59 protein-coding genes and 1 tRNA gene are annotated in these 52,602 nt (G+C 60.2%); 36 read left to right on the top strand and 24 right to left on the bottom strand.

The window, feature by feature from the left end; genetic code table 11:
• On the top strand, positions 1 to 253 hold a 253-nt coding region (locus tag K290_RS0127545; protein WP_028754842.1), incomplete at its 5' end, for a transposase domain-containing protein.
• Between the two features lie 78 nt (positions 254 to 331).
• Here K290_RS0127545 and K290_RS0127540 read toward each other — a convergent pair.
• Entirely contained in the window at positions 332 to 727 is a 396-nt protein-coding gene (locus K290_RS0127540; protein ID WP_028754841.1) for a hypothetical protein, read from the bottom strand.
• Between the two features lie 183 nt (positions 728 to 910).
• On the opposite strand from K290_RS0127540, the gene K290_RS0127535 reads away from it, so the two are divergent.
• From K290_RS0127535 to K290_RS0127525, 3 genes are all read left to right on the top strand, one after another.
• Positions 911 to 1,819, top strand: a complete 909-nt coding sequence (locus K290_RS0127535; protein ID WP_028754840.1) for a hypothetical protein — start codon at positions 911 to 913, stop codon at positions 1,817 to 1,819.
• 210 nt (positions 1,820 to 2,029) lie between these two features.
• On the top strand, positions 2,030 to 2,623 hold the full coding sequence (locus K290_RS0127530; protein ID WP_028754839.1) for a YqaA family protein: 594 nt from the start codon (positions 2,030 to 2,032) through the stop codon (positions 2,621 to 2,623).
• 15 nt (positions 2,624 to 2,638) lie between these two features.
• Complete coding sequence (locus K290_RS0127525) at positions 2,639 to 3,148, top strand: disulfide bond formation protein B (protein ID WP_028754838.1); 510 nt, start codon at positions 2,639 to 2,641, stop codon at positions 3,146 to 3,148.
• A 267-nt stretch (positions 3,149 to 3,415) separates the two neighbouring features.
• Here K290_RS0127525 and K290_RS0127520 read toward each other — a convergent pair whose 3' ends face one another.
• Positions 3,416 to 3,973 carry an HNH endonuclease gene (locus K290_RS0127520; protein ID WP_028754837.1) on the bottom strand — a complete coding sequence of 186 codons (558 nt, stop codon included), beginning with the start codon at positions 3,971 to 3,973 and terminating at the stop codon, positions 3,416 to 3,418.
• Between the two features lie 111 nt (positions 3,974 to 4,084).
• Positions 4,085 to 4,729 (bottom strand): DNA-3-methyladenine glycosylase family protein, encoded by a 645-nt coding sequence (locus K290_RS0127515; RefSeq protein ID WP_028754836.1) that lies wholly within the window; start codon positions 4,727 to 4,729, stop codon positions 4,085 to 4,087.
• A 43-nt stretch (positions 4,730 to 4,772) separates the two neighbouring features.
• Between K290_RS0127515 and gluQRS the strand changes: the two genes are divergently transcribed.
• Entirely contained in the window at positions 4,773 to 5,654 is an 882-nt protein-coding gene (gene gluQRS / locus K290_RS0127510) for a tRNA glutamyl-Q(34) synthetase GluQRS (RefSeq protein ID WP_028754835.1), read from the top strand.
• Here the strand turns inward: gluQRS and K290_RS0127505 are convergent.
• On the bottom strand, positions 5,619 to 6,551 hold the full coding sequence (locus K290_RS0127505) for a YihY/virulence factor BrkB family protein (protein ID WP_028754834.1): 933 nt from the start codon (positions 6,549 to 6,551) through the stop codon (positions 5,619 to 5,621). The two genes, gluQRS and K290_RS0127505, sit on opposite strands and share 36 nt — an antisense overlap.
• 98 nt (positions 6,552 to 6,649) lie before the next feature.
• Here K290_RS0127505 and K290_RS0127500 point away from each other — a divergent pair, with 98 nt between their 5' ends.
• From K290_RS0127500 to K290_RS0127475, 6 genes are all read left to right on the top strand, one after another.
• A complete protein-coding gene (locus K290_RS0127500; protein WP_028754833.1) occupies positions 6,650 to 7,483 on the top strand; it encodes an SDR family oxidoreductase in 834 nt (277 codons plus the stop codon).
• A 19-nt stretch (positions 7,484 to 7,502) separates the two neighbouring features.
• Complete coding sequence (locus tag K290_RS0127495; protein WP_028754832.1) at positions 7,503 to 7,706, top strand: twin transmembrane helix small protein; 204 nt, start codon at positions 7,503 to 7,505, stop codon at positions 7,704 to 7,706.
• 13 nt (positions 7,707 to 7,719) lie between these two features.
• Positions 7,720 to 8,298, top strand: coding sequence for a cob(I)yrinic acid a,c-diamide adenosyltransferase (locus tag K290_RS0127490; protein WP_028754831.1), 579 nt, complete (start codon positions 7,720 to 7,722; stop codon positions 8,296 to 8,298).
• Positions 8,299 to 8,495: 197 nt separating this feature from the next.
• A complete protein-coding gene (locus K290_RS0127485; RefSeq protein WP_028754830.1) occupies positions 8,496 to 9,245 on the top strand; it encodes an electron transfer flavoprotein subunit beta/FixA family protein in 750 nt (249 codons plus the stop codon).
• 23 nt (positions 9,246 to 9,268) lie between these two features.
• Positions 9,269 to 10,207 carry an electron transfer flavoprotein subunit alpha/FixB family protein gene (locus K290_RS0127480; RefSeq protein ID WP_028754829.1) on the top strand — a complete coding sequence of 313 codons (939 nt, stop codon included), beginning with the start codon at positions 9,269 to 9,271 and terminating at the stop codon, positions 10,205 to 10,207.
• Between the two features lie 139 nt (positions 10,208 to 10,346).
• Positions 10,347 to 11,225, top strand: coding sequence for a 3-hydroxybutyryl-CoA dehydrogenase (locus K290_RS0127475; protein ID WP_028754828.1), 879 nt, complete (start codon positions 10,347 to 10,349; stop codon positions 11,223 to 11,225).
• Positions 11,226 to 11,372: 147 nt separating this feature from the next.
• Here the strand turns inward: K290_RS0127475 and tlpA are convergent, their stop codons facing one another.
• Complete coding sequence (gene tlpA, locus K290_RS0127470) at positions 11,373 to 12,038, bottom strand: thiol:disulfide interchange protein TlpA (RefSeq protein WP_028754827.1); 666 nt, start codon at positions 12,036 to 12,038, stop codon at positions 11,373 to 11,375.
• Between the two features lie 23 nt (positions 12,039 to 12,061).
• On the opposite strand from tlpA, the gene argH reads away from it, so the two are divergent.
• From argH to K290_RS0127450, 4 genes are all read left to right on the top strand, one after another.
• Positions 12,062 to 13,462 (top strand): argininosuccinate lyase, encoded by a 1,401-nt coding sequence (gene argH / locus K290_RS0127465; RefSeq protein WP_028754826.1) that lies wholly within the window; start codon positions 12,062 to 12,064, stop codon positions 13,460 to 13,462.
• Positions 13,463 to 13,561: 99 nt separating this feature from the next.
• The gene (gene lptM, locus K290_RS0127460) at positions 13,562 to 13,756 is read left to right on the top strand and encodes an LPS translocon maturation chaperone LptM (RefSeq protein WP_028754825.1); all 195 of its coding nucleotides are present in this window, start codon (positions 13,562 to 13,564) and stop codon (positions 13,754 to 13,756) included.
• Between the two features lie 13 nt (positions 13,757 to 13,769).
• On the top strand, positions 13,770 to 15,041 hold the full coding sequence (gene lysA, locus K290_RS0127455; RefSeq protein WP_028754824.1) for a diaminopimelate decarboxylase: 1,272 nt from the start codon (positions 13,770 to 13,772) through the stop codon (positions 15,039 to 15,041).
• 249 nt (positions 15,042 to 15,290) lie between these two features.
• Entirely contained in the window at positions 15,291 to 18,098 is a 2,808-nt protein-coding gene (locus K290_RS0127450) for a TIGR02302 family protein (RefSeq protein WP_028754823.1), read from the top strand.
• A gap of 48 nt (positions 18,099 to 18,146) precedes the next feature.
• Here K290_RS0127450 and K290_RS0127445 read toward each other — a convergent pair whose 3' ends face one another.
• The 3 genes from K290_RS0127445 to K290_RS0127435 form a co-directional block, all read right to left on the bottom strand.
• A complete protein-coding gene (locus tag K290_RS0127445; protein WP_028754822.1) occupies positions 18,147 to 18,506 on the bottom strand; it encodes a response regulator in 360 nt (119 codons plus the stop codon).
• Between the two features lie 186 nt (positions 18,507 to 18,692).
• Complete coding sequence (hpt, locus tag K290_RS0127440; protein WP_028754821.1) at positions 18,693 to 19,235, bottom strand: hypoxanthine phosphoribosyltransferase; 543 nt, start codon at positions 19,233 to 19,235, stop codon at positions 18,693 to 18,695.
• Positions 19,236 to 19,320: 85 nt separating this feature from the next.
• A complete protein-coding gene (locus K290_RS0127435) occupies positions 19,321 to 19,986 on the bottom strand; it encodes a hypothetical protein (protein WP_028754820.1) in 666 nt (221 codons plus the stop codon).
• Between the two features lie 210 nt (positions 19,987 to 20,196).
• On the opposite strand from K290_RS0127435, the gene ftsE reads away from it, so the two are divergent.
• The 4 genes from ftsE (at position 20,197) to K290_RS0127415 (ending at position 23,585) form a co-directional block, all read left to right on the top strand.
• Positions 20,197 to 20,856 (top strand): cell division ATP-binding protein FtsE, encoded by a 660-nt coding sequence (ftsE, locus tag K290_RS0127430; protein ID WP_028754819.1) that lies wholly within the window; start codon positions 20,197 to 20,199, stop codon positions 20,854 to 20,856.
• A complete protein-coding gene (locus tag K290_RS0127425) occupies positions 20,849 to 21,895 on the top strand; it encodes a cell division protein FtsX (RefSeq protein ID WP_051264235.1) in 1,047 nt (348 codons plus the stop codon). Before ftsE ends, K290_RS0127425 begins: the two co-directional genes overlap by 8 nt.
• A gap of 75 nt (positions 21,896 to 21,970) precedes the next feature.
• Positions 21,971 to 22,687, top strand: coding sequence for a YdcF family protein (locus K290_RS0127420; RefSeq protein WP_037136407.1), 717 nt, complete (start codon positions 21,971 to 21,973; stop codon positions 22,685 to 22,687).
• A 97-nt stretch (positions 22,688 to 22,784) separates the two neighbouring features.
• The gene (locus tag K290_RS0127415) at positions 22,785 to 23,585 is read left to right on the top strand and encodes a lysophospholipid acyltransferase family protein (protein ID WP_028754816.1); all 801 of its coding nucleotides are present in this window, start codon (positions 22,785 to 22,787) and stop codon (positions 23,583 to 23,585) included.
• Between the two features lie 32 nt (positions 23,586 to 23,617).
• Here K290_RS0127415 and K290_RS0127410 read toward each other — a convergent pair whose 3' ends face one another.
• Entirely contained in the window at positions 23,618 to 24,151 is a 534-nt protein-coding gene (locus tag K290_RS0127410) for a gamma-glutamylcyclotransferase (protein ID WP_028754815.1), read from the bottom strand.
• A gap of 51 nt (positions 24,152 to 24,202) precedes the next feature.
• On the opposite strand from K290_RS0127410, the gene K290_RS0127405 reads away from it, so the two are divergent.
• Positions 24,203 to 25,216, top strand: a complete 1,014-nt coding sequence (locus tag K290_RS0127405; protein WP_028754814.1) for a DUF2125 domain-containing protein — start codon at positions 24,203 to 24,205, stop codon at positions 25,214 to 25,216.
• A 204-nt stretch (positions 25,217 to 25,420) separates the two neighbouring features.
• Here the strand turns inward: K290_RS0127405 and K290_RS0127400 are convergent, their stop codons facing one another.
• The 3 genes from K290_RS0127400 to K290_RS0127390 form a co-directional block, all read right to left on the bottom strand.
• Positions 25,421 to 26,350, bottom strand: a complete 930-nt coding sequence (locus tag K290_RS0127400; RefSeq protein WP_028754813.1) for a prephenate/arogenate dehydrogenase family protein — start codon at positions 26,348 to 26,350, stop codon at positions 25,421 to 25,423.
• Positions 26,347 to 27,456 (bottom strand): histidinol-phosphate transaminase, encoded by a 1,110-nt coding sequence (gene hisC, locus K290_RS0127395; RefSeq protein ID WP_028754812.1) that lies wholly within the window; start codon positions 27,454 to 27,456, stop codon positions 26,347 to 26,349. The genes K290_RS0127400 and hisC overlap by 4 nt, the downstream gene beginning before the upstream one ends.
• Positions 27,457 to 27,664: 208 nt before the next feature.
• On the bottom strand, positions 27,665 to 28,444 hold the full coding sequence (locus K290_RS0127390; protein ID WP_028754811.1) for a class I SAM-dependent methyltransferase: 780 nt from the start codon (positions 28,442 to 28,444) through the stop codon (positions 27,665 to 27,667).
• Between the two features lie 52 nt (positions 28,445 to 28,496).
• Between K290_RS0127390 and gloB the strand changes: the two genes are divergently transcribed.
• The 4 genes from gloB (at position 28,497) to K290_RS0127370 (ending at position 31,512) form a co-directional block, all read left to right on the top strand.
• Positions 28,497 to 29,267: a hydroxyacylglutathione hydrolase gene (gene gloB / locus K290_RS0127385; protein WP_028754810.1), complete on the top strand. Its 771-nt coding sequence runs from the start codon at positions 28,497 to 28,499 to the stop codon at positions 29,265 to 29,267.
• On the top strand, positions 29,267 to 29,692 hold the full coding sequence (locus K290_RS0127380; RefSeq protein ID WP_028754809.1) for a cupin domain-containing protein: 426 nt from the start codon (positions 29,267 to 29,269) through the stop codon (positions 29,690 to 29,692). The genes gloB and K290_RS0127380 overlap by 1 nt, the downstream gene beginning before the upstream one ends.
• 174 nt (positions 29,693 to 29,866) lie before the next feature.
• Complete coding sequence (locus K290_RS0127375; protein WP_210311456.1) at positions 29,867 to 30,982, top strand: esterase; 1,116 nt, start codon at positions 29,867 to 29,869, stop codon at positions 30,980 to 30,982.
• Between the two features lie 92 nt (positions 30,983 to 31,074).
• Positions 31,075 to 31,512, top strand: coding sequence for a VOC family protein (locus K290_RS0127370; RefSeq protein ID WP_028754807.1), 438 nt, complete (start codon positions 31,075 to 31,077; stop codon positions 31,510 to 31,512).
• An 11-nt stretch (positions 31,513 to 31,523) separates the two neighbouring features.
• Here the strand turns inward: K290_RS0127370 and yddG are convergent, their stop codons facing one another.
• Positions 31,524 to 32,423 (bottom strand): aromatic amino acid exporter YddG, encoded by a 900-nt coding sequence (gene yddG / locus K290_RS0127365; protein ID WP_028754806.1) that lies wholly within the window; start codon positions 32,421 to 32,423, stop codon positions 31,524 to 31,526.
• 43 nt (positions 32,424 to 32,466) lie between these two features.
• Positions 32,467 to 33,243: a DUF3108 domain-containing protein gene (locus tag K290_RS0127360; RefSeq protein ID WP_028754805.1), complete on the bottom strand. Its 777-nt coding sequence runs from the start codon at positions 33,241 to 33,243 to the stop codon at positions 32,467 to 32,469.
• A gap of 237 nt (positions 33,244 to 33,480) precedes the next feature.
• Here K290_RS0127360 and rpmB point away from each other — a divergent pair, with 237 nt between their 5' ends.
• Together rpmB and K290_RS0127350 are read left to right on the top strand one after the other, a co-directional pair.
• The gene (gene rpmB, locus K290_RS0127355; protein WP_004107717.1) at positions 33,481 to 33,780 is read left to right on the top strand and encodes a 50S ribosomal protein L28; all 300 of its coding nucleotides are present in this window, start codon (positions 33,481 to 33,483) and stop codon (positions 33,778 to 33,780) included.
• Positions 33,781 to 33,892: 112 nt separating this feature from the next.
• Positions 33,893 to 34,528 (top strand): queuosine precursor transporter, encoded by a 636-nt coding sequence (locus tag K290_RS0127350; protein WP_028754804.1) that lies wholly within the window; start codon positions 33,893 to 33,895, stop codon positions 34,526 to 34,528.
• Positions 34,529 to 34,574: 46 nt separating this feature from the next.
• Here the strand turns inward: K290_RS0127350 and K290_RS0127345 are convergent, their stop codons facing one another.
• The 4 genes from K290_RS0127345 to K290_RS0127330 all read right to left on the bottom strand — a co-directional run bounded on the left by K290_RS0127345 (position 34,575) and on the right by K290_RS0127330 (position 39,506).
• On the bottom strand, positions 34,575 to 35,591 hold the full coding sequence (locus K290_RS0127345) for an esterase-like activity of phytase family protein (protein WP_028754803.1): 1,017 nt from the start codon (positions 35,589 to 35,591) through the stop codon (positions 34,575 to 34,577).
• Positions 35,592 to 35,673: 82 nt separating this feature from the next.
• On the bottom strand, positions 35,674 to 37,566 hold the full coding sequence (cobT, locus tag K290_RS0127340; protein ID WP_028754802.1) for a cobaltochelatase subunit CobT: 1,893 nt from the start codon (positions 37,564 to 37,566) through the stop codon (positions 35,674 to 35,676).
• A 19-nt stretch (positions 37,567 to 37,585) separates the two neighbouring features.
• Positions 37,586 to 38,575: a cobaltochelatase subunit CobS gene (gene cobS, locus K290_RS0127335; protein ID WP_028754801.1), complete on the bottom strand. Its 990-nt coding sequence runs from the start codon at positions 38,573 to 38,575 to the stop codon at positions 37,586 to 37,588.
• Between the two features lie 310 nt (positions 38,576 to 38,885).
• On the bottom strand, positions 38,886 to 39,506 hold the full coding sequence (locus K290_RS0127330; RefSeq protein ID WP_028754800.1) for a J domain-containing protein: 621 nt from the start codon (positions 39,504 to 39,506) through the stop codon (positions 38,886 to 38,888).
• 105 nt (positions 39,507 to 39,611) lie between these two features.
• Here K290_RS0127330 and K290_RS0127325 point away from each other — a divergent pair, with 105 nt between their 5' ends.
• Positions 39,612 to 39,899 (top strand): BolA family protein, encoded by a 288-nt coding sequence (locus K290_RS0127325; RefSeq protein ID WP_028754799.1) that lies wholly within the window; start codon positions 39,612 to 39,614, stop codon positions 39,897 to 39,899.
• Positions 39,900 to 39,903: 4 nt separating this feature from the next.
• On the opposite strand, the gene K290_RS0127320 is transcribed toward K290_RS0127325, so the two are convergent.
• From K290_RS0127320 to K290_RS0127310, 3 genes are read right to left on the bottom strand one after another with little or no spacing between them, the layout of a single operon-like run.
• Positions 39,904 to 41,214: an HlyC/CorC family transporter gene (locus tag K290_RS0127320; RefSeq protein WP_028754798.1), complete on the bottom strand. Its 1,311-nt coding sequence runs from the start codon at positions 41,212 to 41,214 to the stop codon at positions 39,904 to 39,906.
• Positions 41,211 to 42,344 (bottom strand): 3-dehydroquinate synthase, encoded by a 1,134-nt coding sequence (aroB, locus tag K290_RS0127315; RefSeq protein ID WP_028754797.1) that lies wholly within the window; start codon positions 42,342 to 42,344, stop codon positions 41,211 to 41,213. Before aroB ends, K290_RS0127320 begins: the two co-directional genes overlap by 4 nt.
• Entirely contained in the window at positions 42,341 to 42,931 is a 591-nt protein-coding gene (locus K290_RS0127310; protein WP_028754796.1) for a shikimate kinase, read from the bottom strand. Before K290_RS0127310 ends, aroB begins: the two co-directional genes overlap by 4 nt.
• A gap of 160 nt (positions 42,932 to 43,091) precedes the next feature.
• Here K290_RS0127310 and K290_RS38075 point away from each other — a divergent pair, with 160 nt between their 5' ends.
• From K290_RS38075 to K290_RS0127285, 5 genes are all read left to right on the top strand, one after another.
• Positions 43,092 to 43,259, top strand: a complete 168-nt coding sequence (locus K290_RS38075) for a hypothetical protein (RefSeq protein ID WP_028754795.1) — start codon at positions 43,092 to 43,094, stop codon at positions 43,257 to 43,259.
• A 14-nt stretch (positions 43,260 to 43,273) separates the two neighbouring features.
• A complete protein-coding gene (gene xerD / locus K290_RS0127300) occupies positions 43,274 to 44,230 on the top strand; it encodes a site-specific tyrosine recombinase XerD (protein ID WP_028754794.1) in 957 nt (318 codons plus the stop codon).
• 63 nt (positions 44,231 to 44,293) lie between these two features.
• Positions 44,294 to 45,247 carry an acetyl-CoA carboxylase carboxyltransferase subunit alpha gene (locus tag K290_RS0127295; protein ID WP_028754793.1) on the top strand — a complete coding sequence of 318 codons (954 nt, stop codon included), beginning with the start codon at positions 44,294 to 44,296 and terminating at the stop codon, positions 45,245 to 45,247.
• A 231-nt stretch (positions 45,248 to 45,478) separates the two neighbouring features.
• Positions 45,479 to 46,774, top strand: a complete 1,296-nt coding sequence (locus K290_RS0127290; protein WP_028754792.1) for a L,D-transpeptidase family protein — start codon at positions 45,479 to 45,481, stop codon at positions 46,772 to 46,774.
• Entirely contained in the window at positions 46,767 to 47,000 is a 234-nt protein-coding gene (locus tag K290_RS0127285; protein ID WP_081670446.1) for a sulfurtransferase TusA family protein, read from the top strand. The genes K290_RS0127290 and K290_RS0127285 overlap by 8 nt, the downstream gene beginning before the upstream one ends.
• A gap of 206 nt (positions 47,001 to 47,206) precedes the next feature.
• Here K290_RS0127285 and K290_RS0127280 read toward each other — a convergent pair whose 3' ends face one another.
• A complete protein-coding gene (locus K290_RS0127280) occupies positions 47,207 to 48,394 on the bottom strand; it encodes a CobW family GTP-binding protein (RefSeq protein ID WP_028754790.1) in 1,188 nt (395 codons plus the stop codon).
• Positions 48,395 to 48,407: 13 nt separating this feature from the next.
• Positions 48,408 to 49,574 (bottom strand): D-alanyl-D-alanine carboxypeptidase family protein, encoded by a 1,167-nt coding sequence (locus K290_RS0127275; RefSeq protein ID WP_028754789.1) that lies wholly within the window; start codon positions 49,572 to 49,574, stop codon positions 48,408 to 48,410.
• Positions 49,575 to 49,791: 217 nt separating this feature from the next.
• Between K290_RS0127275 and K290_RS0127270 the strand changes: the two genes are divergently transcribed.
• Together K290_RS0127270 and K290_RS0127265 are read left to right on the top strand one after the other, a co-directional pair.
• Entirely contained in the window at positions 49,792 to 50,952 is a 1,161-nt protein-coding gene (locus K290_RS0127270) for a M20 aminoacylase family protein (protein ID WP_028754788.1), read from the top strand.
• A gap of 120 nt (positions 50,953 to 51,072) precedes the next feature.
• A tRNA-Arg gene (locus K290_RS0127265) sits at positions 51,073 to 51,149 on the top strand.
• 104 nt (positions 51,150 to 51,253) lie between these two features.
• On the opposite strand, the gene K290_RS37485 is transcribed toward K290_RS0127265, so the two are convergent.
• Positions 51,254 to 51,640: a hypothetical protein gene (locus K290_RS37485; RefSeq protein WP_154668680.1), complete on the bottom strand. Its 387-nt coding sequence runs from the start codon at positions 51,638 to 51,640 to the stop codon at positions 51,254 to 51,256.
• Between the two features lie 184 nt (positions 51,641 to 51,824).
• On the opposite strand from K290_RS37485, the gene K290_RS0127250 reads away from it, so the two are divergent.
• Positions 51,825 to 52,043 carry a BrnT family toxin gene (locus tag K290_RS0127250; RefSeq protein WP_028754787.1) on the top strand — a complete coding sequence of 73 codons (219 nt, stop codon included), beginning with the start codon at positions 51,825 to 51,827 and terminating at the stop codon, positions 52,041 to 52,043.
• A complete protein-coding gene (locus K290_RS0127245) occupies positions 52,037 to 52,351 on the top strand; it encodes a BrnA antitoxin family protein (RefSeq protein ID WP_028754786.1) in 315 nt (104 codons plus the stop codon). Before K290_RS0127250 ends, K290_RS0127245 begins: the two co-directional genes overlap by 7 nt.
• The last annotated feature ends 251 nt before the right edge of the window (positions 52,352 to 52,602 follow it).

The following is a 52,602-nucleotide window of genomic DNA, read 5'->3' as shown; positions in this document are numbered from 1 at the left end:
GATCGATAACAACATTCTGGAACGCGAGATCAGAGTTTTTGCCACCGGAAGAAAATCGTGGCTGTTCAGCGATACCGCTGACGGAGCCAGGGCCAGCGCCGTGATCTACAGTCTCATGCTGACTTGCCGCGCCTGCGGCGTCGACCCGCTCGCTTGGCTGCGCCACGTGCTCACAGAGTTGCCGCAGCGGGGCGAAGCGGCCGAAATCGTCGACCTGCTGCCGTTCAACTTCGCCAGAACCGAAGCCGCCTGACACAATACGGTTCCAAACGTTGAGCCGATGCCAATCAACGCGTTGGCGTCAACGTGCGGCGAAAATCGCGCTTACATTTCAGAGTATTATAAACCCCGTCCAGTCGTCATTGACGTGGAAGCAAAGATAGCCGTTTTGGGGATGCCTGACCCAGCGCTCTTGCAGATCGAAGGTCGCATAGCCGTCTATGGCGTTCTTTACGGCAAATACTTTCAAGACCGCATCCATATTCAATATCAAGTAAACGATCTCGTTTGCTCTCACTAAGAAGCCGCTTTTTCTTTCTTGCGCAGTGTAGAGGAATGGACCGCGAAGATAAGAATTTCGTGTCGGATTAATAGAGCTGTTGAGACGCGGGTTAGCCGTCGTTTTGTTGACAATAGGTTCCAGCTTCCCAAGCTGTTGCTCGTTATATGTTCTCTTCAGGATCAGACTCTTGTTCTGGACGATACGGAACTGAGTTGATGAAGGCAAAAAGCTTTTCCAATGATGTCTTTTGTTCGCGCAGGCCGCTTAGTTTGAGAAAGCGGCGGGACGCTCCTAGGTCGGAACAGCTCAATCCCAACGCAAAGATATGAAAGCGCTTGCTTGTAATGCAACCGCAGCGCTTAATGATTGTGTAGGGCGTGTGCTGTCCAACATACTTGAGAACATCCAATGAGCATTAAGATTCTCGGTGCTGTGATCGTCGTAGTAGCGGTAGGTTTCGCTATTGTTTTTCATTTCAGCGGGAAAAAGGGCCGCTTCGCCGCAGGATTTCTGACGTCCTCGATGTTTTTTGTCGGATTTGGGATGATGATGTTGGACAGGATAACTGAGGTGACGGTGCGAGGTGTCGGAACGATTAAGGCGGCAAGCGCTCAGGCGTCAGCCGACGCTAGCGTAATTCAAGCTCTAAAAACTCAAGTGGAAAATCAAACTGCGACCGTTGATGCCGTGACAGCGCAGGCGAAAAATGCAGCAAGCCTTTCGGAGAGAGCCGCGTCCCAGGTCAGTATCACCGATCAGAAGCTAGCTGACCTCAATGCCACACTCACAGCCGCAAAGGTCACCTTGGAAAATCTTCAAAAGGATGCGGACTTCGCAAAGACGATTGAAGAAGCGCAGAATGATAATCGGGTAGCCTTTGATAAACTTTCTTCAATCGCCAATGACCAGAACAGCCCTTATGCGCAAAGGGCTGCCGGCGCTTGGAATGCTATCATGGATGCTCACAGCGAAGGAATGTACGAAAGTAATTTCCACATCCCTTGGCAAGCTGGTGTCGACCCTGCCACTTTATCCCTCGCCGCCTTGAGATCAATTTTTGCGTCAGCTCCGGTTCCCCTTAAACCTGCACTGCTCGAATATATCAATGACCGGAATGATGTACCAAAACTGGAGAAACTGGATTTCTTCATAGAAGTAATGAAAACGGATGCCAGCTTAAAGGCGGCCGAGTACGCTGGTCGGTATTTTACGAAAGATGCGAATCTACAAATTAAGCCGTTGGCCCTAGACTACTTGACAAAGTGGTGGTCAGAACACCGCGAGGGCTACGAAAATCCAGCGCCGGAACGGAAGTAATTATTCGGCAACACCGCGCTGACGGCGTCCATTTGCTGATTTTCCTCTAAATGATTCGAGGGAACACCACTAAAAACTGCTTAAACCGGTAGCACCCCAGCCCCCACCATCACGAAAATTTTCAATTTTGTGCCCTTTCCGTCATCCCCCGACCATTTACAGCCATAATCCTGCCCCCTAAAGGTTTGCAACGCAGCAAAAGGGGGCGGAATGCTTCGTAGACTTTACGACTGGACCATGTCGCTGGCTCGCCGCAAATCGGCGGAAGTTTGGTTGGCCATTATCGCCTTCGTTGAAAGCTCGATCTTCCTCGTGCCCGCCGACGTCCTGTTCCTGCCGATGTCGCTTGCAAAGCCCGAGCGGGCCTGGCGCTATGCGCTGACGGCGACGGTTGCTTCCGTGCTCGGTGGCATTGCGGGCTGGGCGCTCGGCTATTATGCCTTCGAAGCGATCGCCAAGCCGATCCTGATCTTCTACGGCAAGCTCGACGCCTTCAACCAGATGAGCGCCGGCGTCACCTATGGATGGGTCGTTCTGCTGCTCGTCACGTCGGGTCTCGCGCATCTGCCGCCGATCAAGGTGGTCACGATCCTTTCTGGCGTCGCTCACATCGATCTCGGCCTGTTCATCATCTCGGCCATCGTCGCCCGCGGCGCCCGCTTCTTTTTCCTGGCTTTTCTGCTGCGCCGCTATGGCGAATCGATCCGGCATTTCATCGAGAAGCGCCTGGGGCAGATCACCATGGCGGCCGCCGCCGTCCTCATTCTTCTCTATATCCTCTTCCATTATGTGCTGGCGCACTGACGACGGAGCCCTTGCATGTCGAAGACTTTGACCTCTCGCGCCGGCCTCGCCTATTCCGCGCTGCTTGCTCTCGGCATGATCATCGTCATCGGCTCGGCGCTCGGCTTCCAATATATCGGCGGCTATATTCCTTGCGCGCTCTGCCTTGAGCAGCGCCAGCCCTATTATTACGGCATTCCCGTCGCGATCGTCGCCGCTCTAACAGCCGTCGCCGGCATGCCCTCATGGATCACCCGCGCGTTGCTCGCCATCGCCGGCATCATGATGATGGTCGGCGGCGGCATCGGCGTCTATCACGCCGGCGTCGAATGGCACTTCTGGGCCGGCCCGACGACCTGCTCCACATCCGCCAGCAGCATGACGCAGAACGCCGGCGACCTGCTGAACGAACTCAGCACCATTAAAGGCCCGTCCTGCACGGAAGCGGCACTCCGCGTTCTCGGCTTGTCGATGGCAGGATGGAATGTGATCGCGAGTGTGATCCTGGCGGCGATTGCATTTATGGGTGTGAAAAAGGCCGGTTGATCGTCGGCAGAGGCCGCGATCTCTCATATGCCGGGCCTCTGGTACCCCCTCTGTCCCTTTCGGGACATCTCCCCCCCAAGGGGGAGATTGTAGGGAGATTGCCGCTCGCCATCACCAAAACAAAGTCCTCGGTCTCAGCGGATGCAATGTCTGCTTAAGGCGAGGGAGTGCCACGCGTTACCAATCTCCCCCTTGTGGGGGAGATGTCACGAGAGTGACAGAGGGGGGTGCCGCACTCTCCGCAAACTCAATCGCCAAAAATCAATCCTACGGCTGCAGTTCCGTATCCCAGTAGAGATAGTCGAGCCAGCTATCGTGCAGATAGTTCGGCGGAAACAGGCGGCCGTTGTTGTGCAGGTCCTGCACGGTCGGCTGATAGGGCTTCTGCGCCGGGAACATGCCCGCCTGCTTCGGCAGCTTGCTGCCCTTGCGCAGGTTGCAGGGCGAACAGGCCGCGACGACATTTTCCCAGGTCGTCTCGCCGCCATGGGCGCGCGGGATGACGTGGTCGAAGGTCAGATCGTCATGATTACCACAATATTGGCATTCGAACCGGTCGCGCAGGAAGACGTTGAACCGCGTGAAGGCAGGGTTACGGGAGGGCTGGACGTAGGTCTTGAGGCAGACGACGCTTGGCAGCCGCATCGAGAAGCTGGGCGACGATACGGACTGATCGTATTCAGCAATGATATTCACACGGTCAAGGAAGACCGCCTTGATCGCGTCCTGCCAGGACCAGAGCGACAAGGGGTAATAACTCAGCGGCCGATAGTCAGCGTTCAACACGAGCGCTGGCAAGGACTGCGGTGAGACTGCAATCGTCAAGGAACCCTCCTGATCGATTCGGCATCTGCATCTGTATATTAGGCCGGTTGTTACAGGATTGTGAAGTCCAATAAATTCAGTGCATAGCGGCGAATCGACGAGACGGGCTAATCAATCGATGGGCAGCGCCTCGCGCCGGGTCTTGACGGCATAATAGGCCCAGAAAAGCCGGGCCGCGACCGAGCGCCAGGGCATCCAAGCCGCCGCTTCCCGGGCCAAAGCCTTGGGCAAGGGCCTGACCTCATGCCCAAACGCCATGCCGACAGCCGCCTGCAAGGCGACGTCGCCGACCGGGAACACATCTGCGTGACCACCGCAGAACATCAGATAGACCTCCGCCGTCCACGGACCGATTCCCTTGATGGCGGTCAGCTCGGAAAGCGCCTTTTCCGGGCTTTCGGCACTGAGCGACTGAAGCTCGAGGCGGCCACTGACCACGGCGTCGGCAACGCGCTGCAAGGTATCCGCCTTGATCCTCGACAGGCCGAAGCCGCGCCAGGCATCCGGTTCCAGCCCGGCATAGGCCTCGGCGGTTACCTGACCCATCCCCGCAATTATCTTCCCCCAGATCGCATCGGCGCTCGCCCGCGACACGACCTGCGAAACGATAATATGGGCAAGCCCCTCGAAGCCGGGCTCGCGCAGGCGCAGCGGTACGGGTCCGGCCTCGGAGACAATCTGCCGCAGGCGCGGATCGAGCTCGACCAGCGCCGCCAGCCCTTCCCTGATATCGTCTTCGCCGCGGATGATGTGCATGGCGTCTCGTAGTGCGGGATTAAAATTCGTGGCAGAAGAAAGCATGAACGCGATTCCCCGTCAAAAGCCGATATTCCGTTTCGCGCCGAGCCCGAATGGCCCGTTGCATCTCGGCCATGCGCTGTCGGCGATCCTCAATCACGACATGGCGAACGAGGCCGGCGGCCGTTTCCTGCTGCGCATCGAAGACATAGATCAGGCCCGCTGCACACCCGAATTCGAAGCGGGCATATTTACCGATCTCGCCTGGCTGGGTCTCTCCTGGGAAAAACCGGTGCGCCGGCAGTCCGAACACCTCCCTGCCTATCAAGACGCCCTGCAGTCGCTCATCGCCCGCGACCTCGTCTACCCCGCTTTTCTGACGCGCGGCGAAGTGAAGGCGCGGGTCGCGGCAGGCGTTGCCAGCGGCAGCCCGTGGCCGCGAGATCCCGACGGCACGCCGCTCTATCCGCCCGACGATCGCCTGCGCAACGAGACGGAAAGAAAGCGCTTGCTCGATGCCGGCCTGAAACACGCCTGGCGGCTCGACATGGAACAGGCTATCGCTGTGGTCGGGAGGCCGCTGCATTGGCAGGAAAGCGGCGATGGCGAGAGGGGCGATATCCTTGCCAATCCCGCCGCCTGGGGCGATGTCGTGCTGTCGCGCTCCGATGCGCCGTCAAGCTATCATCTCTCCGTGGTCGTCGACGATGCGGCGCAGGGCGTCACCCATGTCGTTCGGGGTCTCGACCTCTTTCATGCCACCTCTGTCCACCGCCTGCTGCAGGCCCTGCTTGATTTGCCGCAGCCGCTTTACCATCATCACCGGCTCATTCTCGGCGAAGACGGCAAGAAGCTCTCGAAGAGCGAGCGCGATACCGGCATTGCCGAATGGCGCCGGCAGGGCTGGTCACCGGCGGAGCTTCGTCGCCGCCTCGGCCTCTGATTGTTTGTCTGCGTCTTGTCTATAAGCTTCAGGAGTGCCCGCTCCCCTGCCGAAGAGCATGCGCCGCACCTTGAATTTCATCAGCGCCGCATTGAACTCCGCGCCAAGGATGAAGATCACCGCCAGCATGTAGAGGAAGACGAGCACGATCATCACCGAGGCAAGGCCGGCATAGGTGGCCGTGTAATTGGCGAAGGTTGCGAGGTAATAGGCGAAGATCAATGCGCCAAGCGACCAGCAGAGCAATGTCAGGAACACGCCGGGGATGACATCGAACAGCCGCCGCCGGCCGGCCGCCAGCCACAGATGCAGGATCAGCAGTCCGGCGAGCAGCAGGAAGACGGTGCCGTAGATACGCCAACTGAAAACCACATTCAGAAAATCGGCAAGCCGCGGCACCCACTCCCGCGTATAATTCAGCACCAGCGGCACAGCGACCAGCATGATGCTGAGAAGGGCAAAGATCAAAACCGCCATCAGCACATAGCCGAGGCTCGCAAGACGGTTGAAATACCAAGGCCGGTTTTCCGGCACGCGGTAGGCGCGGTTGAGCGAGATGCGCAGTGCCTCGACGCCGTTGGATGCAAAATAGGCCGCGGCCAGGACGGAGATGGTCAGCAGTCCGCCGCGCGGAATGGTTAGGACCTGCACCACCTGATCCGCCAATGGCTTGGCGATCGCTTCCGGCCAAGTATCGAAAATCAGATGCACCGCTGTCGAGGAAAACTCGCTGGCGCCGAGGAAGCTCGCAAGCGCAGTGCCGAAGATCAGAAACGGAAAGACGGCCAGCAGCGTCGAGAGCGCCACATGGCTTGCCATCGCAAAACCATCGTCCTCGACGAAATGAAACACCGCGTCGTAGACGACCCTATAGAGCGTACGAACGAATGTCGGCATTCCATCTCCGCTTGAGCCCGGTTCTCGTCCGCCGGTTGTCGATTGTGTCGGGTTCTTGAATATGGGAAACGTCTCCCCGTTTGTACAGGAATCATTCCATGGCAGATCAACGCACTATCATCGCAACGGGTTGCTCTTCCGGCATCGGCGCTTTCTGCACCCGGGCATTGAAGGCCGATGGCTGGCGCGTTTTCGCGACCGTGCGCAAGGAGGCGGATCGTGCTTCCCTCGAAGCCGATGGGATCGAAGTGCTGCTGATGGATTACACCCGGCCGGAAACGATCTCCGCATTGGTGGCAACCGTGCGCGAACGGACCGGCGGCCGCATCGATGCCCTGTTCAACAACGGCGCCTATGGCCAGCCCGGGGCGGTCGAGGATCTTTCCACGGATGTGCTTCGCGAACAGTTCGAGACGAATTTCTTCGGCTGGCATGAGCTGACGCGGCAGGTCATCCCGCTGATGCGCAGGCAGGGCCAAGGCCGCATCGTCAACGTATCCTCCATTCTCGGCCTGGTTCCCTATCGCTTCCGCGGCGCCTACACCGCTTCGAAATTCGCCCTGGAGGGCCTGACGATCACCCTCAGAATGGAGCTGCAGGATAGCGGCATCCATGTCAGCCTGATCGAGCCCGGCCCGATCGCCTCGCGCTTCACCGCTAATGCGCTCGCCAAGATCGAGGAGCATATCGATCTCGAACATTCGGCCCATGCGGTCGAATACCGGCGGCAATTGGCGCGGCTGAATGGCACAGGCCCGGTCAACAGGCACAAATTGGGACCCGAAGCGGTCTATGACGTGTTAAAATCCGCGCTGAACGCCAGAAATCCGCGCCCGCATTACGTTGTGACCACGCCTGCAAAACAGGGGGTTCTTTTGAAAAGGCTGTTGCCGGCTAACCTTTTCTATCGTCTGATGCGCCGGTTGGATTGAACGACGAAGGCCCGAAGCAATGTCTACCGTTACCTATATCGCCGCCATCATCCTTATGGGCCTGGTCGTGATCGTCCTCATTCGCGGCCTGTTCAACATGATGAAGGGCGACAATCCAAATCTTTCCAACCGGCTGATGCAGCTCCGCGTGCTGCTGCAGGCAATCGCGGTCATCCTGATCATGCTGACGCTGTGGCTGACTGGCGGCGGCCGTCCGACCTGACGGCGGGATCACCATGGTCAAGCTCAACAAGATCTACACCAAGACCGGCGATGACGGCACCACTGGCCTCGTCGCCGGCCCCCGCCGGCTGAAGCACGATCTGCGCGTCGAAGCCTATGGCACGATCGACGAAACCAACTCCATTATCGGAGTAGTCAGGCTGCACACCATCGATATGCCTGAACTCGATGCCATGCTGATGCGCATCCAGAACGACCTTTTCGATCTCGGCGCCGATCTCTCGACGCCCGAAACGGACGAACCGCTCTCCTATGAGCCGCTGCGCATCATCGATAGCCAGGTCGAACGTATCGAACAGGATATCGACACGCTCAATGCCGGTCTCGAACCGCTGAAATCCTTCATCCTGCCTGCCGGCAGCCCCGCCTCGGCGCATCTGCACCTCGCCCGCACCATCGCGCGGCGCGCCGAGCGGCTGATGGTGGCGCTTTCGCGCAGCAAAGGCGAACGCGTCAGCCCCGCGGCTTTGAAATACATAAACCGCCTCTCGGATTTCCTGTTCGTCGCCGCACGTCATGCGAATGATCAGGGGCGCGCCGATGTGCTGTGGGTTCCGGGGAAGAATCGGTAGGTGAGGCAAACCATGTTTGTCAGCAACCCATATTGACGTTGACGTAAGCGTTATTTATGTCCCTAAGCCGATTTGCCGTTCTGCGCCATGCAAGCGTTGTAATTGGGGAAAAAACGCGTATCCATGTCGCCATTCGACAAACGGAATGGCGCTGAACAGGCCATGTTCTTTGGGCGCAGTGTTGAAGGAAGGATTCCATGAAGATTCTCGTCCCCGTGAAGCGGGTGGTTGATTACAACGTGAAGATCCGGGTGAAGCCGGATGGTTCAGGCGTCGAGCTTGCGAATGTGAAGATGTCGATGAACCCGTTCGACGAGATTTCGGTCGAAGAAGCACTGCGGCTGAAGGAGGCCGGCAAGGCCGAGGAAGTGGTGGTGGTGTCGATCGGACCGGCCAAGGCCGAGGAGACGCTGCGCACCGCCCTTGCCATGGGCGCGGACCGCGCCATCCTCGTCGAGACCGACGATCAGGTCGAGCCGCTGGCGGTGGCGAAGATCCTCAAAGGGGTTGCCGATGCCGAACAGCCCGGTCTGATCATCGTCGGCAAGCAGGCGATCGACGATGACAGCAACCAGACCGGCCAGATGCTGGCCGCCCTCCTGGGTTCGGCGCAGGCGACCTTCGCCTCGAAGATCGAGATCGGCGACGGAAAAGCCCAGGTGACCCGCGAGGTCGACGGCGGCCTGCAGACGATCGAGGTCAAGCTGCCGGCGGTGGTGACCACGGATCTTCGCCTCAACGAGCCGCGTTACGCCTCGCTGCCGAACATCATGAAGGCGAAGAAGAAGCCGCTCGACAAGAAGGCTCCTGCCGATTTCGGCGTCGATACGACACCGCGGCTGAAGGTGCTGAAGACCGAAGAGCCGTCCGGCCGCAAGGCAGGCGTCAAGGTCAAGTCGGTCGCCGAGCTGGTCGAGAAGCTGAAGACCGAAGCCGGCGTGCTCTGAGGATAGAAAGGGAGAACTTCACCATGGCCATTCTTCTTCTGGCTGACCACGACAATGCCCATCTTTCCGACCAGACCGCCAAGGCACTGACGGCTGCCACTCAGATCGGCGGCGATATCCATGTGCTGGTTGCCGGCAAAGCCGCCAAGGCTGCGGCCGATGCCGCCGCCAAGCTTGCCGGCGTCTCCAAGGTGCTGCTGGCCGAAAGCGACGAGCTTGCCAACAATCTCGCCGAACCGCTGGCCGACCTCATCGTCTCGCTGGCGGCAGGCTACGACACCATCCTGACGGCTGCCACTTCGGTCGGCAAGAACGTCATGCCGCGTGTGGCAGCTCTCCTCGATGTCGCCCAGGTCTCGGAAATCATCGAGGTGGTTTCGTCAGACACCTTCAAGCGGCCGATCTATGCCGGCAATGCCATCCAGACGGTGCAGGCAAGCGATGCCAAGAAGGTGATCACCGTGCGCACCGCCTCGTTCGCTTCCGCCGCAGAAGGTGGTTCGGCCACCGTCGAAGCAATCGCGGCGGTCGCCAATCCCGGTCTGTCGAGCTTCGTCGCCGATGCGCTGTCGACCTCCGATCGTCCGGAACTGACCTCGGCCAAGATCATCATCTCAGGTGGTCGGGCCCTCGGTTCGGCGGAGAAGTTCAAGGAAGTCATCCTGCCGGTTGCCGATAAGCTCGGGGCAGCCGTTGGCGCCTCTCGTGCGGCCGTCGATGCCGGCTATGCGCCGAATGACTGGCAGGTGGGCCAGACCGGCAAAGTGGTGGCGCCGCAGCTCTATATCGCCTGCGGCATCTCCGGTGCGATCCAGCATCTCGCCGGCATGAAGGACTCGAAGGTCATCGTCGCCATCAACAAGGACGAGGAGGCGCCGATCTTCCAGATCGCCGACTACGGTCTCGTCGCCGACCTCTTCGAGGCCCTGCCGGAACTCGAAAAGGCGCTGTCATCGCGCTGATCGATCTCTTTCGCAGTTGCGAAAGACTGGAAAATTGTCCTTTATAGCGCTATCAATCTTGCCGGGCTAGAAATAGTCCGGCAAATTTATGATGGAAAGCATGGCGCGCCTTCAAGAACGCGCCGCCGGGGAGTTGGCAATGAGTTCGCTGAAGACGATCGGTATTATCGGCGCGGGCCAGATGGGCTGCGGTATTGCTCACGTGTCCGCCTTGGCAGGCTACAAGGTTCACATTTACGATCTGTCGCAGGATCGTATCGAGAGCGGCCTTGCCACCATCAACGGCAATCTTGCCCGCCACGTCGCTTCCGGCAAGATGAGCGACGAGGAGCGCAAGGTGGCGTTGTCACGCATCACCGGTTCCTCCGATCTCAATGACCTCGCCCATGTCGATCTCGCCATCGAGGCGGCGACTGAGGATGAAAGCGTCAAGCGGAAGATTTACGCTCAGGTCTGTCCGGTCTTGAAGCCCGAGGCGATCCTCGCCACCAACACCTCCTCGCTGTCGATCACGCGGCTCGCATCCGCGACCGATCGGCCGGAACGCTTCATGGGCATCCACTTCATGAACCCCGTGCCGGTGATGAAGCTGGTCGAGCTGGTGCGCGGCATCGCCACCGAGGAATCGACCTTCTCCGCCGCCAGGGAATACGTCACCTCGCTGGAAAAGACGATCACGGTCGCCGAAGATTTCCCGGCCTTCATCGTCAACCGCATCCTGCTGCCGATGATCAACGAGGCGATCTATACGCTTTACGAAGGCGTCGGCACCGTCGATGCCATCGACACCGCCATGCGCCTCGGCGCCAACCATCCGATGGGACCCCTGCAGCTCGCCGATTTCATCGGCCTCGACACCTGCCTGTCGATCATGCAGGTGCTGCACGACGGCCTCGCGGATTCGAAATACCGCCCCTGCCCGCTGTTGGTGAAATATGTCGAAGCCGGCTGGCTCGGCCGCAAATCCGGCCGCGGCTTCTATGATTACCGTGGCGAAGTGCCTGTTCCGACTCGATAATTTTGTCCTTCTCCCCAGCGGGGAGAAGGTGGCCCGAAGGGTCGGATGAGGGGGGTGGCGCGGCACATTCCGCGGAGCCTTACGGTGCAACGCCCCTCAACCTGCGCTAACGCGCGTCCTTCTCTCCGTTGGAGAGAAGGTTAATCCTCAAATCCCCGCCGCTGCCTTCACCAAATTCTTCGCATCGTCGCTATCCCAGGCCGCCGGTCCGTTCATGGCCGAGATGAGGCAGCCCTTACCGTCGACCAGCAGCGTCACCGGCAGCCCGAAGGCGAGGCCCTGCTTCTTCAGAGCGTTGAAGACGCCCATCGTGCTGTCACGGTAATAGCCGAGCTTGTCGATACCGTAATCCGTACGGAAGGCCTTTGGCTTTTCGTCGTCGCCCGTGTCGATATTGACGGCGACAACCTCGAACTTGTCGTTCCCCATGCTTTTCTGCAGCGCGTTCAGCGCCGGCATTTCCTCACGGCACGGCACGCACCATGTCGCCCAGACATTGAGCAGCAGGGTCTTGCCGGAGAAATTGCCGACCGACAGCGGCTGTCCGTCCGGGCCTTTGAAAGCTACGTTCGTCAGCGAGATCGGCGTCTGCGGCGCGGTCATGGCGGCGACCTGCCCCTTGGTGAAGGGTGTCAAAGCCGCGGCGCGATCCTTTGCCGTCTCGCACTGTCCGGATGAGGCCGTTTCACCAACGCCATTGCCATACCCCGCCTCCTTCACGTATACCGCTGCCGCGCCGGCAATAACCCCTGCGACGGCGGCAAGCAGAACGAGTTTCACGGACGGCAGACCGAACGGCTTCTTTGCTGTCATTACATTCTCCAGGTAGGCATCTCATGGCTGACGGCACGGACACCAAATCCTCCAATCAGATGTGGGGCGGACGTTTCGCCTCCGGCCCCGCGGCGATCATGGAGGAGATAAATGCATCGATCGGTTTCGACAAGAAGCTGTTTGCACAGGATATCCGCGGCTCAATCGCGCATGCCGGCATGCTTGCCCATCAAGGCATCATTTCCACCGAGGATAAAGACAAGATCGTTCACGGCCTGAACACGATCCTGTCAGAGATCGAGAGCGGTAACTTCGAATTTTCCCGCCGCCTCGAAGACATTCACATGAATGTCGAAGCGCGGCTCGCGACCCTGATCGGCCCGGCTGCCGGACGTCTCCATACGGCACGTTCGCGCAATGATCAGGTGGCGCTGGATTTCCGCCTCTGGGTCAAGGAAGAGCTGCAGAAATGCGAACAGGCGCTGACGGAGCTGATGTCAGCCTTCCTCGACCGCGCCGAAGAACATGCCGATAGCGTCATGCCGGGTTTCACCCATCTGCAGACGGCACAGCCCGTCACCTTCGGCCATCACTGCATGGCCTATGTCGAAATGTTCGGCCGCGACCGCTCGCGCGTGCGCCACGCCATCGAGCACATGGACGAATCGCCGATTGGCGCTGCAGCCCTTGCCGGCACCGGCTTCCCGATCGACCGCCACATGACGGCCAAGGCACTCGGCTTCCGCGAGCCGACCCGCAATTCGATCGATACCGTCTCCGACCGCGACTTCGCTCTCGAATTCCTGTCGATCGCCGCCATCGCCGGCATGCACCTGTCGCGGCTCGCCGAAGAAATCGTCATCTGGTCGACGCCGCAGTTCGGCTTCGTGCGCCTCTCCGACGCCTTCTCCACCGGCTCGTCCATCATGCCGCAGAAGAAGAACCCGGATGCCGCCGAGCTGGTGCGCGCCAAGACCGGCCGCATCAACGGCTCGCTGGTGGCGCTCCTGACGATCATGAAGGGCCTGCCGCTCGCCTATTCCAAGGACATGCAGGAAGACAAGGAACAGGTGTTCGACGCCGCCGAAAGCCTGGAACTGGCGATCGCCGCCATGACCGGCATGGTGCGCGACATGACGATCAACACCGCCCGCATGAAGGCGGCCGCCGGCTCCGGCTATTCGACAGCCACCGATCTTGCCGACTGGCTGGTGCGCGAAGCGGGCCTGCCCTTCCGCGACGCTCATCACGTCACCGGTCGCGCCGTCGCCCTTGCCGAGAGCAAGTCATGCGATCTCGCCGAACTGTCGCTCGAAGAGCTGCAGGCGATCCACCCGGCAATCACGGCAAAGATCTTCGACGTTCTGACCGTCGAAGCCTCGGTCGCCAGCCGCAAGAGCTACGGTGGCACGGCGCCGTCGGAAGTGCGCAAGCAGATCGCCTTCTGGCGCGCCCGCAACTGAGAAAATCGCCGAAAATCACAATCAACAATCAGGGTGCACAAGGCGCGGAAACTTCGCTATGAAGGACTGCTTCCGCGTTTGCCGCCCAAGAGGATTTCGATGCAGATCAACATGCCGCATATCATCCGCCTGACCGTCGTGCTTTCGGTCATCGGCCTTGCCGTTGTCGGATGTGGCCGCAAGGGCGATCTCGATCCGCCAAGTGCCGCAGCAACCAAGGGCGGTGACGTCAACAAGCCGACGAAACAGCCGGGCACCGAGGACAAGAAGTTTCTCCTCGATCCGCTTCTCTAAACAGGCCTCGACCGTGAACCATTTTCAATATCGCGACGGCATTCTCTACGCCGAGGACGTTCCCGTTCCGGAAATCGCCAAGGCTGTCGGCACGCCTTTCTACGTCTATTCGACGGCAACGCTCGAGCGTCACTATCGCGTCTTCTCCGAAGCTTTCGGCGATGTCGACGCCATGGTCTGCTATGCGATGAAGGCCAATTCCAATCAGGCGGTGTTGAAGACGCTCGGGCGGCTCGGCGCTGGCGTCGACGTCGTTTCCGTGGGCGAACTGCATCGTGCCCTTGCCGCCGGCATCCCCGCGAGCCGCATCATGTTCTCCGGCGTCGGCAAGACGGCTGAGGAAATGGATGTGGCGCTCGAAGCCGGCATCTACTGCTTCAATGTCGAATCCGAGCCGGAACTGGAAGTGCTGAACCAGCGCGCCGTCCGCGCCGGCAAGATCGCCCCCGTCTCCTTCCGCATCAATCCCGACGTCGATGCCCGCACGCATGCGAAGATTTCGACCGGCAAGAAGGAAAACAAGTTCGGCATCTCCTGGGAACGTGCCCGCGCCGTCTATGGCCGCGCCGCCAATCTGCCAAGCATCAAGGTCACCGGCATCGACATGCATATCGGCAGTCAGATCACTGAGCTGCAGCCCTTCGAGGACGCCTTCAAGCTGCTGCGCGATCTCGTCGAGACGCTGCGCGGCGACGGCCACGATATCCGTCATGTCGATATCGGCGGTGGCCTTGGCATTCCCTACCGCGACGACAACGATCCGCCGCCGGCACCGGAAGCCTATGCCCATATCGTCAAGAACCAGTTGAGCGGCCTGAACTGCAAGATCGTCACTGAGCCCGGCCGCCTGATCGTCGGCAATGCCGGCATCCTCGTGACCGAGGTGATCTACGTAAAGGACGGCGGCCACAAGACCTTCGTCATTGTCGACGGCGCGATGAACGACCTGATCCGCCCGACGCTTTACGAGGCCTATCACGAAATTCGCGCTGTCGAGATCACCGCCGCCAATGCCCCGCGCATCAAGGCCGATGTCGTCGGCCCGGTCTGCGAGACCGGCGACTATTTGGCTCTCGACCGTGAAATGGCAATGCCGAAGCCCGGCGATCTGTTGGCCGTCAGCTCCGGCGGCGCTTACGGCGCGGTACAGGCCGGCACCTATAACAGCCGGCTTCTGGTCCCCGAAGTGCTGGTCAAGGGCAGCGATTTCCATGTCATCCGGCCACGCAGGACCTATGAAGAGCTGATCGGGCTCGATTCGATTCCGCCTTGGTTCGACGCTTAGTTTCGAAAATCCGGGCCGGTTTTCGGTGGGATTCACGCGCCTTGCCCGACCGACCCGCTCAATCACGTTTCGGCGAAATCCGATGAAAAAGCGGCCTTTACGGCCGCTTGCCCTCGTCTTCGCCACAAAGAATGTTATCTTCCTGTGAAGGCGTCCCGCCGGGCGGCGTGATTGCGGCCCTATGCGACGCCCGACCATCTCGATCGGAGAGATAGCTATCAACGTCAGATCGGGGAGAAAACCGGACCGATGACCAGCCCCAGCAACCTCAAGAAAGGCGCTCTCGCCACCCGTCCGGCGCTGGCGCGGCTGGTTGCGGTCAAACGTCTCTTCGCGCGGCTGGTATTGGCCTCGGAGCAGATCTTGCCCCTGCTGCTGGTGCCGCTTTCGATTCTGGCTCTTTTCGTCTCGGCAGCCTGGTTCGGCATTTTCCGCATCGCGCCCGATGCACTGCGCTTCGCCCTGCTTGCCGTTTTCGCCATCGCCTTCGCCATCTCCGTTGTCCCCTTCCGCCGCCTGCGCTGGCCGACGGTTGCCGAAGCCGACCGGATGCTGGAGGAGCGCAATGGCCTCGCCCACCAGCCGGTCACCGTGCAGGAAGACGAGCCGGCTTTCGACACGCCCTTTGCCCGGGCGCTATGGCGGGAACATCAGGCGCGCATGGCAGCGCGGATCGCCGCCTTAGACGCCGGCCTGCCTCGCCCCGATATCGCCCGTTACGACCGCTTCGCGCTCCGCACCATTCCGGCGCTGCTGCTGGTGACGGCTTTCAGCTTTTCCATGTCCAACAGCGGCGGCTCGCTGACGGATGCCTTCACCGCTCCGGCGGTGACGTCTGTCAATCCCGACGTGCGCGTCGACGCCTGGGTGACGCCGCCCTATTACACCGGTGAAGCCCCCGTCTACCTGACGGGCAGTGCCGCCAACACGGGTGACAGCGTCAACGTCCCGCAATTCTCGGAACTCACCGTGCGCGTCACCGGCGCTTCGACGGATGAGAAGGTCCTGTTCCAGACCGCCGGCAGCGACACTGGTGCCGAGATCCCCGAACAGGCCGCGGATGCCGGCAAGCAGCCGCCTCCTGCCGGCAACGCCGCCACGCCTCCGGCTGCGCAGCCGGTATCGAATAACGCTGCCGCCCCGGCTGTTGCCGGCGCCATGACCGCCCGTACGCATGTATTGAAGCTCGAAAAAGGTGGCAAGCTCACCGTCAACGGTAGATCCTGGTCTTTCAAAGTGGTCACCGACAAGCCGCCGGAAATCGCTTTCGACGGCATTCCGCATGCAACACCCAACGGCGCGCTCGAACTCGGCTTCAAGGTCAAGGACGACTACGGCGTCGAGGAGGCCCATGCCGAAATCGTACCTGTCGATACCGATCCCCAGGCCACGCCGCTTTACGGTCTGCCGGAATACAAGCTGGAGATTTCGCGTCGCGACCGGCGTAATGGCAAAGGATTGGCGAGCCATGACCTGACGCAGGATCCGCTTGCCGGCAAGCAAGTGCGCGTCAGTCTCGTTGCTCGCGACGGCGCCGGCCAGACGGGCCGCAGCGCACCCTATGAGATGACCCTCCCCTCGCGCAATTTCAGTGAGCCGCTCGCCGCCGCCGTTGCCGAGGAACGCCAGGTTTTCGCGCTGGACACCCGCAAGATGCCCGAGGCGATCGAGCTTAATCAATCGCTGACGATCCGTGCGAACGAGACGATCCCGGATCTCGGCAATTATCTGCTGCTCGAATCGGCGCTGACACGCATGAAAATCGCGCGCGGCGATATCGCGCTGAAGGATACTGCCGACTACCTCTGGCAGATCGCGCTCGGCATGGAAGACGCGCAATTGACCGATGCGGAGAAAGCACTGCGCGACGCGCAGCAGAAGCTATCAGAGGCTCTGCAGCGCAATGCGTCCGACGCCGAAATCAAAAAGCTGACGGACGAACTGCGCAAGGCGATGAACGACTATATGAAGGAGCTCGCCGAGCGCATGAAGAACATGCCGGCGCAGCCGAACCAGAAGTCGGCCAATATCCTGCGCCAACAGGATTTGCAGCGGATGATGGACCAGATTGAAAATCTCGCCCGCTCCGGCAATCGCGAAGCGGCGCAGCAGATGCTCTCCGAACTGCAGCAGATGATGAACAGCCTGCAGGCCGGAAGACCACAGCGCGGCCAGAATCAGCAGCAGAACGAAGCCAACGACAAGATGCGCCAGCAGATGGACAAGCTCGGCCGCATCCTGCGCGACCAGCAGAAGCTGATGGAGCAGACCTTCAAGCTCGACCAGGCGATGCGTGACCGCATGCAGCGCGGCGATCCCAATGAGGATGGCGACGATGCGCTGAACCAACCTATGCCCGATCTGAACGATCCAGCGCAGCCGGATATGGGCCAACAGGATCGGCAGCAAGGCCAGAACCAGCAGGGCCAAAATCAGCAAGGCCAGAACCAGCAAGGCCAGAACCAGCAAGGCCAGAACCAGCAAGGCCAACAGGGCCAGAAGCAGCAGGGCGCCAATCAGACGGATAACATGACCGCCGATCAACTGCGCGATGCCCTGAAGCAATTGCGCAAGCAGCAGGATGAACTCGGCAAGCAGCTCGGCGAGCTGCAGAAGGACCTCGGCTCCATGGGCATGAAGCCGAACCAGAATTACGGCAGGGCCCAACAGGAAATGAAGGGCGCCTCCGGAGATCTCGCCCAGGGCAACGGCGAAGCCGCGGTACAGGGCCAGGGCCGCGCGCTTGACGCCTTGCGCAAAGGCACGCGCGATATGATGAACCAGCTTATGGCGCAGATGCAACAGCAGCAGGGACAAGGTCAGGGCCAGCAGCAGGGTCAGGGCGGCCAGGGCAACCAGAACGGCCGCGATCCGCTTGGACGCCAACGCAGCGATGGCAGTTTCTTTGATGAGACAAACGAGAATAAGATACCGAACATCATCGATACCCAGCGTGCCCGCGAAATTCTCGATGCCATCCGCGAGCGGCTGAGCAACAATCCGTCATTGTCGGAGGAACGGCGTTATCTCGAGCGCCTGCTCGACATGGGCCAATAGGGTCACGGCAGCTTCGCCGCCGTTGGCGAAGCCATTCCGATCTTGCCGCTAAGCAGCCAGCGCCCGAGCCACCGCCTTGCGGATATCCGGCAAAGCGAAGGGCTTGGAAACGACGTCGACGATCTTTTCCATGAGGTCGTCGGCACGTTCGCGCTGCTCGGCATAGCCGGTCATCAGGAGAATCTTCATGCCAGGGCAGGTCGAGGCAGCCTGATGGGCCAGTTCGATGCCGTCCATGACCGGCATGCGGATATCGGAGAGCAGCAGGTCGTAGGCCCCCTGCTTCAGTTTTTCCAGACCTTCGGCGCCATCGGCCGCCTCTTCGGTCTCGTGGCCGTCCAGACGCAGGGCGCGCGCGACAAAGGTGCGAAGAGAGTCCTCATCTTCGGTGATCAGAATTTTTGCCATGGTCTATGCTCCGTGGTCCGTCATGTTCCGCGACCGAAATCACCAGAATTCCGTTTGCGATAGGTAAACGACGGTGGTGCGATGCGGCTCCGTGGTTAATGAGTCGTCATCGCGGGAGCATATTGGGACAGATTGCATGAGCATCGGACTGTCCCAAAACCGGCAGCCATTTCTGGCCCGGAGATCTCAGGCGTCTCCGGTTACCACGCCGACGAAGGGCAGCTCACGGAAGGCATAGGCAACGTCCATGCCGTAGCCGACGACGAAATAATCGGGGCATTCGAAGCCGACATAGTCGGCCTCCAGCTCTTCCTGGCGCTTGACGCTCTTGTCGAGCAGCACCGCAAGCGTGACATGGCGGGCACCGCGCTCGTAGAGCAATTCCTTGGCGAATCGCAGCGTGCGACCGGATTCCAGAATGTCGTCGATCAGCAGCACATCGCGATCCCGGACATCGCTGTCTATGTCCTTGACGATGCGCACGCCCTGGGAAACCGTGCCCGCGCCGTAGCTTGAGAGCGTGATGAACTCGACTTCCGGCGCCAACCCGGTCTCATGCAGCGCGCGCAACAGATCGGCGGCGAAGATGAACGAGCCCTTGAGAATGGCGATGACGAGGAGGTCCTTCGTCGGCCCGCTGGCGATTTCCTTCGCCATGGCGTGATTGCGCTCGGCGATCTGCTCGGCGGTGAAAAGCGGCTCGATATTCTTCCCGCGTACGACAGGCATTGATTGGCATGCTCCATGGCTGTTGCGGACTTGTCCGCCGATCAAGCTCTAGCCCGTAGCACAAACCTGAGGGCCGACACACCCCCTAGGGCATGAAGGAGAGGCGAACATCCGGCATTTTTCCACCGGCATGCTGTAATCGCGTGGAAAATCCGCGGCTCTCATGCGGTCCGATGCGGTTGACCTGCGGGTTCACCACCACACTCGACAGCAATTGGCCGCCGGAGAAGATATCGGCGCGGACGGGCGGCACCGAGAGCGTGGCGCCGGTCTCGTTCTCGATGATGCCGTTGACGGTAACCACCCGCATGCCGTTCTCGTCGCGCGGCGTCAGCGTCACATGCGAAAACTGCAGCGGCTCCGACGTCGCCTGTGCCGGTGTGCCTGTTAACCCCGAGAACCCGCCGGCAAGACCGAAGACCAGGATGGCCAGAGCAACGATGAGCGCCACGAAGCTGCGGCGCGAGGCCTGCTGCAGCCAGCCCTCGGCAAGGCGCAGGCCCGTGAATGCCTGGAGGAGAGCGCCTCTAGGAGCCGGCCGCGGTGATTGCCCGGGATGGGAAGCCCTGTCGCGGGTATTGCTGGTCGAGGCGGTCCTGATGCGGCTGGGGATGACCGTCACGAACTCGGCGTCGACGATATCCGGCTTCGGATCGAAGCGGCGTGACAGTCCCGAACTCAATCCGCGCTCGGGCGGCAGCAGGTCATAGATCAATCCCGCCTGTTGTTGGCGGTGGCGAAAAGTGCCCATGACGATCTCCCTTTCCGGTGATCCACATGGTTTCAACACCCACCTGAATTCTGGGCATTGAAACGAATCCTGCCCAGTCGTAAATTTTAATGGTTAATGCTTCGCAAAGATCGCCATGAATCGGGCGCCTTTCCAGCAAAATTTACCGGCTGTTAACGCCCTTGGTTAACAAGTCGCCTGATTGAACCCTGCGGAAGAGTGGACTGCCCGTTGATTCATTTTGAGAACGTCGGTTTGCGCTATGGTATGGGCCCGGAAATCCTCCGGGATCTGACCTTCGACATTCCGAAAAAATCGTTCCAGTTCCTGACGGGACCTTCCGGCGCCGGCAAGACGACGTTGCTTCGGCTTCTCTTCATGTCGCTGCAGCCGACCCGCGGACTGATCCGCATGTTCGACCGCGAGATTTCCTCGATCCCGCGCAACGAACTTCCGCTCCTGCGCCGCCGCGTCGGCATCGTCTTCCAGGATTTCCGGCTGCTCGAACATCTGACGACCTATGAAAACGTCGCGCTGCCCCTGCGCGTGCGCGGCAAGGAGGAAAGCTCCTATCGCACCGATGTGCTGGAACTATTGAAATGGGTCGGCCTCGGCGAACGCATCAATGTGTTGCCGCCGGTGCTGTCGGGCGGCGAGAAGCAGCGCGCCGCCATTGCCCGCGCCCTGATCGACCGTCCGGAGATCCTGCTTGCCGACGAGCCGACCGGCAATGTCGATCCGCCCATGGCGCGTCGGCTGCTCAACCTCTTCCTCGAACTCAATCGCCTCGGCACCGCGGTCGTCATCGCCACGCACGACCTCACCCTCATGGATCAGATCGAAGCCCGGCGCATGATTTTATCGGGAGGGCATCTCGATATCTATGACTGAGCCCGCTCCCCGCAAAAAAGCCTCAGACACCGGGGCTGCCAACAACAAGGAAAGACCCGTCGCACCTTCGCCGGAGAGGCGTCGGCCGGAAATGCGCGTGCGCCCGACCGGACCGATCGTGCCCTCCTCCAACATCCAGGGCAACGCGCTGATCGTCGTTATCGCCATCATGGCTTTTCTTGCCTGCCTGACGCTCGGCGCCGTCAGCATGGTGCGCTCGACGGCGGCAAGCTGGGAAAGCCAGATTTCCCGCGAAATCACCATCCAGATCAAGCCGGACGACAATCTCGACATGGACAAGGCGCTCGCCAGCGCCCGCGATATCGCGCTTGGTTTCGTCGGCACCAAAAGCGGCCAGATCGTCGACGAGGCGGCGACGGCCCGCCTGCTCGAACCCTGGCTCGGCGCCGGCCTAGATCTCAAGGAACTGCCCGTCCCGCGCCTGGTGATCATCACCATCGACGAAACGCATCCCCCCGATTTCGAGGCGATGCGTAACCTCCTCAAGGATCAAATTCCGCAGGCGACGCTGGATGACCATCGCACCTGGGTCGATCGGCTCGTCTCGATGGCTCATACGACCGTTCTCATCGGCACCGGCGTGCTGCTCCTGGTTTTCACCGCCATGGTGCTAACCGTGGTTTTTGCGACACGCGGCGCGCTGTCGAGCAACCGCCATATCGTCGAGGTGCTACACTTCGTCGGCGCCGAGGGCACCTTCGTCGCCACCGAATTCCAGAAGCATTTCCTGAAGATCAGCCTGAAGGGTTCGGCTGCCGGCAGCGCGCTTGCCGCCCTGTTCTTCGCCAGCGCCGGCTTTCTGCAAAGCCGCACGATCGCCACGCCGCAGACCGATCAGGCAACCGCTCTGTTCGGCACATTCTCGGTCGGCGCGCTCGGCTATCTCGGCATTCTCGCCACCATGATCATCATCGCCCTGCTCACCACGATCACGGCGCGTTTCACCGTCATGCGCACTATTTATGAAATCGATTTGATCCGTTCCGACCCCGGGAGGACCGAAACTGTGCAGAATTGACGCTACGGCGATGATTTTTTACGATCTACCGACCCGTTACTTGCCGCAATTTGCGCATAATGACGAATCATGAGCATGGATCTGACGACTCGCAAAAGCGTGAGTTCGCAGACGCTGCGGGAGCAATCCCGTGGCGACAGGCCTGTGCGGCGTAGTCTCTTCCGCCGGTTTTTGCGCTGGGGCGGCTTCGGCTTCATCATCCTTGTCGCCATTGTCTTCGGCGGCTTCTTGCATTTTGCCGATTCGATCACCACGCTGAAACCGCCGCCGGAACCGAAGGCCGATGCCATCGTCGTATTGACCGGCGGCTATCAGCGCATAGGCCAGGCGGTGGAACTGCTGCGCACCGGCGCCGGCAATCGGCTTCTGATCTCCGGCGTTCATCCGACCACGACGCCGTCGCAAATCCGCAGGCTGACCCAAAGCCCCGTCAGTCTCTTCAATTGCTGCGTCGATGTCGGCTATGACGCCCTCGACACCATTGGCAATGCGCGCGAGGCGGCGAAATGGATCCACGCCAGAGGCTACAAGAGCATATTGGTGGTGACCAACAACTATCATATGCCGCGCAGCCTCGCCGAATTGAAATATGTCGATCCGGCCACCGATTTCATCCCCTACCCGGTGGTCAATTCTGATCTCAAGACCACGAACTGGTTCACCGATCCTAACGCGCTGCGCACCATGCTCTCCGAATATGCCAAGGTTCTTCTCGCCGGTGCCCGCAATCTCACGGGCCTCGGACGTCCGCTCGGCCTGCGCTCGCGGGAGACGGACGATGATCCGGACTAAGATATTTGACGAGACGCGACTGACTTTTTATTGACAGCGTAATCGTGTAGGCAAAGCTTCGGATGCCGGCGAAAGCCGGCGTGTTGGGAAAGCCTTGATGATTACCTTGCGTTCGATCCTGTTCAATACGACCTTCTATGCCAACCTGATCATTCGCATGATCGTGCTTTCACCGATCTATTTTCTGATGCCCCGCAAGGCCGGCTATGCGATTCCAAAGGCTTGGGCAAAATCCAGTGTCTGGCTGATGGAAAAGATCGTCGGCACCTCCTTCGAAATCGAGGGCCTGGAGAATATTCCCGCCGGCAGCTACATCTTTGCCCCGAAGCATCAATCCTTCTGGGATACCTTCGCGCTGCTGCCCTATCTCGACGATCCCGTCTACATCTTGAAGCGCGAGCTGATGTGGATCCCGCTGTTCGGCTGGTATGCGAAGAAGCAGCGCATGATCCCGGTCGACCGCAGCGCCCGCGGCAAGGTCATGTTCGACGTGCTGAAGCGCACGCGGGAAGAGCTTTCCACCGGCCGTCAGTTGATCATTTATCCCGAAGGCACCCGCCGGCCGCCGGGTGCCGAGCCGGTCTACAAATACGGCATCGCCCGCATGTATCGCGATCTCGGCATTCCCGTCGTCGCGGTCGCCATGCATCCCGGCCTGTTCTGGCCGCGCCGTACCTTCCGTAAATATCCCGGCCATTTCAAGGTGCGCATCCTGCCGCCGATCCCGCCAGGCCTGGACCCCGACGCTTTCTTCACACGACTGATGGAGGAGACGGAAAAGGCGAGCGACGAATTGCTGGTCGAAACCATCGCCAATAATCCGCATTTGCCGGTCCCGCCCACGGCGGCAAAACGCCTGGCGGAGATTGCCAAGGCGAAAATGGCGGCCGCGGTTTAAGCGAAACCTCTTCGTTCCAGCGGGGGAGAAGCTCAGGATGCTTCCCGCATCCTCTCGATCTCGCCCGCCACCTGTTCCAGCCACTGGTCGCGAATGCCCATCTCGCGAAGATGCGCCAACGTATTGAAGACATAGGCATCGTTCGGCCCGGATTGTCCGACGGCAGAATCGACGATATGGGCGGCCTCTATGGCATCGAGCGTACCGGCATATTGCTGATGGTCCCGGTCGACAATGTAGGCGACGGCGGTTACCCTCCTGCCATCCGCAAGCCGAATGGGCAACGTTCTTTCCAGATAGACGTTGGTGACCAGTTCGCGCTCGCGTAGATAGTTCAGGACCTCGTCCCACTCGGCGGCAGCTATGCTGAATGCCATGCCGCGGCAGGAGCCGCCGCGATCGAGGCCGAGCACCAGGCCGGGGCTGGCCTGCGTGCCGCGATGGACCCAGGAATGGACGCAAAGGGAGCGGCGGTAGCCGAAAATCAAGGCCTCTGCTTTTTCGACATAGCTAAACCCCGGATTCCACATGAGTGATCCGTAGCCAAACACCCAAAATTCGTCCATATCCAACGCCAAATCACTGTGAACACATCGGTTCAACCATTGGAGAACAACATGGCAGCGTCAAGCCAGAGCGTAGCATCCGGCAGAGGCAAACGCATGTGGCTCGTCGGGCTGGGGCTGATCGTGATCCTGGCCGGGCTTTATACCGGCGGTTGGTTTTATGCGACGACGATAGTGAAGACGACCGTGCTGAAGGCGCTCGGCGAGCAGAACGCCGCCGGCATCTCGGGCGAATGCAGCGACATGGCCTTCAGCGGCTTTCCCTTCTCCATCGGCCTTTCCTGCGCCAAGGTGACTGTCGACGATCATGTAAAGGGCGTCTCCGCCTCCTTCGACAATCTCAATGCCTCGGCACCGGTCTATCAGCCGAACCATGTCGGCTGGAGGCTGAAATCGCCGGCAGAAATCCGCACCGCACAGGGTTTGACAGTATCGGCCGAATGGACGGACCTGCAATCGAACCTCGTCGCCAAGGGCCGCGGTGTCGCGCAGAGCCAGACCGTCATCGATGGGCTGAAGGCCGGCATCGTCTCCTCCTTCACCGGCCAGAGCGCCGACGTGACCGCCGCGCGCACCGAAATGCACGCACGCCAGAACGGCGACGATCTGGAACTGGCGATCGGCGTCGAAAACGCCACTGCAGTCATCAAGGATTTTCCGCAGACGCTCCCGACGGCATCGACAAGCGCCGATATCACCCTGACCGGCAAGGCCGGCCTTCTCGACGGCAGCGACGGACACGGCCTTTATGGCGCAGCCGGCGTTCTCCGTCAGGTAGTGATCGATATCGGCGACGGCCGCGTCATGACCCTCACCGGCCCCTTCAATTTCGATGATCGCGGCTTTCTGTCCGGCCAGTTCAAACTGCAGATCAATCAGATCGGGCCATGGGGAGACAGCCTGAAAGCGACGATCCCGGCGGCCAAAAACATGATCGACACCGCCACCAAGCTTCTGAAATCGCTTGCAGCCGGCAGTGACAAAGTCTCCGTCGATCTCACAGCCGATCACGGACGCTTATCCCTTAGCGGCTTTATCCCGCTCGGTAAGATTCCGCCGATCTGATAGTCAACACCTTCGCCTCAGCGGGGAGAAAATGGACATGAACGGCGGAGTGAAACGAGGCCGAGAGTGGCCGGATGAGGGGGCTTCGGAGCAAAGCTCCGAAGGCCTTGAACGGACGTGAAAGGCAATTCTTTCCCAGCAACGCCCCCTCAATCTGCGCTTACGCGCATCCTTCTCCCCGCCGGGGCGAAGGTATTTTAGTTCCTACTTCTTCACATCCAGCGCGTGGCGACCGAAATCCGGGGCATCGACGTCTTGGCCGGCCTCGACGATCGAGCGGCGGATGGCGCGGGTGCGGGTGAAGAGATCGAAGATCTTGTCACCCTCGCCCCAGCGGATGGCCCGCTGAAGATAGGCGAGATCTTCCGAGAAACGCGCCAGCATTTCCAGAATGGCATCGCGATTGTGCAGGCAGACGTCGCGCCACATGGTCGGGTCGGACGCGGCGAGACGGGTGAAATCGCGGAAACCGGAGGCGGAATATTTGATCACTTCCGATTCGGTCACCGTCTCCAGATCATCGGCCGTGCCGACGATGTTATAGGCGATCAGATGCGGCAGATGCGAAACGATCGCCAGCACCTTGTCGTGATGGGCGGCATCCATTTCGTCGACGCGCGAGCCGAGCGATTCCCAGAAATGGCGAAGCTTCTTGATGGCAGCCTCGTCCGTGCCGGGGATCGGCGTGAAGATGCACCAGCGGCCTTCGAACAGCCCGGGAAATCCGGCGTCGGGCCCGGACTTCTCCGTGCCCGCAATAGGGTGGCCGGGAATGAAATGCACATTGCCCGGCATATGCGGCTGCATCTGCGCGATGACGGACGCCTTGGTTGAACCGACGTCGGTGACAATGGCGCCCGGCTTTAGATGCGCGGAGATTTCCGTGGCAACACTTCCCGATGCGCCGACCGGCACGGAGACAATGACGAGATCGGCATCCCTAACGGCTTCGGCCGACGACGGCGTATAGCGGTCGCCGAGCTTGAGTTCCTCGGCGCGCTTCAGCGTCTCGGCGCTGCGCGTCGAGATCACCACCTCCTTGGCAAGACCGAGCCGCTTGATATCATGGGCGATCGACGAGCCGATCAGGCCGATGCCGATCAGCGCGATACGGTCGAACTGCACGCTGCTCATGCCTTACGTCCCATGAATTCAGTCAGAGCGGCGATGACACCCAGATTGGCCTCTTCCGTCCCGATGCTCATGCGCAGCGAATTCGGGAAGCCGTAGGCGCGTACCGCGCGCAGGATATACCCGCGGCTGGTCAGGAACGCGTCGGCATCGGCAGCGCGCTTGCCCTCGACATCGGGGAAGTGGACAAGCACGAAGTTGGCGACCGACGGCGTCACTTCGAGGCCGATCGATTCGAAGGCCTTCGTCACCTTCTCGATCCAGAGCGTGTTATGCGCCACGGCCTTCTGGGTGAAGGCTTGGTCGCGGATGGCGGCGGCACCTGCGGCAATGGCTGCCGCGTTCATGTTGAACGGGCCGCGCACGCGGTTCAGCGCATCCACCACGTCGGCCGGCCCATACATCCAGCCGACGCGCAGCGCCGCAAGCCCGTAGATCTTCGAAAAGGTGCGGGTCATGACGACATTGGGATTCGAAGAAACGAGCTCGAGGCCGGCCTCGTAATCGTTGCGACGGACGTATTCGGCATAGGCAGCGTCGAGCACGAGGATAACGTGCTTCGGCAAACCAGCCTGCAGGCGACGGATTTCGTTAACCGGAACATAGGTGCCGGTCGGATTGGCCGGATTGGCGATGAAGACGATCTTGGTCCGCTCGGTGACGGCGGCGAGGATCGCGTCGACATCGACGGTGCGATCCTTCTCCTTGACCGTGACCGGCGTCCCGCCGGCGGCCAGGATCTGGATCCTGTAGATCAGGAAGCCGTGCTCGGTGATGATGCCTTCATCTCCGGCGCCGAGATAGACATGGCAAAGCAGACCGAGCAGCTCGTCGGAACCGTTGCCGCAGAGGATATTGGCGGTGTTCAGACCATGGATGTCGGCTATCGCCTGACGCAGCTCCGTAGCCTGCCCGTCCGGATAGCGTTCCAGGTGCTCACCAGCAGCGCGGAAGGCTTCTATAGCCTTGGGGCTTGCGCCGAACGGCGTCTCGTTCGATGAAAGCTTGAACACCCGCGCCACGCCGGGCGCGTGCTCCTTGCCCGGCACATAGGCGGCGATATCGAGAATGCCGGGGCGCGGGACGGGCTTGCTCATTTCCATGCTCATGGGATCGACCTTGGGAAGGGGCCGGAAAAGTCCGGCTTTAGACACCCCGTGGCATTAATGCGGATTGACGAATTTGTCGAGTGTTTGCCGGTCGGCTAGAGCATCCCGCCTTCAGGTGGAATCACCTGCAAGCGGATAAGATGCTCTAGATTCAAAAGATCAGAGCGACCCTTGTGCGTTCAAATGAACGCACGGCGCTCTGGCCAGATCATACACCGTCGCGCGTCGTCGGAATGCCGCGCGGCGCCAGTACCGGCACGAAGACGCGGCGTGAGGCGCGGACGGCGACCGGCAGGCCCTGATAGAGCCGCTTCTGCGCCTCGACGATGATGACGCCGGAGAAAGCCGGCCAGAGTGTGCGCCCGATCCGCTCGAAAGCGCGTCTGAGACGCAAGACGGTGCGCAGTTTCGAAGGAGGAAAGAACAGCGCCTCGGCGGTTGCTCCCGGCGTGAAGTTGGTCTCGCGCAGCAGCGAGGTGAGCTGCCCGCGCGAATAGGGTCGGCCGGAGCCGAAGGGCGTATGCTCCATGCGCGCCCACACGCCCGTGCGGTTCGGCACGACGATGACCAGCCGCCCGCCAGGCGCCAGCACCCGCCAAAGCTCCTTCAGCGTCTCACGTGGGCTCTCGGCGAATTCCAGCGAATGCACCATCAGCACCCGGTCGATGGAACTATCCGGCAGCGGCAATTCCTCATCGAAGATCAGTGCTGTCGAGGAAACCGAATCCATGGGCCAGTTCACGGCACCCTGCCCTGCCGGCATGAACGCAAAAGTGCGCTCGGTATCCGCACGGAAACGATCGAGATAGGGAACGGCATAGCCGAGACCGACAAGACGCTCATCCGGCAGTCGCGACCAGATCGAGGAAAGCGCCATGGCGATAGATTGCTCGGCCAAGCGCCCGAGCTCGGAATGATAGAATTGGCGGAGATCGACGATATCGGCGTGCATCGGCGCAAATGTTATCAGCCGCCCGTTGGACTTCAAGGCCGAACCGCCTACATTCCGATTCAACCGCATCGATGAGGACATTTCGACCATGAAACCCTTGGAATTAGAGGTATTTATCTGCCGCTCCGACAATTTTGGCGTGCTCGTCCATGATCCCGAAAGCGGTTACACGGCGTCGATCGACGCGCCGGAAGCCGAGCCGATTCTCGCGGCCGCCAAGCGTCGCGGCTGGACGATCAGCCACATCCTCACCACCCATCATCACACCGATCATGTCGAAGGCAATCTGACACTGAAGGAGCAATTCGGCTGCGAGATCATCGGCCCGATCAACGAAGCCGTCGCCATTCCCGGGCTCGACCGGTCTGTCAGCGACGGTGACACCTTTGAATTCGGCGACCACACCGTCAACGTCATCGAGACGCCCGGCCACACGGCCGGCCATGTCTGCTATCACTTCGAGGATGACAAGCTGCTTTTTGCCGCCGACACGCTCTTTGCTCTCGGCTGCGGCCGGCTGTTCGAACGGCCTGCTGCGGATATGTGGGCATCCCTGCAGAAGCTTGCCGTATTGCCGGACGAAACGGCGATCTATTTCGGCCACGAATATACGCTGTCGAATGCCCGTTTTGCCGTTACCATCGATCCCGACAATGAAAGGCTGAAGGCGCGGGCCGCCGATATCGAGGCGCTGAGAGCCGAAGGCAAATTCACCATTCCGACAACGCTCGCGCTGGAGAAAGAAACCAATCCGTTCCTCCGCGCCGCCGATCCGTCGATCCGCAGGCATCTCTTGATGGAAAGCCGCAGCAACGAGGAAGTCTTTGCCGAAATCCGCAAGCGCAAGGATAATTTCTGATGCGACCGGAAGAGATCATCGAGACGCTTTCCATGCAGCCGCATCCGGAAGGCGGCTGGTATGTGCAGACATTCCGCGACGAGCATGGCGGCAGCCGTGGCCATTCGACGGCGATCTACTACCTCCTGCAAGCGGGCCAGCGCTCGCATTGGCATCGGGTGCGCGATGCCGCGGAGGTCTGGCACTATTACGCCGGTGCGCCGCTCGCGCTACATCGCTCCGCCGACGGCAAGGCGAACGACACGATCGTCCTCGGCATCGACCTCGCAAAAGGCGAGCGTCCACAGGCGATCATTCCTGCCGACTGGTGGCAGGCCGCCGAAAGTCTCGGCGATTTCACCCTTGTCGGCTGTACGGTCGCGCCGGGCTTCGATTTTTCCAGCTTCGAAATGGCAGCTCCCGGCTGGAAGCCTTCGTCGATCTGATCTTTCACATTGCTGGATACCGCACACGACCTAAGGTGGCTGCTTTGCGCGCGGCCGTCTTGAAAAAGCGCAATACTGCGTCAGCTTTACACGGGGAGAGAGAGAATTGCTTGATGTGGAGGAGGTTTTTTCGTGCGTTTGTTGTTTCCCATATTTGTCATGGCGGGTTGCGTGATGAGCCTTCCTGCCGCTGCCCTTGACGTTCCCGCCGCACCGCCGGCGGATCGCCCGCTGAAGGAATTCGTCACCTCTGTCGAGAAGGACGGTTCGATCACATTCCGCCTCTACGCCCCTTCGGCAAAAGCCGTGACAGTCCATCTCGGCTCGCACGATCCGATCGCGCTGCAACGCAGCGATGATGGCATATGGGCTGGCAAGACCGAGCCGTTAAAGCCCAACCTTTATGAGTACTACTTCAATGTCGATGGCTTTCGCAGCATCGATCCCGGCACGAATTCGCCCAAGCCACAGCGGCAGGTGAATACCAGCCTCATTCTGGTGCCCGGCAGTATCCTCGATACGCGCAACGTTCCGCACGGTGACCTGCGGCTGGTGACGCTGCATTCCAAAGCGCTCAATTCGGAGCGCCAGATGTACGTCTATACGCCGCCCGGCTACAGCGACCCTTCGAAGCCCCTGCCCGTCCTCTATCTCTATCACGGCTTCGGCGACACGGCCGCGTCCTGGGTTGAACAGGGTCGAGCACCGCAGATCCTCGACAATCTGCTGGCGGAAAAGAAGATCGAGCCGATGATTGTCGTCATTCCGGATACGGAAACCGACGTGCCGGACGCGATTGCCGAAAATTTTCCCGCCGCCGAACGGCGCAAGGATTTCTATCCGGCAAATGCCGAAGCAGCCGATCGCGAGCTCATCGAGGATCTCATCCCCTATATGACTAGTCGTTACCAGGTGCGCAGCGATGCTGACGGACGCGCGGTGGCTGGCCTGTCGCAGGGCGGATACCAGGCGCTCGTCTCCGGCCTCTCGCATCTTGACACCTTCGGCTGGGTTGCGACCTTCAGCGGCGTCAGCACGACGACCGTTCCGAACAAGACCGTAGACGCTGTGCTGAAGGAGCCAGAAAAAATCAACAAGGCCCTGCGCAACTTCACGGTGACGGTCGGAAGCAAGGATCAGGTCGTCGGCAAGGATGTCGCCGGCCTGAAGTCCGTATTGGACGACAAGAAGATCGCTCACGACTATCACGAATATCCGGACCTCCAGCATGAGATGGATGTCTGGCGGCCCTCACTCGTGGCCTTTCTGGAAAAGGTCTTCAAGAAATAACATCCAGATCAGGCCGTAGACTCATAAGCTTGCCGACCTGGCAAGCAGTTTCATGAGTTTAGGGCCTGGATGACACCTTGGAGATTGGACACATGGCGCTGAAACGGATGGACAACATAGGAATCGTCGTCGATGACCTCGAAGGGACGATTGATTTCTTTCGCGAACTCGGCCTTGAACTCGAAGGGCAGGCCACGATCGAAGGAGAATGGGCCGGACGTGTCACTGGACTGGGCGATCAGCGCGTCGAGATTGCCATGATGCGTATGCCGGATGGCCACGGCCGGCTCGAGCTATCCCGCTTCCTCACGCCGCCTGTCGTCGAGGATCACCGCAACGCCCCGGTCAATGCCCTGGGCTACCTCCGCGTCATGTTCACGGTGGATGACATCGACGATACCCTTGAACGGCTCCGCAATCGCGGCGCGCAGCTCGTGGGCGAAGTCGTGCAGTATAAGGACGCGTATCGGCTTTGCTACATCCGCGGGCCTGAAGGGCTTCTCATTGGCCTCGCCCAAGAACTGAGCTGACTGCGGCGGAGCTATTCCGCCGCTTCCGCCTGCGCTCTTTCAACACCATCCCGGCGCAGGATCATGCGATGCGCCGCCAGTACCGCCCCTCCTGTGACCAGAAGGCAGGCAAGCGCGATTCCCCAGCTTGGCTCGGCAAAGCAAAACAATGTCAGGATCAGGGTTGACAGCAGCGGCGCGGCATAGCTGGCCGCGCCGAGGATCTGGATATCGCCGTTCTTGACACCGTAATCCCAGGCATAGAAGGCGGCACCAACCGGAAAGAGGCCCAGCCCAAGTACTGCGACCCACTGCGACCCTGCGTCCGGCCAAATCGTCTTTTCCAGGCCAAGATGGCAGACGAAGGAAAGGGCTGAAGTCACCAGGCAGAAGATGGTGACGACATCGGTCGATACCTCCTCGAACCGCCGGGTGATCAATGAATAGCCGGACCAGGTGAAAGCGCAGAGGAATGCCGCGCTATAGCCGATGGCATAAGCGCCCTCGAAGTGAAAACCGTTGCGACCGACGATCAGTATCGTGCCGGCAAGCCCCATCACGGCGCCGACGATATGGTACCAGCGCAGCCGCTCGCCCGGCAGAAGCGCCGAGCCGACAACGATCAGCAATGGCCAAAGATAGGCAATCAGACCCGCCTCGACCGCCGGCGCATGGCGAAGCGCAGTGAAATAGAGAAAATGATAACCGAACAACCCGGCGATGCCGGTGATCCAGACCTTGGCGGGCTGGCGTAGCAGCCGCAGGCGCTCCGGCCTCAACGCGAGAACAAGAATGCCGGGAATGCTGCCGATGGCGAAACAGATGGCGAGCAATTGAAACGGCGGCATCTTACCCGATGCCACCGTCAACAACGCCAGGAACGACCACATCACGATGGCCGTAAATCCCGTCAATGTCGCACGAAGTTTCACGTTGGCCCCCAGTCTGCCGCTGCGGGCGTCTCTCCAAGCCCGTCTAGCTGCCGTATTTCACTGCGGTGATCGTCACCGTTCCGTATTGCGTCGGGATACGGACGTAGACGGGCGCATATACATTCATGGCATCGGCCTTGGCAAACCAGATCTCCATGCCATCGCTTTTGGCGAGATAAAGGTAATCCTTGCGCGTTCCCTTGTAGCCGCTCTTCGGCGTGAAGCGAACGCCGCAGGCGATCGTCTTGCCCTTGAAGCCATCCGTCGAAAACGGGTGCGATCCCTTCGGCGACAGCTTCAGATCCATGCGCATCTCACCGTCGAAGACAGGCAGGGTCTGGTTGCAGAGATTGAGACTGGGGGTAATCGGAAAGATCATCCCGGAAATCGGGTCGAGCACCGAGTGCAGATCGCCGTCGCTGAGCGGAATCCAGCTTTGCGGCCGCTTCGGCTCCGGCGTGATCGTATTCGAGGTCACGTTGCCGTTGGCATAGGCGACATCATAGGTGCGTTCCTTTTTGCCGCTCTTATAAAAAAGCTTGTAATGCGTCGCCTGCAGCCTGTTGTCGCCGACTGTGCCGGACACATCGGTTTTCGCATCGATGGACGTGACAAGATCGGCAAGACCGGCCGACGTGATATCGCCCCGGATGGTGAACTGCTTATCCTTGACCTCGGTCTTGAAATCCGCCCTCGCGATCGGAAAACCAGCAAGCGCCACACGATACTGTGTTTCGTGCCGCAGTTCCTCGGCCGATGCCATGGAGGGCATCGACGCCAGCAGAGCCGAAATGAAAAGCCACCTTCGAAAATGGACCATGACCAAAGCCTTCAACAAAGAGCAGGCAGCATATATAGGCGCTTTATGCACCTGCTGCGACAATCAGAAAACAGCAGCTTTTTGACGGAATTGCGGGAAAGCTCAAGGTTTGGCTTGACGTAGCCGGCCGCGCTGACTATAGAACCGCAACTTTCCAATTATGGCCTGTTGGATTGCGCGCCGGGCTTTGCCCGGGATGACTATCCGATGGCCAAGAAAAACAAAAGTAGGTGTTTCATGTCCCGCATGTGCGAATTGACCGGCAAGGCCGTCCTCGTGGGCAACAATGTCAGCCACGCCAACAATAAGACCAAGCGTCGGTTCCTGCCGAACCTCTGCCAGGTCACGCTGATTTCTGACGTTCTTGGCCAGCGTTACCGTCTGCGCGTTTCCGCTGCAGCACTCCGCTCGGTCGAGCATCGCGGCGGTCTCGACGCTTTCCTTATCAAGGCAAGCGAAAACGAGCTCAGCATGCGTGCCCGCCTGCTGCGTCGACAGATCGTCAAGAAGTCCGCTGAAGCTGCTGTAGCCGCGTAAGCCACACTTCTCGATATCATACGGGCTAAAAGGCTTGCACGGATAACCTCCGGACAGGCCTTTTTCCATGTCCGGTTTTCCTCCAACTGGTGGCATCACCCAGGATAAAAAAATGCTGAAATCACGCTATACGCTTATCTACGTTCTGTTGATGACGCTCATCGTCGTCGCCTCCAACATCCTCGTGCAATATCCGCTGCAGGCGACGCTCGCCGGCATCAATCTCGCGGATATCCTGACCTGGGGTGCCTTCACCTATCCCGTCGCCTTTCTGATCACCGACCTGACCAACCGGCAGTTCGGCCCGAAGGCGGCGCGCAAGGTGGTGTTCGCCGGCTTCGTCGTCGGTGTTACGCTCTCCTTCTTCACTGCACAGCCGCGCATCGCCATCGCCTCCGGCTCGGCCTATCTCGCCGGCCAGCTTCTCGATATCTCGGTGTTCAACCGCCTGCGCCGCATGGCCTGGTGGCGCGCGCCGCTGTTTGGTTCGCTGATCGGCTCGATGCTGGACACGGTGATGTTCTTCTCCTTCGCCTTTGCGCCCTTCTTCGTCTTCTTCGGCCCGAACGATCCCTTCGCGATCGACTGGGCGCCGATCCTCGGTGCCTTCTCGACGTCGGCACCGCGCTGGATTTCCTGGGCGATTGGTGATTTCTCGGTCAAGGTGACCGTCGGCCTCGTCATGCTGCTGCCTTACGGCGCATTGATGAACGTGCTGAAGCCGATGCAGCCGGTCCGCGCCGCGTAAACAGCTACCGACGCAATTCCATGAAGCCCGCATGTCGCGGGCTTTCTCATTTTTGGCTGACAAGATTCTCGTCCCGCAGCCGGAACTCCAGCATCAGGCTGCGCTGCAGAATCGAATGGTTGTCGTCGGAAACCATGATCAGGTGGATCGTTCCGTCGGCAGCGCGGAAGGCGTCCAGCCCTTCCATGTTATCGATCTGCAGATTGGATCCTGCCTGGAAGATGACGTTGCCGTCGACGACAGCGTCCGGTTTGATGTCGCCGCCGGCAATGCGGCGGATACGCACGCCGATGCCATGCGCCAGATCGAAGCGCCGCTCCAGCAACAGCAGATCGCCATCGGGCAGAAAAACGCCGTCGCTGGCGTCGAAATCGTCGCTATGGCGCACTGTAAAGCGGCCCTTCAGCGGTCCGTCGAGGATCGCCGCCAGCATGTTGCCCTGATCGTCTAAGCTGCGCTCCGCGACGATCACCGCGGCCCCCGCAAGCGGGCTCGATTGCGGCGCGATCATCAGAGCTTCCAGGCTGCGGTTGGCTCGCAATTGCCTCTTCGGGATAAGGATCGGAATGCTGCCATCCGGCGGCGATGTCTCGAAACCGGGATCAGGATAGATATCGACGCGATGATTCTGCTCATAGCTGACGAGCACGTGATTGCCCCGCAGCGCCAGCCCCTCCGCATCCATCGCGCCTTTGCCGGCATCCGTCTCACTGAGCCGGTCGATCATCGGCATGATATGGGCATCGACGATGCCCTTCAGCCTGCCGTCCTCATCACGCTCTATGGCGCCGGTCAACCAATGGCCGGTGTCGAGGACCGAAACGAAATGACGCTGATCCGGACGGAAGCGGATGGCGGAGAGGGCGCCGAGGAGCGCATTGCCGGAGCTGAGTTCGAGACCGCCAAGAAATTCAAGCGCACCGAACCGTGTCTGCTCGGAACCGGGCTTGAACGCCGAAATCGCCGTCGCATGGATGTCCGCCGGCCCACCCTCCGAAGTATCCACAGAGCCGCAGCCGGCGAGCAGCATCACAAGCATGGTCGCGCGGCAAAGGCGTTTCATGGGCTCTCACGGGCCTTGCAACTGGACGGAAATCGACAGAAGCACCGGCCCGAAGGCCAATGCAGGTTTGACTATCGGCTATTCAGCTTGCGCGACGCATGCGCGGCAGGCTTGCCTGATCCTCAAATAGGGATGCGAGCTGCTCGGTCATGGCGCCGGCCAACTCGTCGGCATCGACGATCGTGACGGCACGGCGATAGTAGCGCGTGACGTCATGGCCAATGCCGATCGCCAGCAGCTCCACGGGCGAACGTGTCTCGATCTGCTCGATCACGGCGCGCAGGTGCCGCTCAAGATAGTTGCCCGGATTGACCGACAATGTCGAATCGTCAACCGGCGCGCCGTCAGAGATCATCATCAGGATGCGGCGCTGCTCGCGGCGGCCAAGCAGGCGGTTATGCGCCCAGATCAGCGCCTCGCCGTCGATATTTTCCTTGAGCAGACCTTCGCGCATCATCAGGCCGAGATTGGTGCGCGCCCGCCGGTAGGGCTCGTCGGCCGATTTGTAGATGATGTGGCGGAGATCGTTGAGCCGGCCCGGCGTCTGCGGTTTGCCGCCGGCAAGCCATTTCTCGCGTGCCTGCCCACCCTTCCAGGCCTTGGTGGTGAAGCCGAGGATTTCGACTTTGACGCCGCAGCGTTCCAGTGTGCGCGCCAGAATATCGGCGCAGGTAGCTGCGACGGTGATCGGCCGGCCGCGCATGGAGCCGGAATTGTCGATCAGAAGCGTCACGACCGTATCGCGGAACTGCGTGTCGCGCTCCATCTTGAAGGAGAGCGCCTGCATCGGATCGATGATCAGACGCGTCAGACGCGCCGGGTCGAGATAGCCCTCTTCAAGGTCGAAATCCCAGGCGCGGTTCTGCTGCGCCATCAGCCGGCGCTGCAGGCGATTGGCGAGCCGCCCCACGGCACCCTGCAGATGCGCGAGCTGCTTGTCGAGGAAGGCGCGCAGGCGCTCGAGCTCCACCGTGTCGCAGAGTTCCTGCGCCGTCGTCGTCTCGTCGAACTCCTCGGTGAAGACGTGGTAGTCGACCTTTTCGTTGAAATCGGCGAAAGGCGTATTCGGACGGCGGGTCTCGCCCGGCGTCTCCGAATCCTCTTCGCCCTCTTCGCTCATGTCGTCGTCGGAGATTTCGGCGCCGTCCATCTCGCCGTCGTCCATCTCCTCGTCGGAGGCTTCGCTGTCCTCGGCAGGCGCGGCGTCGGAGCCATCATCGCTCTCGACATCCTGATCGTCCTGGTCCTCACCGCTCGGCTTGTCCTCCTCGGCGGACTCCTCGTCGCTGTCAGGCTCCATCTCCTCGTCGCCGTATTCCTCGGCCATTTCCATGGCCGTCAGCATATTGCGGACGACGCGCGCGAAGCTCTGCTGGTCGTTGATGGCGGAAAGCAGATTGTCGAGTTCGCCGCCGGTCTTGTCCTCGATGAAGGAACGCCAGAGGTCGAGCACCTTGCCGGCGCTTGCCGGCGGCTGCTGACCGGTCAGCTTCTCGCGCACGATCATCGCCATGGCCTCGCCAATCGGCGCGTCTTCCTGCCGTTCGATGCCGGTGAAATTCGCCTTGGCGTATTTTTCCGAATTCATCGAATTGAGGTTGGCGGCCATGCCGCTCATGCGCAGTGCGCCGATCGATTCCACGCGAGCCTGTTCGACTGCATCGAAGATGGAACGCGCCTCGGCGCCCTGCGGCGCCATGGTGGCATGCACGCGCGCATCGTGACAGGCGAGCCTCAACGCCATGGAATCGCCGAGACCGCGCGTCACCGCCAGCTCATGCGCCGTCGGCCGCTTCGAAAGCTCCGGCAGGCGAATGCGCTCGGCCGTCATCCCCGGCCGTTCGTTGGCGAAGGCCACCTCGACCTCGGCATCGCCGGCGATCGAGCGCACGCAGCCGGTAATCGCCCGACGCAACGGCTCCATGTCCACCGGAGCGCCCGGCTTCGCTTTGGAATTGTCTCCGCGACCTGCCATGAGTTGCTGGCTCTTCTTCTTAGGCTTCGAGCACGATGTTGGCGGCGCTTTCCTTCAGCTCGACGCCGAAAGCGCGCTGATACTGCTCGGCGACCAGCGGCCGCTCCAGCTCATCGCACTTGTTAAGGAAGGTCACGCGGAAACCAAAAGCGACATCGCCGAAGATTTCCGCATTTTCCGCCCAGGTGATGACCGTACGCGGGCTCATGACGGTCGAAAGATCGCCGTTCATGAAGGCTGCGCGGGTCAGATCGGCGACACGCACCATCTTGGATACGGTGTCGCGGCCCTTTTCGGTGCGGAAGGATTTCACCTTCGCGAGCACGATGTCGACTTCATTGTTGTGCGGCAGGTAGTTCAACGTCGTGACGATCGACCAGCGGTCCATCTGTGCCTGGTTGATCTGCTGTGTGCCGTGATAGAGGCCGGTCGTGTCGCCAAGACCGATGGTGTTGGCGGTCGCGAACAGGCGGAAGGCCGGGTGAGGACGAATGACGCGGCTCTGGTCGAGCAGCGTCAGGCGGCCCGACGATTCCAACACGCGCTGGATGACGAACATCACGTCCGGACGGCCGGCGTCGTATTCGTCGAAGACGAGGGCGACGTTGTGCTGATAGGCCCAGGGCAGGATGCCGTCCTTGAATTCGGTGACCTGCAGACCGTCCTTGACGACGATCGCATCCTTGCCGACGAGATCGATACGGCTGACATGGCTGTCGAGGTTGATACGCACGCAAGGCCAGTTGAGGCGGGCTGCCACTTGCTCGATGTGGGAGGACTTACCCGTGCCGTGATAGCCCGAGATCATCACGCGGCGGTTATGGGCAAAGCCGGCGAGAATGGCGAGCGTCGTCTCGCGATCGAAGAGATAGTCGGTGTCGAGGTCGGGCACATAGGCGTCGCCCTTGCTGTACGCCGGAACGCGGATATCGGAATCGATGCCAAAGACTTCACGGACCGAGACGGTCGTGTCGGGAAGCTCGGAAATATCAAGGTCAATCTTGCTCATCATGTCTCCAAGGCGGGTGACTGTCACCCAGCCATATCAAACTCAGCCGTTTTTGATCCGTGACGCCGCAGCTTGTTGTCCGCATCCGTCAGGTCGGAACAACGGCGATACTTCTCCGGGACTGAAGCGAAACCTCGGCGCGACGACATGATCGCTTGCGAGCATTCTTGAACAGAGTCCCGGACAAGAAACGCCGCGTCCGGAAAGTTGGCCGAGGTGCAGCCAGCCAAAAGCGCACCTTGCCGCAATCGCCTGCGGCCTCAGCCGATTTGGACCATACCTGATTGAAGGCGGAGAGCAAGGACAGGAATTAACAAAAACCGTTCTGCTTCAACAATTGATAGGCCTGAATGACCGCGCGAAACCGTTCCTCGGACCCGCGGTCGCCACCGTTGGCGTCGGGATGGTGCTTTTTCACCAATTCCTTGTAACGGCTCTTGATCTCGGCGCTGGTGGCATTGGCACCGAGCCCCATCGTGTCGAAGGCTTTCGCCTCGAGCGTCTTCAGCTTGCGCTCCTGCGGGAAACGCGGGCCGCGGCCCGGCCCCTGCCCATCCTTGACGAAACCGAAGGGATCGCGCACGCGGGAATAGGAACCGGAACGGATGTCGGATTGCAGTGGGCTGTTGCGCGCCGACTTGTTGACGCCGACGGTCCAGGTCGGGCGATGACCGGTGATGGCTTCCTTCTGGTAGCGCGCGATCTCACCGTCCGAGAGGCCGGAGAAATAATTGTAGCCCTTGTTATAATCTTTGACATGCTCGAAGCAGAACAAAAAGAACTGCCCTTCCGCATTGCGCCCGACCGGCGCGCGATGCGTACCCTTTTTGTCGCAGCCGTCCCACTGGCACGTCGGCGGAGCCTGTTCGGCCTCCGGCTCGCGTTTGCGGCGGGTTCGAATACGATCGAAATATTTTGAATCGAGTCTCATGGCGCCCTAATTATGGGGCCTCAGCCACCCCACAACAAGAATTGACAAATGGGAATGTTGCAGGCTTTGTGAAACCTTTTTCGCGAACAAGGTGACGGCGGGAATATGGAAACGACGCTTCAATCCCGCATTGAGAAAAAGCTCAACGACGCCTTCGCGCCCGAACGTCTCGCTGTCATCAACGAAAGCCACCTACATGCCGGCCATCAGCCCGACATGACCGGAACGGGCGAAACCCATATAAGAATTCGAATCATCTCCGCCAAGTTCACCGGCATGACGCGCCTTGCCCGTCACAGGGCGATCACCGAACTTTTGAAGCCGGAACTCGACGCGGGCCTGCACGCGCTTGCCGTGGAGCCTGCAGCACCCGGCGAAGCGGTGCGGTGGTAACCAGCTACTCCGGCTTCCCCTCTTCGGTCTCCGCCGGTCTGATTCTGATTTTGGTAATACGGTTCTTTTCCCGCTTCATCACGATGAAGCGCTTGCCATAGAAGGTGAAGGCTTGGCGCTCTTCCGGGATGGTCATCGATTCGTGGATGACGAGGCCGGCGATCGTCGTGGCCTCCTCATCCGGCAGATTCCAGTCGAGGGCGCGGTTCAGATCGCGGATAGGCACGACGCCATCGACGACGATCGAGCCATCGGCTTCCTGCCGCACACCCTGAATATCGAGGTCGTGCTCGTCGGCAATATCGCCGACGATCTCCTCCAGAATATCCTCCAGGGTGACGATGCCCTGCACTTCGCCATATTCGTCGACGACGACGGCAAAATGCTGCTTGCGGCGCAGGAAGGCATTGAGCTGATCTTGGAGATTGGTACTGTCGGGCACGAACCACGGCTTTTGGGCGATCTTGACGATGTCGAGATTTTCCGGCTCGACATGCCGCTCCGCCAGCGCCCTCAACAGATCCTTGGCATGCACGACGCCGATGATGTTGTCGATCGTGCCCCGCCAGAGCGGCATGCGCGTATAGGGGCTGTCAAGAATGGTCCGCACGACGACTTCCGGCAGATCGTCGGCATTGATGGCACGCATCGCCGTGCGGTGGACCATGATATCGGAAAGCTCCAGCTCGCCGAGATCGAGCAGACCGCCCAGCCGGTCGCGGTCCACCTTGACCACCGAACCCTCGCGGTGCAGCAGATCGACGGCGCCGCGCAGCTCGTCATACGCCGACAGCATCGAGACTTCCCTGGAAAGATTAATGCCGAAGATGCCGAGGATCTGGCGCACGATGGCGTTGACGACGCTCGATACCGGACCCACGACAATGACGAAGAGACGTATCGCGCCGGCGACATTCAGCGCGAAACGATCGGGCGTCGCAATGGCCCAGCTCTTCGGCAGAACCTCGGCGAAAATGACGAGGATGACTGTCATGGCGGCAGTGGCGATCGCCACGCCGGAATTGCCGAACAGGCCGAGAAACAAGCTGGTCGCAAGCGACGACGAGAGAATGTTGGCGAGATTGTTGCCGATCAGCAGCGCGCCGATCAATCTGTCTCGACGCTCGATCAGCAGCCGCACGATGCCGGCCCGGCTGTCGCCGTTGGCTTCCAATGTGTGGATGCGGCTGCGGGAAGCCGCCGTCAGCGCCGTCTCCGAGCCGGCGAAAAAGGCCGAAAGCAGCACCAGCGCGATGATCGAGATAATCTCGGGCCAATATTCCCACAGAACAGCCAGCGTGCCTTCGACCGTCATTGCGGATGCTTTTCCCTCAGGAAACTAAGAACTTCGGAGGTCGGAACGTCATCGGCGACGAAGGATTGCCCGATGCCGCGCGTAAGAATGAAGGTCAGCTTGCCGCTCTTGACCTTCTTGTCCTGCGCGATCGCATCCATCAGCACCTCGACCGGCGGCAGTTCGCCCGGAATGTCGCCCATCCGTGTCGGCAAGCCAACCATCTTCAGATGCGCCTCGACGCGCTTGGCATCGTCCGGGCTTGCCAGATTGAGGCGCGAAGAAAATTCGTGCGCCAGCACCATGCCGATCGAAACACCCTCGCCATGCACCAGCCGGCGGCTGTCATAGGCTGTGGCGGCCTCCAATGCATGGCCAAAGGTATGGCCGAGATTGAGCAGCGCTCGCGGACCGTTTTCGCGCTCGTCGGCGACGACGACATCGGATTTCGCCTGGCAGCTCGCAGCAATCGCCTCGATGCGCGCTGCGCCACCGGAGAACACCTCTTTCCAGTTGGCCTCAAGCCAAGCAAAGAAGTCCGGCTTGTCGATCAGGCCGTATTTGGCGACCTCGGCGTAGCCGGCGCGGAATTCACGTTCGCTCAGCGTATTCAGCACATCGGTATCGGCGAGCACGAGATCGGGCTGATGGAAGACGCCGACAAGGTTCTTGCCATGATGGGTATTGATGCCGGTCTTGCCGCCGACGGAAGAATCCACCTGCGACAGCAGCGAGGTCGGCACTTGCACGAAACGGACGCCGCGGCGCACGATGCCGGCGGCAAAGCCGGCGAGATCGCCGATTACGCCACCGCCAAGCGCGATGACCGCATCGTTGCGCTCGACACGCGCCGTGAGCACGGCATCGCAGACAGCCATCAGATGCTCGAAGCTCTTGGTCTTCTCGCCGGCCGGCAGCACCAGCTTGGAAGGCTGAATACCGGCCTCGTGAAGGCTCGCAAACAAGGCATCGAGATAGAGCGGCGCAACATTTTCGTCGGTAATGATAGCCGCTCTACGGCCCATCAATCTCGCTGCGATTTCCTTGCCGGCGCGCACGATCAGCCCAGGGCCGATCAGAATGTCATAGGCGCGCTCGCCGAGGGGCACGCGGACGAGACGCTCGTCCGACGCCGATGTGATCGCATTCATGGTGTCTTGCTTTCTTCTTTCCTCTCGACGATGGCCGCAAGGACTTCCTTGACCATGACTTCCTTGCCCACATCGCGGGACAAAACCGTGAGATCGGCTTCCGCATAGATCGGATAGCGCGCATTCATCAGCTTTTCGAGGGTCTGCTTCGGATTTTCGGTTTTGAGCAGCGGTCGCGTATCGCGCTTGTTGACCCGCTCCCAGAGCACGTCGAGATCGGCCTTCAGCCAGACCGACAGGCCGCTGCGTTTGACATGCCGGCGCGTGCGGTCGTTGATGAAGGCGCCGCCGCCGGTGGAAACGACGCGGGGACCGCCCTTGAGCAAACGCTTGATCACCCGCGTTTCGAGCGCCCGGAACTCCTCTTCGCCGTAGGCTTCGAACAGCTCGGTGATCGTCATGCGCGACACGCGCTCGATCTCGATATCCGTGTCGACGAAGGGAATGCCGAGCTGGTGGGCGACCAGCCGCCCGATCGAGGATTTTCCGGCCCCCATCAACCCGACGAGGACAAGATTGCGCGTGCCCAATGCGGCACGCGCTCTGTCTCTTAGGCTTTCTGCAAGGGTCAGCACTTCTTCGTTCATCGGCCCATTCACAATTTGTTTGGAAACGGTATCGTCAAATGCGCCGGTAGCGTCAAGACGCCGCATCATAAACATGTCTGCAATATCCTTCGGCTAACGCTTGTCGGATATGATTACAATATATCGCCGGACCAGTGATTGCGACGAGGAGAGTTTCTGAATGCCGACCCTGTTTCGCTTCCTTGTCATCTGTGCGGTCATCGCCGGATCGGTCTATGGAGCAATGTGGGCTTTAGTGCTCTTCGTCGATCCGCAGCCGCGCGATGTGACGATCCGCATACCCTCGGAACGAGTCAATCCGCCGGCAACCGGCTCGGTGAAGCCGTGAGCGCGGAGACCGCCGTGAAGGATCTGAGCCGCGTCCATGTGGAAGCTTTCCTCGAAATGATGAGCGCCGAACGCGGCGCAGCCGTCAACACGCTGCAGTCCTACGAGCGCGACCTCGACGATCTCCACTCCTTCCTGTCGGAGCGCAAGGTCCGCATGACGGAAGCGGGCTCGAACGATCTCGGGGCCTATCTCTCCGGCCTCTCACGGCAGGGCTTCAAGCCGTCGTCGCAAGCACGCCGGCTGTCGGCCATGCGCCAGTTCTATAAATTTCTCTATGCCGAGGGCCTGCGCACGGATGACCCCACTGGCATTCTCGACGCGCCGAAGAAAGGCCGCGCCCTGCCGAAGACCATGGGCGTCGACGAGGTGACCCGCCTTCTCGCCCAGGCCGAACAGGAAGCGGCCGTCGAAGGTCCCGATCAATTGCAGCATCTGCGCATGCTGGTTTTGCTGGAGCTACTTTATGCCACCGGCATGCGCGTCAGCGAACTCGTGTCCCTGCCGGCGAAAGTGCTGGATCAGGAAGGGCGTTTCCTGATGATCCGCGGCAAAGGCAACAAGGAGCGGCTGGTACCACTGTCGCAGTCGGCGATCGCTGCGCTGACGATCTATGGCCGCCGACAGGCGCTGGAGGCGGCAAACGCCAAGCAGCCTGCCCAGGAAAGCCCATGGCTCTTCCCTGCAGCCTCCAAGCAGGGCTATCTGCCGCGGCAAGTCTTTGCGCGGGACCTGAAGGATCTTGCCATCCGCGCCGGGCTGACGCCCTCGCTAATCTCGCCGCATGTCATGCGCCACGCCTTCGCCAGCCACCTGCTTGCCAATGGCGCAGACTTGCGCGTGGTGCAGGAACTTCTCGGCCATTCCGACATTTCGACCACACAAATCTACACACATGTGCTGGAAGAACGGCTTCACCAACTGGTGCAAACGCATCACCCCCTTGCCAAACAGGCCAAAAAACAGGAATAGGACCGGCACACAGGCTATACGTGCCGTCTCTCGTCACGGGCAAAAGGATCGGAAACGCACCTCATGCACAATTATCTCGACTTCGAAAAACCCATCTCGGATCTCGAAGGCAAGATTCACGAGCTGAAGAAACTGGCAAGCGAAGACGAGAGCATCGATACGTCTGATGAAGTCGGACGGCTCGAAATCCGCGTCCGCGAAGCGACGGCCGACATCTATTCCAAGCTCAATGCCTGGCAGAAGACGCAGGTTGCCCGCCATCCGCAGCGACCGCATTTCGTCGACTATGCCGGCGCGTTGTTTACGGAATTCACGCCGCTCGCCGGTGACCGCAAATTTTCCGAGGATGCCGCCATCCAGGCGGGTTTTGCCCGTTTCCGTGGCCAGCCCATCGCCATCATCGGCCAGGAAAAGGGCAACGACACGAAGACGCGCCTGAAGCATAATTTCGGCAGCGCCCGCCCCGAAGGTTACCGCAAGGCGATCCGCATCCTGGAAATGGCCGACCGCTTTCAACTGCCCGTCGTCACCTTGGTCGATACCGCAGGCGCCTACCCCGGCGTCGGCGCCGAAGAACGCGGCCAGGCGGAAGCGATTGCCCGCTCCACGGAAATGTGCCTGGGCGTCAAGGTGCCGATCATCTCGGTCGTCATCGGCGAAGGCGGATCCGGCGGCGCGATCGCGATTGCCACCGGCAACCGCGTCTATATGCTCGAACACTCGATCTACAGCGTGATTTCGCCCGAAGGCGCCGCCTCCATCCTCTGGCGCGATTCCACCCGCGCCAAGGAAGCCGCCACCAACATGAAAATCACTGCCGAGGACCTGAAGGGGTTAGGGATCATCGACGGCATCATTCCCGAACCGCTCGGCGGCGCGCATCGCGATCCGCAGTCGGTGATTGCGGCGACCGGCGACATGATTTCCAACGCGCTCGGCGAACTTTCCAGCCGTTCGGGCGAACAATTGCGCAGCGACCGTCGTCAGAAATTCCTCAATATGGGTCGCAATCTCTAACTCAAGTTGGAGATTCGCGATGTCACAGGACGGGAATGAGGCCAAATCTTGGCCACATTCTTGTTATCGAACCCATTATGACAAAGAAAAGCTTGCGGGTGCGCCGCGAGCACGTCATAGGCTGGTAAGGAATTCTCAAGTATAAGCCGTCTATGATTCTGTTTCATGTTTCGATTTGGGCGCGACGAACAGATCGTGCGGCCGCTCTTCGTGTCTATGGGCTAAGTCAGAATGCGCATCCGTCACCTTGCCTATGTTTCCCTGATCGCGCTGGCTCTCGCCAGCTGTAACGACACGCTCGAATCCGCGTCGATCGATCTGTCGACGGTGAAAAACAAGGTCGAGCAGCCGCTTCCCAGCCACATCCTCGCCGATATGACGAAAAAGGGCATAGACCGCAATTCGCCGATCATGATCCGCATCTTCAAGGAAGAAGGCGTGATGGAGATCCTCAAGGCGAACCAGAGCAATCGCTTCGAGGTCATCGCCGATTACAAGATCTGCGCCTGGTCCGGCCGTCTCGGCCCGAAGGTGAAGGAGGGCGACCGGCAGGCGCCGGAAGGCTTCTACATGCTGACGCCGGCCAACCTCAATCCGAACTCTAAATATTATCTCGCCATCAACACCGGTTTTCCGAACCGCTATGACGCGGCCAATGGCCGCAACGGCGCCAATCTGATGATCCATGGCGCCTGCTCGTCGTCCGGCTGCTATTCGATGACTGACCAGCAGGTGCTGGAAATCTATGCCTTCGCGCGCGACGCCTTCAAAGGTGGCCAGAAGGCCATCCAGCTTGAGGCCTTCCCCTTTCGCATGACGGCGGAAAATATGGTCAAACATCGCCTCAGCCCGAATATCGAATTCTGGAAGATGCTGAAGGTCGGCTACGACAATTTCGAAGTGACGAAGCGTCCGCCGGAAGTCGAGGTCTGCGAGAAGAAATACGTCTTCAACCAGCAGGCCACCGGCCCGTTCAACGCCGGCGGCAAATGCCCGGTCATGACGACACCGCCGGCTTTGCAGACAGCGCTGCTGTCCTACGGCAAGCAGTATGATGCCGATTACAGTGCCGCTCTGAAGAAATATGACGGCATGGCTTGGTACGACCCGACCGAAGCCGAACGGAAGGCCGTTGTCGCCAAGCAGCGCAAGGGCCACGATCTCGCCTATGCTCCGACCGGCACCGCACTTGCGGCCGGCAAGATGATGAAAGTGGCCGATCTGGAGTCGATGATGGCCAACCAGTCTGCGCAGCAGCTTGCCCGCGGTGGCACGGTATCGAGCCCAACAACCAATCCGTCGACAGCAAGCATTCGCGTGGCAACCGCAGCCCCCGAAGCAACCGCGCAGCAGCCAGGCGGTCCCGTCTTAGCAGCCAACATTCCCGCGAATGTGCCGATCCCGATGGCAAACCCGATGAACTCGGGCGTCAATCCGCTCGCCTATGCGCCCCAGCCCATGGAAACCGCACAGACCGAGCCGGCCAAAAAGCCGCCCTTCTGGAAGTTTTGGGCCAAGAGTGAATAGCCTGACCGACGAGGTTTACGATCTGCGCGGGCTGAAATGCCCTTATCCGGCAATCAAGACGGAAAAGCGCCTGCGCGGACTGCCGAGCGGCGCGACCTTGACGGTCGAAACGACCGATCCGCTTGCCGTCATCGATATTCCGCATCTCTGCAATGAAAAGGGCCATACACTTCTCGCCAGCGAGAAGACGGACAGCGGCCACCGGTTCGTCATCCGCAAGGGCTGATCGGCCACCGACGGGCCATCCTCTTGGTTCGAGGGTCGCCCTTCGACAAGCTCAGGGCTCCCACCTCACCATGAGGATGGGGCGAGCCCGGCTTTCCTTGAGCACGCCCTGACACCGCACTCTGATTATGGGCGGCAATGCACAAAGATCAGCCTCACCCTGAGGTGGCCCGCAGGGCCCTCGAAGGGCGAGGCGGGTGTAGCTAGCTAAAACCGCATCCCCGGCACAGCCAGCGGATTGTCCTCAAGCGCCGCTCTATCCGGCGTGTCAACACGCGGCTTGCTCAAAAACGCGTCGAACAGGCCCTTTACGAAGTCTTCGGGCAGATCCTTGGTGATGATCACCATGCGGGTCCGCCGGTCGTCGGGATTGGGCCAGGCGGGCAGGCGCACCGGCGGATGGAAGATGTTCTGCACGCCATGCAGCACGACCGGACGCTCCGGTCTGTCGGACATGGCAACGATCGCCTTCATCCGCAGCAGCTTTTCGCCATGCGCCGAACGCAGGAGGTCGATGAACATTTCCAGCGCGATTGGGTCGATCGGTTGGTTTTCGACGATCGAGAAGGAGCGGATCGACTCGCCATGACGGTTCACGTCATGGGCGTGCTGATGGCGATGCCCGTGATGATGGTGGCCATGGCGGTGATGGCTGTGTCCACCATGATGATGATCGTGATCGTGCCCATGTTCGTGATCATGGTCATCATCATCCGCCTCAAGCTCGTCGCGCAGCCAGCGGCCGACATCGGCGATCTTCGAAGCTGGATCGTAGAGCCCGTTGACGAAAATGGCGGCGCGCCCGGCGGCATTGCTGTCGGCATTCATGATCTGCGCCCGCGGATTGAGCGCCCGCAGCCGTCCCTCAAGCATGTCGATGGAAGCAGCGCCTTCCAAACCGATTTTGGAGACGATCAGCCGGTCGGCGACCGCCACCTGCTTGCGCGCCTCTTCATGATTGTCGAGCGTCTGCAAGCCGTTGACCGCATCGACGACGGTGATCACGCCATCCAGGTCGAAATTCGTGGCGATGATCGGATTGCCCATGACCGACTGCATCACCGGCGCGGGATCGGCAAGCCCGGTCGTCTCAATGACGACGCGCTTCAGCGGCCGGATGCGGCCGGTCTGCATGGCGTCCATCAGATTTGCGAGCGTATCCACCAGCTCGCCACGCACCGTGCAGCAAAGGCAGCCATCGGAGAGCTCGATAATGGCATCGCCGGAGCTTTCGACCAGCAGGTGATCGATGCCGACATCGCCGAACTCGTTGATGATGACAGCCGCATCCCGCATCGCCGCGTCCTTGAGGATGCGATTGAGCAATGTCGATTTGCCGGCTCCGAGAAAACCGGTCAGGATCGAAACCGGCACCCTCTCCTGCGGAACGCTCATGGTTCAGGTCCGATCAGTAAGTGGGACGCGGCATGGGGATGGGTATGCCGGTGACATCGCCCGTAGCGGCAATTTTGTCGCCCTTCACGGTCTTGTCGCCCTTCGCAGCCACGTCGTCCTTGTCGCCCTTGCTTGCGGTGGCAACGTCCTGACCGCCGATCAGGCCGGCATAGACGAAATTCGGCTCGTGATCCATTTCATGGATGTAGGGCGACTGCACCTTGGTGCGGCCGGTGGGATCACGGGTTTCGCTGCGGTGCTGTGCGCCCTTGGCGCTGCAGATCTCGGCGGTAATGTCGGCAACCTCGTCCTGGCCCTGCCCGTAGGGTTGCAGGCTTGCCAGCGTATCCCGGCCGGAGAACTGGTTTTCGAAACCCTTTTCGAGGAAATTGGCGGAATCGTCGGCGCGCGCCGCAAGGCTGTCCGTACCGAGAACGACGGAGACCAATGTGCGGCCGTTGCGGGTCGCCGAGGCGATCTGATTGAAGCCGGACGCACAGATGAACCCGGTCTTCATACCGTCGGCGCCATCGAAGCGGCCTATGAGCATATTGATGTTCGGCACCTGCTTGACGCCGTTGGTAAAGCCTTCCAGCGAGAAATAACCGGCATATTGCGGGAACTCGCGGCGCAGCGCCACGCTGACGACAGCAAGATCGCGTGCCGTCGTGTACTGACCCTTGCCGGGCAGGCCGTTGGGATTGATGTAATGCGTGTCGCGCATGCCGAGGCGGGCGGCTTCCGCATTCATGCGCGCGACGAAGCCCTGCTCGGAACCGCCGACCGTCTCGGCGATCGCCATCGCAAGGTCATTGGCGGATTTGACCAGCATCATCTTCAGCGCGTTGTCGAGCGTCAGCTTCTGGCCCGGCTTGAAATACATCTTCGCCGGCGGCTGCGAAGAGGAAAGCTTGGACATGACAACAGGCGTATCGAGCGTGACCTGGCCGGACTGAAGGGCGCGGAAAGCGACATAGACCGTCATCAGCTTGGTGAGCGAAGCCGGATACCACTTGCGGAAGGCTTCTTCATGATCGAGCACGCGGCCGCTGCTGACATCGACGAGGATATGCGGATTGGCCTCGGCCACATGCGCAGTCGACAGGAAAAGCATGGATGCGGCGGCGGCCATGGGAACCAGCCGCAAAGCGGCATACAAACGATTCTGCTTCGTCAGCACGGTCAATCCTTCAGAAGTCCGGAATTTTCTCGAAAGCTCCCCCTATTTAACCTATATGGCTAAGAGAAGGCAAAGGCGATTGACGAGTTTATTGCCAACCGATCACAGCCTTGTGATCACGCGCATGGCATAAAAAAGTGCGATGTGATGCTGAGGGTTGTGTGTCGGATCAAATTGCTAGACCCGAATCCGATATTGAGCAGCAGGAAAAATCAGCATGCCGATTTTGAACAGAGCCGCCGAACTCCAGAACGAAGTGACGGAATGGCGCCGCTATATCCATACGAGGCCTGAGCTGATGTATGCGGTGGAAAATACCGCCGCCTTCGTGGCCGAAAAACTGAAGGCATTCGGCGTCGACGAGGTCGTCACCGGCATCGGCCGCACCGGGGTCGTCGGCCTGATCCGCGGCAAGGGCGAAGGCCGCACCGTCGGCCTGCGCGCCGACATGGATGCCCTGCCGCTCACCGAAATCACCGGCAAGCCCTGGGCTTCCGAGACACCCGGCAAGATGCATGCCTGCGGCCATGACGGCCACACCGCCATGCTGCTGGGCGCTGCGAAATACCTTGCCGAGACCCGCAATTTCAACGGCAACATTGCCGTGATCTTCCAGCCGGCCGAAGAGGGCGGCGCCGGCGGCGACGCCATGGTCAAGGACGGCATGATGGAGCGCTTCCGCATCGAGGAAGTCTATGGCATGCACAATCTGCCGGGCCTGCCGGTCGGCCAGTTCGCTATCCGCAAGGGCGCGATCATGGCGGCGACCGACGAGTTCACCGTCACCATCAAGGGGCGCGGCGGCCACGCCGCCATGCCGCACACGACCATCGACCCCATCGCCATCGGCGCGCAGATCGTCACCAACCTGCAACTCATCGCCTCGCGCAGCGCTAATCCGCTGAAATCGGTGGTGGTCTCCGTCACCAAATTCAATGGCGGCAATGCCTACAATGTCATTCCGAACGACGCGAGCTTCGTCGGCACCGTCCGCACGCTCGACCCGGAGATTCGCGACCTCGCCGAACGCCGCTTCCGGCAGATCGTCAGCGGCATCGCCGCCAGCCATGACGCCGAGGCGGATATCCAGTTCCACCGCAACTATCCGGTCACCGTCAACCACGCCGACGAGACCGAGCATGCGATTGCCGCCGCACGCGACATCGCCGGTACCGCCAACGTCATCCCGAACATCGATCCCATGATGGGCGGCGAGGATTTCTCCTATATGCTGAACGCCCGCCCCGGCGCCTTCATCTTCGTCGGCAACGGCGACACCGCCGGCCTGCACAACCCGGCCTACGACTTCAACGACGAAGCCATCGCCCACGGGATCTCCTATTGGGTCCGGCTCGCCGAACAGCGCCTGAACGCCTGAGCCACCACCATCTCTCCGTGCGCCTGACCATTAGCGCATGGCCCGACAAAAGCAGATTGTCTCCGAGACGGGAAAAGGGCTTGGCTTCGGGCCCTTGCTTTTGTATGGATCAATCTTAGTGGTCCCGTAGCTCAGCAGGATAGAGCATCAGATTCCTAATCTGAGGGTCACGCGTTCGAATCGCGTCGGGATCACCATTTTTCAAAACTTAGGTCCATTCCCGCTCCATCGCTTTGAACGGCGACAGCCCTCGCTTCCACTTTATTCACCCTGTCGACGACCGCATCACGGTCGAGGATCATCAAATTAGGCTCATTAGAAATTCGCCCAACAATTGGCATAACAATTCAAAGAACAGTGCGGGTGAATAGGCGCAGGGCCAGCTAACCACGAGACCAACAAACCCGAGCGCGATGGCCGCAACCAGACCATGCTTTTCCCAACCATATGCCGCGCCGATACCTATAGCGGTAGCAATTATGGCGAACGCCCAGATGCACCGAAAGACGATCGTCAAAATTCTTAGCATTCTGTCCCTCAGCGTCTGCGGCTTGTAAGAATCTTTGAGAATAAGAGCGGCAGCGCTGGAAATGTGGTTATGCCGAAGACAAACTGCAACCTCCAGGTATTGCCGTCTAAAGCTGCTTGCTGCAATCGAAGCTTGTCGTGGCACGCAGGGATCATCCATATGCGATCACCGAAAGAGCTTGCTGAGTTCACCACCAATCCAAGAGAGTCAGCAGCATATCCCACAATCTGTTCGGCTGACTCGCCTGGAACCGTTTATGAGCGCCACGTCAGATTCATCACCATTCCATTTTCCGTGTACGATAATTCTTGCTGCCCATTAATTTTCCGTGTACGAAAATTATATGAAGATCATCTGGGACGAACTTAAGCGCGAAACAAATCTAGCCAAGCACGGCCTGGACTTCGCAGGTTCTATTGTCGTCCCAGCGAATGAGGGCCGCTCCATGGCAGTCGGCGGACGGGACGTTGCCGCTGTCGTATTCAAGCCGCTTGGCTCACAAGCCATCTCGGTCATTTCGATACGTCCCGCAAGCCGCAAGGAAAGGAAGCTCTTATGGTGAGCAAATTCTCTTCACGGCGCCCTCTCGATGAGGGAGAAGAAGCCGAAATTCAAAAGATAATCGCGTCCGATCCAGATGCTCCGGAAGCAACGGATGAGCAACTTGCCCAGGCAAAACCCTTCGCAGAAGCTTTTCCGGATTTGATGGAAAGCATCAAGCGCGCCAGGGGACGGCCAAAAATGGCTGCGCCGAAAGTCGCCGTCACCCTTCGGGTAGATCCGGATGTCCTTGAGCGATTCCAGTCCAAGGGAAAGAATTGGCGGAGTGATATGACGCAGGCGCTACGCAAGGCGGTTGGACTCACATAAGCCTGGGTCAATGCCATTGCATCAACTCCTTCGTATGGCGCGGCGCAACTCCGGTTCGCCTCGCCCCACTAGACGCTCCGATACGGAATAGAAGACCGTGTAAACGTCTCGACCCGGATTTTCTTGGTCACAGCAGCGATAGAAAAGGCGGTCTCGGGATGACGTCCCGAGAAGTGGTGTAGCAGGATAGCGGTGGTCATCGGCTTTTTCCGGTAGGGTTGGGTTGTTCAAGCACAACCTGATGGAAAGAC

Source organism: Rhizobium leucaenae USDA 9039, assembly GCF_000426285.1.
GTDB lineage: Bacteria > Pseudomonadota > Alphaproteobacteria > Rhizobiales > Rhizobiaceae > Rhizobium > Rhizobium leucaenae.
The sequence above is the reverse complement of the archived record's forward strand: the minus strand, read 5'-3'. Positions and strand labels throughout refer to the sequence as shown.

Bases quoted from the DNA above. Each gene is read 5' to 3' on its own strand.
- K290_RS0127535 (WP_028754840.1), top strand. From the start codon at position 911: ATGAGCATTAAGATTCTCGGTGCTGTGATCGTCGTAGTAGCGGTAGGT.
- K290_RS0127530 (WP_028754839.1), top strand. From the start codon at position 2,030: ATGCTTCGTAGACTTTACGACTGGACCATGTCGCTGGCTCGCCGCAAA.
- K290_RS0127525 (WP_028754838.1), top strand. From the start codon at position 2,639: ATGTCGAAGACTTTGACCTCTCGCGCCGGCCTCGCCTATTCCGCGCTG.
- K290_RS0127515 (WP_028754836.1), bottom strand. From the start codon at position 4,729: ATGCACATCATCCGCGGCGAAGACGATATCAGGGAAGGGCTGGCGGCG.
- gluQRS (WP_028754835.1), top strand. From the start codon at position 4,773: ATGAACGCGATTCCCCGTCAAAAGCCGATATTCCGTTTCGCGCCGAGC.
- K290_RS0127505 (WP_028754834.1), bottom strand. From the start codon at position 6,551: ATGCCGACATTCGTTCGTACGCTCTATAGGGTCGTCTACGACGCGGTG.
- K290_RS0127500 (WP_028754833.1), top strand. From the start codon at position 6,650: ATGGCAGATCAACGCACTATCATCGCAACGGGTTGCTCTTCCGGCATC.
- K290_RS0127495 (WP_028754832.1), top strand. From the start codon at position 7,503: ATGTCTACCGTTACCTATATCGCCGCCATCATCCTTATGGGCCTGGTC.
- K290_RS0127490 (WP_028754831.1), top strand. From the start codon at position 7,720: ATGGTCAAGCTCAACAAGATCTACACCAAGACCGGCGATGACGGCACC.
- K290_RS0127485 (WP_028754830.1), top strand. From the start codon at position 8,496: ATGAAGATTCTCGTCCCCGTGAAGCGGGTGGTTGATTACAACGTGAAG.
- K290_RS0127480 (WP_028754829.1), top strand. From the start codon at position 9,269: ATGGCCATTCTTCTTCTGGCTGACCACGACAATGCCCATCTTTCCGAC.
- K290_RS0127475 (WP_028754828.1), top strand. From the start codon at position 10,347: ATGAGTTCGCTGAAGACGATCGGTATTATCGGCGCGGGCCAGATGGGC.
- tlpA (WP_028754827.1), bottom strand. From the start codon at position 12,038: ATGACAGCAAAGAAGCCGTTCGGTCTGCCGTCCGTGAAACTCGTTCTG.
- argH (WP_028754826.1), top strand. From the start codon at position 12,062: ATGGCTGACGGCACGGACACCAAATCCTCCAATCAGATGTGGGGCGGA.
- lptM (WP_028754825.1), top strand. From the start codon at position 13,562: ATGCAGATCAACATGCCGCATATCATCCGCCTGACCGTCGTGCTTTCG.
- K290_RS0127450 (WP_028754823.1), top strand. From the start codon at position 15,291: ATGACCAGCCCCAGCAACCTCAAGAAAGGCGCTCTCGCCACCCGTCCG.
- K290_RS0127445 (WP_028754822.1), bottom strand. From the start codon at position 18,506: ATGGCAAAAATTCTGATCACCGAAGATGAGGACTCTCTTCGCACCTTT.
- hpt (WP_028754821.1), bottom strand. From the start codon at position 19,235: ATGCCTGTCGTACGCGGGAAGAATATCGAGCCGCTTTTCACCGCCGAG.
- K290_RS0127435 (WP_028754820.1), bottom strand. From the start codon at position 19,986: ATGGGCACTTTTCGCCACCGCCAACAACAGGCGGGATTGATCTATGAC.
- K290_RS0127425 (WP_051264235.1), top strand. From the start codon at position 20,849: ATGACTGAGCCCGCTCCCCGCAAAAAAGCCTCAGACACCGGGGCTGCC.
- K290_RS0127420 (WP_037136407.1), top strand. From the start codon at position 21,971: ATGGATCTGACGACTCGCAAAAGCGTGAGTTCGCAGACGCTGCGGGAG.
- K290_RS0127415 (WP_028754816.1), top strand. From the start codon at position 22,785: ATGATTACCTTGCGTTCGATCCTGTTCAATACGACCTTCTATGCCAAC.
- K290_RS0127410 (WP_028754815.1), bottom strand. From the start codon at position 24,151: ATGGACGAATTTTGGGTGTTTGGCTACGGATCACTCATGTGGAATCCG.
- K290_RS0127405 (WP_028754814.1), top strand. From the start codon at position 24,203: ATGGCAGCGTCAAGCCAGAGCGTAGCATCCGGCAGAGGCAAACGCATG.
- K290_RS0127400 (WP_028754813.1), bottom strand. From the start codon at position 26,350: ATGAGCAGCGTGCAGTTCGACCGTATCGCGCTGATCGGCATCGGCCTG.
- hisC (WP_028754812.1), bottom strand. From the start codon at position 27,456: ATGAGCATGGAAATGAGCAAGCCCGTCCCGCGCCCCGGCATTCTCGAT.
- gloB (WP_028754810.1), top strand. From the start codon at position 28,497: ATGAAACCCTTGGAATTAGAGGTATTTATCTGCCGCTCCGACAATTTT.
- K290_RS0127380 (WP_028754809.1), top strand. From the start codon at position 29,267: ATGCGACCGGAAGAGATCATCGAGACGCTTTCCATGCAGCCGCATCCG.
- K290_RS0127375 (WP_210311456.1), top strand. From the start codon at position 29,867: ATGAGCCTTCCTGCCGCTGCCCTTGACGTTCCCGCCGCACCGCCGGCG.
- K290_RS0127370 (WP_028754807.1), top strand. From the start codon at position 31,075: ATGGCGCTGAAACGGATGGACAACATAGGAATCGTCGTCGATGACCTC.
- K290_RS0127360 (WP_028754805.1), bottom strand. From the start codon at position 33,243: ATGGTCCATTTTCGAAGGTGGCTTTTCATTTCGGCTCTGCTGGCGTCG.
- rpmB (WP_004107717.1), top strand. From the start codon at position 33,481: ATGTCCCGCATGTGCGAATTGACCGGCAAGGCCGTCCTCGTGGGCAAC.
- K290_RS0127350 (WP_028754804.1), top strand. From the start codon at position 33,893: ATGCTGAAATCACGCTATACGCTTATCTACGTTCTGTTGATGACGCTC.
- K290_RS0127345 (WP_028754803.1), bottom strand. From the start codon at position 35,591: ATGAAACGCCTTTGCCGCGCGACCATGCTTGTGATGCTGCTCGCCGGC.
- cobT (WP_028754802.1), bottom strand. From the start codon at position 37,566: ATGGCAGGTCGCGGAGACAATTCCAAAGCGAAGCCGGGCGCTCCGGTG.
- cobS (WP_028754801.1), bottom strand. From the start codon at position 38,575: ATGAGCAAGATTGACCTTGATATTTCCGAGCTTCCCGACACGACCGTC.
- K290_RS0127330 (WP_028754800.1), bottom strand. From the start codon at position 39,506: ATGAGACTCGATTCAAAATATTTCGATCGTATTCGAACCCGCCGCAAA.
- K290_RS0127325 (WP_028754799.1), top strand. From the start codon at position 39,612: ATGGAAACGACGCTTCAATCCCGCATTGAGAAAAAGCTCAACGACGCC.
- K290_RS0127320 (WP_028754798.1), bottom strand. From the start codon at position 41,214: ATGACGGTCGAAGGCACGCTGGCTGTTCTGTGGGAATATTGGCCCGAG.
- aroB (WP_028754797.1), bottom strand. From the start codon at position 42,344: ATGAATGCGATCACATCGGCGTCGGACGAGCGTCTCGTCCGCGTGCCC.
- K290_RS0127310 (WP_028754796.1), bottom strand. From the start codon at position 42,931: ATGAACGAAGAAGTGCTGACCCTTGCAGAAAGCCTAAGAGACAGAGCG.
- K290_RS38075 (WP_028754795.1), top strand. From the start codon at position 43,092: ATGCCGACCCTGTTTCGCTTCCTTGTCATCTGTGCGGTCATCGCCGGA.
- K290_RS0127295 (WP_028754793.1), top strand. From the start codon at position 44,294: ATGCACAATTATCTCGACTTCGAAAAACCCATCTCGGATCTCGAAGGC.
- K290_RS0127290 (WP_028754792.1), top strand. From the start codon at position 45,479: ATGCGCATCCGTCACCTTGCCTATGTTTCCCTGATCGCGCTGGCTCTC.
- K290_RS0127280 (WP_028754790.1), bottom strand. From the start codon at position 48,394: ATGAGCGTTCCGCAGGAGAGGGTGCCGGTTTCGATCCTGACCGGTTTT.
- K290_RS0127270 (WP_028754788.1), top strand. From the start codon at position 49,792: ATGCCGATTTTGAACAGAGCCGCCGAACTCCAGAACGAAGTGACGGAA.
- K290_RS37485 (WP_154668680.1), bottom strand. From the start codon at position 51,640: ATGGATGATCCCTGCGTGCCACGACAAGCTTCGATTGCAGCAAGCAGC.
- K290_RS0127250 (WP_028754787.1), top strand. From the start codon at position 51,825: ATGAAGATCATCTGGGACGAACTTAAGCGCGAAACAAATCTAGCCAAG.
- K290_RS0127245 (WP_028754786.1), top strand. From the start codon at position 52,037: ATGGTGAGCAAATTCTCTTCACGGCGCCCTCTCGATGAGGGAGAAGAA.